Origin of the sequence: Microbacterium sp. ZW T2_14 (assembly GCF_044987405.1) — a bacterium.
Taxonomy (GTDB): domain Bacteria; phylum Actinomycetota; class Actinomycetes; order Actinomycetales; family Microbacteriaceae; genus Microbacterium.
Genome location: NZ_JBJDRK010000006.1, coordinates 55354 through 111468, shown reverse-complemented (window position 1 = coordinate 111468; position 56115 = coordinate 55354). Strand labels below are relative to the sequence as shown.

The 56115-nt window shown below is 68.8% G+C and carries 49 protein-coding genes, 1 tRNA gene, 1 other RNA gene and 2 pseudogenes; 28 read left to right on the top strand and 25 right to left on the bottom strand.

Annotation, left to right across the window (positions count from 1 at the left end; genetic code table 11):
* From ACI3KY_RS03775 to pta, 5 genes are all read right to left on the bottom strand, one after another.
* On the bottom strand, positions 1-1693 hold a 1693-nt coding region (locus ACI3KY_RS03775; protein ID WP_404928870.1), incomplete at its 3' end, for a DNA polymerase III subunit gamma and tau.
* Positions 1694-1748: 55 nt separating this feature from the next.
* Positions 1749-4274 (bottom strand): glycoside hydrolase family 65 protein, encoded by a 2526-nt coding sequence (locus ACI3KY_RS03770; RefSeq protein ID WP_404928869.1) that lies wholly within the window; start codon positions 4272-4274, stop codon positions 1749-1751.
* Entirely contained in the window at positions 4271-5002 is a 732-nt protein-coding gene (locus tag ACI3KY_RS03765; RefSeq protein WP_404928867.1) for an HAD family hydrolase, read from the bottom strand. The genes ACI3KY_RS03770 and ACI3KY_RS03765 overlap by 4 nt, the downstream gene beginning before the upstream one ends.
* Positions 5003-5117: 115 nt before the next feature.
* A complete protein-coding gene (locus tag ACI3KY_RS03760; protein WP_404928872.1) occupies positions 5118-6353 on the bottom strand; it encodes an acetate kinase in 1236 nt (411 codons plus the stop codon).
* 115 nt (positions 6354-6468) lie between these two features.
* Positions 6469-8613, bottom strand: coding sequence for a phosphate acetyltransferase (gene pta, locus ACI3KY_RS03755; protein ID WP_404928866.1), 2145 nt, complete (start codon positions 8611-8613; stop codon positions 6469-6471).
* Between the two features lie 80 nt (positions 8614-8693).
* On the opposite strand from pta, the gene ACI3KY_RS03750 reads away from it, so the two are divergent.
* Positions 8694-9365, top strand: coding sequence for an NUDIX domain-containing protein (locus ACI3KY_RS03750; protein WP_404928865.1), 672 nt, complete (start codon positions 8694-8696; stop codon positions 9363-9365).
* A gap of 37 nt (positions 9366-9402) precedes the next feature.
* Here the strand turns inward: ACI3KY_RS03750 and ffs are convergent.
* Positions 9403-9499, bottom strand: an RNA gene (gene ffs / locus ACI3KY_RS03745) — signal recognition particle sRNA small type.
* 209 nt (positions 9500-9708) lie between these two features.
* Between ffs and ACI3KY_RS03740 the strand changes: the two genes are divergently transcribed.
* The 7 genes from ACI3KY_RS03740 (at position 9709) to ACI3KY_RS03710 (ending at position 17611) form a co-directional block, all read left to right on the top strand.
* On the top strand, positions 9709-10731 hold the full coding sequence (locus tag ACI3KY_RS03740; protein WP_404928864.1) for an AAA family ATPase: 1023 nt from the start codon (positions 9709-9711) through the stop codon (positions 10729-10731).
* A gap of 7 nt (positions 10732-10738) precedes the next feature.
* Positions 10739-11998 carry a DUF58 domain-containing protein gene (locus tag ACI3KY_RS03735; protein WP_404928863.1) on the top strand — a complete coding sequence of 420 codons (1260 nt, stop codon included), beginning with the start codon at positions 10739-10741 and terminating at the stop codon, positions 11996-11998.
* On the top strand, positions 11985-14267 hold the full coding sequence (locus ACI3KY_RS03730) for a DUF3488 and DUF4129 domain-containing transglutaminase family protein (protein ID WP_404928862.1): 2283 nt from the start codon (positions 11985-11987) through the stop codon (positions 14265-14267). The genes ACI3KY_RS03735 and ACI3KY_RS03730 overlap by 14 nt, the downstream gene beginning before the upstream one ends.
* Positions 14268-14308: 41 nt before the next feature.
* A tRNA-Ser gene (locus ACI3KY_RS03725) sits at positions 14309-14396 on the top strand.
* A 173-nt stretch (positions 14397-14569) separates the two neighbouring features.
* Entirely contained in the window at positions 14570-16480 is a 1911-nt protein-coding gene (locus ACI3KY_RS03720; RefSeq protein WP_404928861.1) for a heavy metal translocating P-type ATPase, read from the top strand.
* Between the two features lie 135 nt (positions 16481-16615).
* Positions 16616-17020 carry an NINE protein gene (locus ACI3KY_RS03715; RefSeq protein WP_404928860.1) on the top strand — a complete coding sequence of 135 codons (405 nt, stop codon included), beginning with the start codon at positions 16616-16618 and terminating at the stop codon, positions 17018-17020.
* 387 nt (positions 17021-17407) lie between these two features.
* Positions 17408-17611, top strand: a complete 204-nt coding sequence (locus tag ACI3KY_RS03710; RefSeq protein WP_404928859.1) for a hypothetical protein — start codon at positions 17408-17410, stop codon at positions 17609-17611.
* Positions 17612-17773: 162 nt separating this feature from the next.
* Here ACI3KY_RS03710 and adhP read toward each other — a convergent pair whose 3' ends face one another.
* Entirely contained in the window at positions 17774-18844 is a 1071-nt protein-coding gene (gene adhP, locus ACI3KY_RS03705) for an alcohol dehydrogenase AdhP (RefSeq protein WP_404928858.1), read from the bottom strand.
* 208 nt (positions 18845-19052) lie between these two features.
* On the opposite strand from adhP, the gene ACI3KY_RS03700 reads away from it, so the two are divergent.
* The 3 genes from ACI3KY_RS03700 (at position 19053) to ACI3KY_RS03690 (ending at position 21970) form a co-directional block, all read left to right on the top strand.
* Entirely contained in the window at positions 19053-19505 is a 453-nt protein-coding gene (locus ACI3KY_RS03700) for a pyridoxamine 5'-phosphate oxidase family protein (RefSeq protein ID WP_404928857.1), read from the top strand.
* A gap of 105 nt (positions 19506-19610) precedes the next feature.
* The gene (locus ACI3KY_RS03695; RefSeq protein ID WP_404928856.1) at positions 19611-21338 is read left to right on the top strand and encodes a GAF domain-containing protein; all 1728 of its coding nucleotides are present in this window, start codon (positions 19611-19613) and stop codon (positions 21336-21338) included.
* Entirely contained in the window at positions 21335-21970 is a 636-nt protein-coding gene (locus tag ACI3KY_RS03690; RefSeq protein ID WP_404928855.1) for a response regulator, read from the top strand. Before ACI3KY_RS03695 ends, ACI3KY_RS03690 begins: the two co-directional genes overlap by 4 nt.
* A 59-nt stretch (positions 21971-22029) precedes the next feature.
* Here the strand turns inward: ACI3KY_RS03690 and ACI3KY_RS03685 are convergent, their stop codons facing one another.
* Together ACI3KY_RS03685 and ppsA are read right to left on the bottom strand one after the other, a co-directional pair.
* Positions 22030-23004 carry a universal stress protein gene (locus tag ACI3KY_RS03685; RefSeq protein WP_404928854.1) on the bottom strand — a complete coding sequence of 325 codons (975 nt, stop codon included), beginning with the start codon at positions 23002-23004 and terminating at the stop codon, positions 22030-22032.
* A gap of 131 nt (positions 23005-23135) precedes the next feature.
* The gene (gene ppsA / locus ACI3KY_RS03680; RefSeq protein ID WP_404928853.1) at positions 23136-25520 is read right to left on the bottom strand and encodes a phosphoenolpyruvate synthase; all 2385 of its coding nucleotides are present in this window, start codon (positions 25518-25520) and stop codon (positions 23136-23138) included.
* A 229-nt stretch (positions 25521-25749) separates the two neighbouring features.
* Here ppsA and ACI3KY_RS03675 point away from each other — a divergent pair, with 229 nt between their 5' ends.
* The 5 genes from ACI3KY_RS03675 to ACI3KY_RS03655 all read left to right on the top strand — a co-directional run bounded on the left by ACI3KY_RS03675 (position 25750) and on the right by ACI3KY_RS03655 (position 31492).
* Positions 25750-26274 carry a flavodoxin family protein gene (locus tag ACI3KY_RS03675; protein WP_404928852.1) on the top strand — a complete coding sequence of 175 codons (525 nt, stop codon included), beginning with the start codon at positions 25750-25752 and terminating at the stop codon, positions 26272-26274.
* Positions 26275-26279: 5 nt separating this feature from the next.
* Positions 26280-26768: a hypothetical protein gene (locus ACI3KY_RS03670; RefSeq protein ID WP_404928851.1), complete on the top strand. Its 489-nt coding sequence runs from the start codon at positions 26280-26282 to the stop codon at positions 26766-26768.
* Positions 26769-26778: 10 nt separating this feature from the next.
* A complete protein-coding gene (locus tag ACI3KY_RS03665; protein ID WP_404928849.1) occupies positions 26779-27804 on the top strand; it encodes a CPBP family intramembrane glutamic endopeptidase in 1026 nt (341 codons plus the stop codon).
* Entirely contained in the window at positions 27801-30638 is a 2838-nt protein-coding gene (locus tag ACI3KY_RS03660; RefSeq protein ID WP_404928848.1) for a cation-translocating P-type ATPase, read from the top strand. Before ACI3KY_RS03665 ends, ACI3KY_RS03660 begins: the two co-directional genes overlap by 4 nt.
* A gap of 317 nt (positions 30639-30955) precedes the next feature.
* Complete coding sequence (locus ACI3KY_RS03655) at positions 30956-31492, top strand: hypothetical protein (RefSeq protein ID WP_404928847.1); 537 nt, start codon at positions 30956-30958, stop codon at positions 31490-31492.
* 105 nt (positions 31493-31597) lie between these two features.
* Here the strand turns inward: ACI3KY_RS03655 and ACI3KY_RS03650 are convergent, their stop codons facing one another.
* The 3 genes from ACI3KY_RS03650 to ACI3KY_RS03640 all read right to left on the bottom strand — a co-directional run bounded on the left by ACI3KY_RS03650 (position 31598) and on the right by ACI3KY_RS03640 (position 34351).
* The gene (locus ACI3KY_RS03650) at positions 31598-31777 is read right to left on the bottom strand and encodes a hypothetical protein (RefSeq protein WP_404928846.1); all 180 of its coding nucleotides are present in this window, start codon (positions 31775-31777) and stop codon (positions 31598-31600) included.
* Entirely contained in the window at positions 31777-32931 is a 1155-nt protein-coding gene (locus ACI3KY_RS03645; protein WP_404928845.1) for a glycosyltransferase, read from the bottom strand. The genes ACI3KY_RS03650 and ACI3KY_RS03645 overlap by 1 nt, the downstream gene beginning before the upstream one ends.
* Before the next feature lie 64 nt (positions 32932-32995).
* Positions 32996-34351: a hypothetical protein gene (locus tag ACI3KY_RS03640; protein WP_404928844.1), complete on the bottom strand. Its 1356-nt coding sequence runs from the start codon at positions 34349-34351 to the stop codon at positions 32996-32998.
* 322 nt (positions 34352-34673) lie between these two features.
* Between ACI3KY_RS03640 and ACI3KY_RS03635 the strand changes: the two genes are divergently transcribed.
* From ACI3KY_RS03635 to ACI3KY_RS03625, 3 genes are all read left to right on the top strand, one after another.
* A complete protein-coding gene (locus tag ACI3KY_RS03635; protein WP_404928843.1) occupies positions 34674-35378 on the top strand; it encodes a response regulator transcription factor in 705 nt (234 codons plus the stop codon).
* Entirely contained in the window at positions 35375-36787 is a 1413-nt protein-coding gene (locus tag ACI3KY_RS03630; RefSeq protein ID WP_404928842.1) for a sensor histidine kinase, read from the top strand. The genes ACI3KY_RS03635 and ACI3KY_RS03630 overlap by 4 nt, the downstream gene beginning before the upstream one ends.
* 62 nt (positions 36788-36849) lie before the next feature.
* Positions 36850-37593: a phosphatase PAP2 family protein gene (locus ACI3KY_RS03625; protein ID WP_404928841.1), complete on the top strand. Its 744-nt coding sequence runs from the start codon at positions 36850-36852 to the stop codon at positions 37591-37593.
* 591 nt (positions 37594-38184) lie between these two features.
* Here the strand turns inward: ACI3KY_RS03625 and ACI3KY_RS03620 are convergent.
* The 6 genes from ACI3KY_RS03620 to ACI3KY_RS03595 all read right to left on the bottom strand — a co-directional run bounded on the left by ACI3KY_RS03620 (position 38185) and on the right by ACI3KY_RS03595 (position 42877).
* On the bottom strand, positions 38185-38826 hold the full coding sequence (locus ACI3KY_RS03620; protein ID WP_404928840.1) for a cation diffusion facilitator family transporter: 642 nt from the start codon (positions 38824-38826) through the stop codon (positions 38185-38187).
* The gene (locus tag ACI3KY_RS03615; RefSeq protein ID WP_404928839.1) at positions 38823-39179 is read right to left on the bottom strand and encodes an ArsR/SmtB family transcription factor; all 357 of its coding nucleotides are present in this window, start codon (positions 39177-39179) and stop codon (positions 38823-38825) included. Before ACI3KY_RS03615 ends, ACI3KY_RS03620 begins: the two co-directional genes overlap by 4 nt.
* A gap of 200 nt (positions 39180-39379) precedes the next feature.
* A complete protein-coding gene (locus tag ACI3KY_RS03610; RefSeq protein WP_404928838.1) occupies positions 39380-39790 on the bottom strand; it encodes an arsenate reductase ArsC in 411 nt (136 codons plus the stop codon).
* Between the two features lie 40 nt (positions 39791-39830).
* Positions 39831-40730: a metalloregulator ArsR/SmtB family transcription factor gene (locus tag ACI3KY_RS03605; RefSeq protein WP_404928837.1), complete on the bottom strand. Its 900-nt coding sequence runs from the start codon at positions 40728-40730 to the stop codon at positions 39831-39833.
* A gap of 324 nt (positions 40731-41054) precedes the next feature.
* Complete coding sequence (locus ACI3KY_RS03600; protein ID WP_404928836.1) at positions 41055-41573, bottom strand: GNAT family N-acetyltransferase; 519 nt, start codon at positions 41571-41573, stop codon at positions 41055-41057.
* Entirely contained in the window at positions 41564-42877 is a 1314-nt protein-coding gene (locus ACI3KY_RS03595) for an FAD-dependent oxidoreductase (protein ID WP_404928835.1), read from the bottom strand. The genes ACI3KY_RS03600 and ACI3KY_RS03595 overlap by 10 nt, the downstream gene beginning before the upstream one ends.
* Before the next feature lie 85 nt (positions 42878-42962).
* On the opposite strand from ACI3KY_RS03595, the gene ACI3KY_RS03590 reads away from it, so the two are divergent.
* From ACI3KY_RS03590 to ACI3KY_RS03580, 3 genes and pseudogenes are all read left to right on the top strand, one after another.
* Positions 42963-43313: a metalloregulator ArsR/SmtB family transcription factor gene (locus tag ACI3KY_RS03590; RefSeq protein ID WP_404928834.1), complete on the top strand. Its 351-nt coding sequence runs from the start codon at positions 42963-42965 to the stop codon at positions 43311-43313.
* Positions 43310-43999, top strand: a complete 690-nt coding sequence (locus tag ACI3KY_RS03585) for an aquaporin (protein WP_404928833.1) — start codon at positions 43310-43312, stop codon at positions 43997-43999. The genes ACI3KY_RS03590 and ACI3KY_RS03585 overlap by 4 nt, the downstream gene beginning before the upstream one ends.
* Positions 43999-44328 (top strand): annotated as a pseudogene (locus ACI3KY_RS03580) (MFS transporter); the annotation flags it as partial. The gene ACI3KY_RS03585 and the pseudogene ACI3KY_RS03580, both read left to right, overlap by 1 nt.
* An 84-nt stretch (positions 44329-44412) precedes the next feature.
* Here ACI3KY_RS03580 and ACI3KY_RS03575 read toward each other — a convergent pair.
* The 4 genes from ACI3KY_RS03575 to ACI3KY_RS03560 all read right to left on the bottom strand — a co-directional run bounded on the left by ACI3KY_RS03575 (position 44413) and on the right by ACI3KY_RS03560 (position 47724).
* Positions 44413-44931: an HPP family protein gene (locus ACI3KY_RS03575; protein WP_404928832.1), complete on the bottom strand. Its 519-nt coding sequence runs from the start codon at positions 44929-44931 to the stop codon at positions 44413-44415.
* A 310-nt stretch (positions 44932-45241) separates the two neighbouring features.
* Positions 45242-45940 carry a potassium channel family protein gene (locus tag ACI3KY_RS03570; protein WP_404928831.1) on the bottom strand — a complete coding sequence of 233 codons (699 nt, stop codon included), beginning with the start codon at positions 45938-45940 and terminating at the stop codon, positions 45242-45244.
* Positions 45933-47309: a TrkH family potassium uptake protein gene (locus ACI3KY_RS03565; protein WP_404928829.1), complete on the bottom strand. Its 1377-nt coding sequence runs from the start codon at positions 47307-47309 to the stop codon at positions 45933-45935. The genes ACI3KY_RS03570 and ACI3KY_RS03565 overlap by 8 nt, the downstream gene beginning before the upstream one ends.
* Positions 47310-47520: 211 nt before the next feature.
* On the bottom strand, positions 47521-47724 hold the full coding sequence (locus ACI3KY_RS03560; RefSeq protein ID WP_404928827.1) for a hypothetical protein: 204 nt from the start codon (positions 47722-47724) through the stop codon (positions 47521-47523).
* A 183-nt stretch (positions 47725-47907) separates the two neighbouring features.
* Here ACI3KY_RS03560 and ACI3KY_RS03555 point away from each other — a divergent pair, with 183 nt between their 5' ends.
* The gene (locus ACI3KY_RS03555; RefSeq protein WP_404928826.1) at positions 47908-49101 is read left to right on the top strand and encodes an MFS transporter; all 1194 of its coding nucleotides are present in this window, start codon (positions 47908-47910) and stop codon (positions 49099-49101) included.
* A gap of 34 nt (positions 49102-49135) precedes the next feature.
* Here ACI3KY_RS03555 and ACI3KY_RS03550 read toward each other — a convergent pair whose 3' ends face one another.
* Entirely contained in the window at positions 49136-50401 is a 1266-nt protein-coding gene (locus tag ACI3KY_RS03550; protein WP_404928825.1) for a chloride channel protein, read from the bottom strand.
* Between the two features lie 413 nt (positions 50402-50814).
* Between ACI3KY_RS03550 and ACI3KY_RS03545 the strand changes: the two genes are divergently transcribed.
* The 4 genes and pseudogenes from ACI3KY_RS03545 (at position 50815) to ACI3KY_RS03530 (ending at position 53219) form a co-directional block, all read left to right on the top strand.
* The gene (locus tag ACI3KY_RS03545) at positions 50815-51342 is read left to right on the top strand and encodes a DUF1269 domain-containing protein (RefSeq protein WP_404928824.1); all 528 of its coding nucleotides are present in this window, start codon (positions 50815-50817) and stop codon (positions 51340-51342) included.
* Between the two features lie 61 nt (positions 51343-51403).
* Positions 51404-51613, top strand: a pseudogene (locus ACI3KY_RS03540) (aquaporin family protein); the annotation flags it as partial.
* A 33-nt stretch (positions 51614-51646) separates the two neighbouring features.
* Positions 51647-52585 carry an RNA polymerase subunit sigma-70 gene (locus tag ACI3KY_RS03535; RefSeq protein WP_404928823.1) on the top strand — a complete coding sequence of 313 codons (939 nt, stop codon included), beginning with the start codon at positions 51647-51649 and terminating at the stop codon, positions 52583-52585.
* Between the two features lie 70 nt (positions 52586-52655).
* Positions 52656-53219: a dihydrofolate reductase family protein gene (locus ACI3KY_RS03530; protein ID WP_404928821.1), complete on the top strand. Its 564-nt coding sequence runs from the start codon at positions 52656-52658 to the stop codon at positions 53217-53219.
* Positions 53220-53282: 63 nt separating this feature from the next.
* On the opposite strand, the gene ACI3KY_RS03525 is transcribed toward ACI3KY_RS03530, so the two are convergent.
* Positions 53283-53807: a TetR/AcrR family transcriptional regulator gene (locus ACI3KY_RS03525; protein ID WP_404928820.1), complete on the bottom strand. Its 525-nt coding sequence runs from the start codon at positions 53805-53807 to the stop codon at positions 53283-53285.
* Between the two features lie 93 nt (positions 53808-53900).
* On the opposite strand from ACI3KY_RS03525, the gene ACI3KY_RS03520 reads away from it, so the two are divergent.
* Positions 53901-54614: an MBL fold metallo-hydrolase gene (locus ACI3KY_RS03520; protein ID WP_404928819.1), complete on the top strand. Its 714-nt coding sequence runs from the start codon at positions 53901-53903 to the stop codon at positions 54612-54614.
* Positions 54615-54637: 23 nt separating this feature from the next.
* Here ACI3KY_RS03520 and ACI3KY_RS03515 read toward each other — a convergent pair whose 3' ends face one another.
* On the bottom strand, positions 54638-56032 hold the full coding sequence (locus ACI3KY_RS03515) for an FAD-binding oxidoreductase (protein WP_404928818.1): 1395 nt from the start codon (positions 56030-56032) through the stop codon (positions 54638-54640).
* Positions 56033-56115 lie beyond the last annotated feature (83 nt).

Genomic DNA, 56115 nt, shown 5'->3' with positions numbered 1-56115 from the left:
TCCCCGACCGGTCCCGGACGCGAGGCCGCGCCTCGCGTCCGGGACCGGTCGGGGACGGGCTCGCAGGACCGGATGCCGCCGGGCCTCCCGGCCCACCGCCCGCGTCGTGGCGGGCGATGTACTTCACGCGGATGCCGAGCACGGCCAGGATCGCCTGCCGCAGGTCTTCGCTGGGGCCCTTGCCGGCGGCGAGCTGCTTGAACTTGGCGACGTCGCTCTGGCTCGAGAACGCGAGCGTGAGCACGTCGCCGTCGAGCGCCGCGGTGCGCGCGCCCGAGGCGAGCATCCACGACGAGCGGCTGACGTCCTCCAGACGGCCGAGCACCTGAGGCCAGGCCTGCTGCAACCGCTCGAGCGTGACCGGTCCGGTGGGAACCGGAGGAGCCTCGACGGCGGCGGCCGGCGCGGCAGTCTCGGGTGACGGCGCGGATACGCCTGCCGCGGCAGGCCCAGAAGCCGCAGCCGCGCGATCGCCGGACGCAGGCATGGCCGCCGGTGCGCTCGGCGCCGCTGTGGGGACCGGCGCCGGCGAGGCGGCAGCGGCGGGCACGGCAGCAGCGGCCGGCACCGGCACCGGCACAGCGGCGCCGCCCGCGCCCCGCGCGAGCACGCGTGCGACCATGAGCTCGAGCTGGAGCCGGGGCGAGGTGGCACCGGTCATGTCGTCGAGGGTGGCGATGACGAGATCCGCGATGTGCGACAGTCGCGACGGTCCGAAGGCGTCGGCCTGCCCCTGCATGCGGGCGAGGTCCTCGGCGGAGATGCCGCGCAGTACCGCTGCGGCGCCCTGACCGGTTGCCGACACGACGATCAGGTCGCGCAGGCGCTCGAGCAGATCGTCGACGAAGCGACGCGGGTCCTGCCCCGTCTGCACGACGCGGTCGACCGCCGCGAACGCGGCGGCGGCGTCGGAGGCGGCGAAGGCGTCGACCACCTCGTCGAGCAGCTCGGCGTGGGTGTAGCCGAGGAGAGCGACCGCGCGGGCGTAGGTGACTCTGGCGTCCTCGGACCCGGCGATGAGCTGATCGAGCAGCGACAGCGTGTCTCGTGGCGAGCCGCCTCCCGCCCGCACGACCAGCGGGAGCACGCCCTTCTCGACCTCGACGCCCTCCTGCCCGCAGAGCTGCTCGACGTACTCGAGCATCGCGGCCGGCGGCACGAGGCGGAACGGGTAGTGGTGCGTGCGCGAGCGGATGGTGCCGATGACCTTCTCGGGCTCGGTCGTCGCGAAGATGAACTTGACGTGGTCGGGCGGCTCTTCGACGAGCTTGAGCAGGGCGTTGAAGCCCTGCGGCGTCACCATGTGCGCCTCGTCGAGGATGAAGATCTTGAAGCGATCGCGAGCGGGCGCGAACACGGCGCGCTCGCGCAGGTCGCGCGCATCGTCGACGCCGTTGTGGCTCGCGGCGTCGATCTCGACGACGTCGAGCGAGCCGCCACCGCCGCGCCCGAGCTCGATGCAGCTGTCGCAGGTGCCGCAGGGCGTGTCGGTCGGCCCCTGCGCGCAGTTGAGGCAGCGCGCCAGGATGCGAGCCGACGTCGTCTTGCCGCAGCCGCGCGGACCGGAGAACAGGTAGGCGTGCCCGACGCGATCGCTGCGCAGCGCCGTCATCAGAGGTTCGGTGACCTGCGACTGCCCGATCATCTCGCCGAACGACTCAGGCCGATAGCGGCGGTAGAGGGCGGTGGTCACTCCCCCAGCCTACGGCGTGACGCCGACATCGCGCCGGGTCGCCGGGCGCCCTCGGTCACGCGTCGGCACCGTGTTCGACATCCGCCGCGCCCACGATGATCGGGATCGTCGAGGTGACGGTGGGCACCGAGGCCGACAGCAGCGAGCCGTCCTCGCGGCGCGCGTCGCCGAGCTCGCGCAGCGACGGGCGGCCGGGGATGACCGGACCCTGCCCGTCCAGGCGCGCCACGACCTCCTCGCCGGGGCCGACGACGTAGCCGACGCCCCGCACGCTGAAGCCGACGGGGTCGCCGTCGGTGGCGCGCACCCGCAGCTGGTCGCGGGTGACGGTGACCACCAGGCGCGTGCCGTGCCAGTGGAGGACGAACTCGAGCGAGGGCCACGCGGCGGGCAGGCGCGGGTCGAACGACAGCTCGCCGAAGTGGTCGCGCATGCCGCCGAAGCCCGAGACGAGTGCCGTCCAGACGCCGCCGGCGGAGGCCACGTGCACGCCGTCCGCGGCGTTGTGGTGCAGGTCGCCAAGGTCGACGAAGATCGATTCCCTGAAGTATTCGAGCGCCAGGTCCTGGTAGCCGACCTCCGCCGCGAGGATCGCCTGCACGACCGCCGACAGCGTCGAGTCGCCGGTGGTCAGCGGGTCGTAGTACTCGAAGTCGGCCAGCTTGTCCTCATCCGAGAAGTGGTTGCCCTGCAGGAACAGCGCGAGCACGACATCGGCCTGCTTGAGCACCTGGTAGCGGTAGATCACCAGCGGGTGGAAGTGCAGCAGCAGCGGCCGCTTGTCGGGCGGCGTGTTCTCGAGGTCCCAGATCTCGCGCTCCAGGAACACGTGATCCTGCGGATGGATGCCGAGACCCGGGCTGAACGGGATGTGCATGGCCTCCGCGGCCCGCTCCCAGGCCTCGGGCTCACCGGGCTCCAGCGCGAGACGGTCGACCATCTGGCGATAGACCTCGCCGTCGACCTCGGCCATCTCGCGCACCGTGCGCGCGGCGAAGCGCAGGTTGAAGCGGGCCATCACGTTCGTGAAGAGGTTGTCGTTGACGACGGTGGTGTACTCGTCCGGCCCGGTGACGCCGTGGATGTGGAACGTGTCGCCCTCGCCGTCGACCACCCCGTCGTTCGAGCGCCAGAAGCCGAGGGTCGCCCACAGTCGTGCGGTCTCCACGGCGATGTCGACGCCTTCGCGGTAGAGGAACTCGTCATCGCCGGTCGCGCGCACGTACTTCGCCATCGCATAGCTGACGTCGGCGTTGATGTGGTACTGCGCCGTGCCGGCGGCGTAGTAGGCGGATGCCTCTTCGCCGTTGATCGTGCGCCACGGGAAGAGCGCTCCGGCTTCGTTGAGCTGGAACGCGCGTCGGCGCGCAGCCGGCAGCATGAGGTACCGCATGCGCAGTGCGTTGCGCGCCCAGAGCGGCGTCGTGTAGGCGAGGAACGGGAGCACGTAGATCTCGGTGTCCCAGAAGTAGTGCCCGGAGTATCCCGAGCCCGTCACGCCCTTCGCCGGCACACCCTGGCCGTCAGCGCGGGCCGTCGCCTGTGCGAGCTGGAACAGGCACCAGCGCGTGGCCTGCTGCAGGTCGGGGTGGCCGCCGATGCGCACGTCCGAGCGCTCCCAGAAGCCGTCGAGCCAGGTGCGCTGCTCGTCCCGGATCGCGTCCACGCCCACCGCGAGCGCGCGATCGAGCGTGCGACGGCAGCGATCGACGAGCTCGCGCGCGGGCACGCCGCGCGAGGTGTGGTAGCTCACGAGCTTCGTGATGCGCACCGGCACACCCGCCTTCGCCTGCACGCGGAACACGTTCTTGGCGATGTCGGGCTCGATGAGGGTACGGGAGCTGTACTCGTTCTCGGTCTCGACCAGGTGGTCGGCGACGACGGCGACCGTCATCCCCGAGTCGGTGGCGCGATACGAGAGCGCCGAGCGCAGCTTGTCCTGCCAGTACTCCTGCGGCTGCAGCACGCGCTCATTCAGCTTCTCGGTCTTGCGGGGGTCGAATCCCGCCTTGCGCGGCGCGGTGGGAGTTCCGCCGTAGACGTCCTCGCCGTCCTGCCGGTTGATGATCTGGCAGGTGATGGTGACGGGAGCATCGGCGTTGAGCACCGTGACCTCGACGCTGATCAGCGCGAGGTGCTTCTCCTCGAACGACACCAGCCGCTCCATGTCGATCTTCACGTCCTTGCCGGACGGCGTGGTCCACCGCACGTGCCGGCGGAGGACGCCGTCGCGCATGTCGAGCACCCGCTCGTACTCACGGACGTCGGCCACGTCCAACGACAGCGGCTCGTCGTCGACGTAGACGCGCATGACCTTCGCGTCAGGCGCGTTGACGATCGCCTGCCCCACCTCGGCGAACCCGTACGCCTGCTCGGCGTGGCGGATCGGGAACGTCTCGTGGAACCCGTTGATGAACGTGCCCTGCTCGTGCGCGAACCGCCCCTCGGGGTGGTTGCCGCGCAGACCCAGATAGCCGTTGCCGACGGCGAAGAGCGTCTCGGTGACGCCGGCGTCGTCGAGGTCGTACGACGACTCGACCAGACGCCATTCGTCGACGGGGAAGCGGTCGCGGTCGATCATCGTACGAATTCCTCCAGGTCCTGAACCACGATGTGGGCGCCCGCGTCGATGAGGTCCTGCACTCCGACGCCGCGATCCACGCCGACGACGAGTCCGAAGCCGCCCGCGGCCGCCGAGCGCACACCGCTGATGGCGTCCTCCACTGCGGCGCAGCGCGCAGGATCGGCCTCGAGCATCCGTGCCGCCTCGACGAAGACATCCGGCGCCGGCTTCGAGGCCAGGTGGTCGCGTTCGGCGATGACCCCGTCCATCACGACGGCGAAGCGGTCGCGGATGCCGGCTGCCGCCAGGACTTCCTCTGCGTTCTTGGAACTCGACACCACCGCCGCGGGCGTGCCGGCGGCCTCGAGGAGGTCGAGCACGCGCAGCGACCCGGGGTACGCCGCGATGCCCTCGGAACGCAGCACGCGTTCGAAGACGGCGTTCTTGCGGTTGCCGATGCCGCACACCGTGTCGGCCGACGGCGGGTCGGACGGATCGCCCCAGGGCACCTCCACGTCGCGGGAGCGGAGCAGGCTCGCCACCCCGTCGTAGCGCTTCTTGCCGTCGAGGTGGTCGAAGTAGTCGCGCTCGGTGTACGGCGGCGTGATGTCCCACGCGGCGAAGAGCTCCTCGAACATGGTCTGCCACGCATGCATGTGCACCTCGGCCGTCGGCGTCAGGACGCCATCCAGATCGAAGAGCACTGCGTCGAACGCGGTCAGATCGGGCAGGGCGTCGTGGGCCACAGAACCTCCGGGAGCGGGTGCGGGGTGGACTCGGCACTCCACGGTGCCTGTTTCAGCGAGCGTGCCGTCCAGCAAGCGTAATGCGGTCCGGCGTCTGCTCGACACCCCGGGAAGGTTATGGGCGCGCGACGCTCAGGGTCTGGCGGGCGATCTCGAGCTCCTCGTCGGTCGGCACCACGAGCACCGTGACGGCCGAGGCATCCGTCGAGATGATCCGGATGCCGCGCTCGGCGCTCTCGTTGCGCTCGTGATCGATCTCGACGCCCGCGAATCGGAGCGTCTCGAGCGCCCCCGCACGGACGGCCGGCGCGTTCTCGCCGACGCCCGCGGTGAACGAGATGACGTCGGCGCCGCCGAGCTGGGCGAGGTAGGCGCCGGCGTACGCGCGCAGCCGGTGGACGTACACCTCGAAGGCGAGCGCGGCTCGCGGCTCGCCCCGCTGGATGGCCGCGCGGATGTCACGGAGGTCGTTCGAGCCCGCGAGCCCCAGCAGTCCGCTGCGCTTGTTCAGGAGGTCGTCGAGGTCATCGACGCTCATGCCGGCGCGACGCTCGAGCTGGAAGAGCACCGCCGGATCGATGTCGCCCGACCGCGTGCCCATGACGAGCCCCTCGAGCGGCGTGAAGCCCATCGACGTGTCGATCGAACGACCCCCGTCGATCGCCGTGACCGACGCGCCGTTGCCGAGATGGAAGACGATCTGCTTCAGTTCGCCGAGCGGCCGGCCGAGAAAAGCCGCGGCCGCCTCGCTGACGAACTTGTGCGACGTGCCGTGGAATCCGTACCGCCGGATGCGGTGGGATGCCGCGACCTCGGCGTCGATCGCGTAGGTGTAGGCCGCCGGAGCCAGGGTCTGGTGGAAGGCGGTGTCGAAGACGGCGACGTGCGGCGCATCGGGGAACGCGGCGCGGGCGGCGACGATCCCGGCGAGGTTCGCGGGATTGTGCAGCGGGGCGAGCACGGAGAGCTCGTCGATGTTGATCTCGACGAGCGGAGTGATGAGGGTCGGCTCGAAGAACCGGGCTCCGCCGTGCACGACCCGGTGGCCCACCGCGACCGGCGGCGTCTCGGCCAGCGACGGACCGTGGGCCGCGAACGCCTCGAGCATGACCGCGAAGCCCGCGGTGTGGTCGCGGATCGGCAGCTCGCGGGTGCGCGTCGCATCGAGCACGGCAGGCGCCGGACCGTCGGCCGCGGCGAGCGCCGCCGCGTGCACGGTGTGGCGGGCGACGCCGACCGGCTCGCCGATGCGTTCCACCAGACCCGAGGCGAGGGTGCGTTCGGTGTCCATGTCGAGCAGCTGGTACTTGAAGGACGATGAACCGCTGTTGATCACGAGCACCGGGGTCATGCGGCTCACCCCCCGATTCCGGTCGTCGAGCGAGCGAGGAACGAGCGAGACGAAACGTGCTCGAGACGCTGCTGCGTTTCGTCTCGCTTCGCTCGCTCGACGACCGAGAGTGGCATCACGCCTCCTGCGCCTGGATCGCGGTGATCGCGATGGTGTTGATGATGTCGTCCACGAGCGCGCCGCGCGACAGGTCGTTGATCGGCTTGTTGAGGCCCTGCAGCACCGGCCCGATGGCCACGGCGCCGGCGGAGCGCTGGACGGCCTTGTACGTGTTGTTGCCGGTGTTGAGGTCGGGGAAGACGAAGACCGTCGCCCGCCCGGCGACCTCCGACCCGGGCATCTTCGCCGCGGCCACCGCGGCGTCGGCCGCCGCGTCGTACTGGATGGGCCCTTCCACGAGGAGCTCTGGTGCCCGCGAGCGGACGAGGGCCGTGGCATCCCTCACCTTCTCGACATCGGCACCCGATCCCGACTCACCTGTCGAGTACGAGAGCATCGCCACTCGGGGATCGATGCCGAACTGCGCGGCCGTCGCGGCCGACGAGATGGCGATGTCGGCCAGCTGCTCGCTCGTGGGATCGGGGATGACGGCGCAGTCGCCGTACACGAGCACACGGTCGGCGAGCGCCATCAGGAACACGCTCGACACGACCGAGACGCCCGGACGGGTCTTGATGATCTCGAATGCGGGGCGGATGGTGTGCGCGGTGGTGTGGGCCGCGCCCGACACCATGCCGTCGGCGAGGCCGAGGTGCACCATCATCGTGCCGAAGTAGGAGACGTCGGTGACCGTGTCGGCCGCCTGCGCGACGGTGACGCCCTTGTGGGCGCGCAGCCGCGCATACTCCTCGGCGAACCTGTGCACGTGCACCGCGTCGAGGGGCGACAGCACCTCCGCCCCCTGGATGTCGATGCCGAGCTCGATCGCACGGGCCCGCACCTCGAACGGCTCTCCCAGGATGACCAGGTCGGCGATGCCGCGCTTGAGCACCGTCGCGGCGGCCCGCAGCACGCGGTCGTCGTCGCCCTCGGGCAGCACGATGCGCTTGCGCCGGCTCCGGGCGCGCTCGATGAGCTGGAACTCGAACATGAGCGGTGTCACGACGGTCGCCCGGGCCAGACCGAAGGAGACGAGCAGCTCGTCGGTGTCGACGCTCTGCTCGAAGAGCGCCAGAGCGGTGTCGTAGCGGCGCTGCGAGTCGGCGGCGAGGCGCCCGCGGGTGCCCATGATGCGGGCCGCGGTCTCATACGTTCCCAGGTCGGTGGTGATGATGGGCAGCGTCGATCCGAGCCCGTCGATCAGACGGGTCACCGGCTCGGGCAGCTCGAAACCGCCGTTGAGCACGACGCCTGAGATCGAGGGGAAGGTGCCCGACGCGTGGGCCAGCAGCGTCGCCAGCAGCACCTCGGAGCGGTCGGCGGGGATGACGACCACGGCGCCCTCGAGAAGCCGGGGCAGCACGTTCACCATCGACATGCCGGCGACGACCACGGCCAGCGCCTCACGGGTGAGCAGGTCGGGGTCGCCGGCGAGCAGCTCGCCGTCGACCGAGCGCATGATCCCGCGGATCGACGGTGCGACCAGGTGACGATCCTCGGGGATCGCCCAGACCGGAACCGGCGAGGACGGCACGGTGGGCTCACCGAGGTGCGCCTGGACGGACCGGCGGATCGCGGCGATGGTCTCGTCGGCGCTGCCCGCTTCGGCGCGGTTGGCGACCACGGCGAACAGCTTGGCCCGGCCGTGGCGCAGCTCTGCGAGCGCGAGATCGGCGATCTGGCCCATTTCCGCGGCGGTGCGGGCGAGCGATGAGCCGAGCTGTTCGGGCTGCGTCTGGTTCTGCGCCGAACGGCCGCCCAGCACCAGGAGCACCGGCGCCCCGAGGTTCGCCGCGATGCGCGCGTTGTACGCGAGTTCGGCCGGGCTGCCGACGTCCGTGTAGTCGCTGCCGACGATGACGACGGCGTCGCACTGGGCCTCGACGGCCTTGTAGCGCTCGACGATCGTCGCGAGCGCGGCATCCGGATCCGTCCGCACGTCGTCGTACGTGACCCCGATGCAGTCGTCGTACGGCAGGTCGACGCCGTCGTGGTCGAGCAGCATCTCGAGCACGTAGTCCCGCTCGACGGTCGACCGCGCGATGGCCCGGAAGACGCCGACGCGCGCCGTCGCGTGGCTCAGCGCATCCAGCACGCCGAGCGCGACGGTCGACTTCCCGGAGTGGCCTTCGGCCGACGTGATGTAGATGCTCTGGGCCACGACCCCAGCCTACGGGCGGAGTCGGATGCCGCGGCAGCCCTCGAGCCGGACCACGGCGCACGCCGGATTACGCTCGAGGCATGGATGAACCGCGGCCCGGAATCGACGTCCCCGATCACCGCGGCCGCACCGGTCTCGATCGGACCGGACGCGACCTGCAGCGCAACGCGGACGTCCGCGTGACGGATGTCGAGGTGCTGGCCTCCGCGTGGCACGTGCTGCGGCGGACGACTCTGGAGTACCGCGACCCGTCCGGCCGCTGGGAGACGCAGCAGCGCGAGACCTACGACCGCGGCAACGGTGCCACGGTGCTCCTGTACGACCCCGACCGGGGCACGGTGCTCCTGACGCGCCAGTTCCGCTACCCCGTCTACGTCAACGACCACCCGGACGGCATGCTCATCGAGACGGCGGCGGGGCTCCTCGACGACGACGATCCCGCGACCGCGATCCGCCGGGAGGCGGCCGAGGAGACGGGCGTCGAGGTGGGCGAGCTCGAGCACGTGTGGGACGTGTACATGAGCCCGGGCTCGGTCACCGAGCGTCTGCACTTCTTCGCCGCCCGCTACGACGGCTCGGCGCGCACCGGCGACCGCGGCGGTCTCGAGGAGGAGGGCGAGCACATCGAGCTGCTCGAGCTGGGGATCGGCGAGGCGCTGGCGATGGTGCGCGATGGCCGGATCCAGGATGCGAAGACCATCATGCTGCTGCAGTGGGCGGTGCTCGACGGCCCCTTCGCCGCCGGCCCCTGAGCCGATCCGGTCGCTGAGTCTGTCGAAGCGCCGGGAAAATTAAGACTCTCCGCGAACCCGGCAGAGCCTGGTTACCCTTGCTACGTTTCCGTCCTGGGGGAGTTGGCCTGGATGCCGCCTCGCGGAGAGCTTCCGACAGTCTAACCGCTCCGCGCGGGAGTGATGTCACACACCACTTCTCGGAGGAGCCGGGACGGTCGCTCTGGGAGCGCACGCCGGGCTGCGGCATCCAGCGTTCTCCCAGTGCCGCTGCACGCGCCCCGCGGATAGGATCGAGCCGTGGGCGAGGACGCCCGCAGACACCCGCCCACCCGCCCGCTCACGGGCGGAACAGGAGGCCTTGATGGTCGACACCGCGACGGATGCCCGGAGGGGACCGGAGGCGCCCGCCGGCGCCCTCACGGCCGAGGGATTCGCCCGCATCACGGACGCGATCCTGCATGCGGTCGGCACGGTCATCGACGGGAAGCCCGACGCGGTGCGCAGCGCCCTGGTGTGCCTGCTCGCGGAGGGGCATCTGCTCATCGAGGACGTGCCCGGCGTCGGCAAGACCATGCTCGCGCGCGCCCTGGCGACCTCCGTGGACGCGACGGTCCGCCGCATCCAGTTCACGCCGGATCTGCTGCCCGGAGACGTGACCGGGGTGAGCGTCTTCAATCCGGTCGATCGCGAGTTCGAGTTCAAGCCCGGCGCCATCTTCGCCAACATCGTCATCGCGGACGAGATCAACCGCTCCTCCCCGAAGACCCAGTCGGCACTCCTCGAAGCCATGGAGGAGCGTCAGGTGACCGTCGACGGCCGGACGCACTACGTGCCCGAGCCGTTCCTCGTCGTCGCGACCCAGAACCCCCTCGAGATGGAGGGCACCTACGCACTTCCGGAAGCCCAGCGGGACCGCTTCATGATGCGCATCTCGATGGGCTATCCCGACGCGCGCTCCGAGGCGCTCATGCTGCGCCAGCGCGACGCCGCCAACCCGCTCGACGTTCTCGCGCCCGTGGTCTCGGCCGACGAGGTCTCGGGGCTCGTCGCGTGGGCACGGGCAGTGCACGTCGCACCGGCGATCGAGGACTATGCGGTCGCCCTCGCGCAGGCCACCCGCACCCACAGTGATCTGCGGCTGGGCGCGAGTCCGCGTGCCACCCTGCAGCTCGTGCGTGCGGCGAAGGTGTGGGCTGCGCTCGACGGCCGCGGCTTCGTCATCCCCGACGACGTCACCGCGCTCCTGGCCGCGGTCTTCGCGCATCGCCTCATCCCCACGCGCGCCGCGGGCGGCGCACGTGGGGGGAGCGCGGCCGATGCCATCGCGACGATCCTCGAGCGCATCGCCGCCAACGTGCGGGTGCCGATCGCTGCCCGTCAGTGAGCTGATCATGAGACGCGTGTGGCCGCTGACCGTCCGGGGAACCGGGGCGGTGGTCCTCGCGATCGCCGGCTTCATCGTCGCGAACGAGGCCGGACTTGTCGAGCTCATGTACTTCGGCATCCTGCTGCTGGCCGTCGTCGCGGCGAGCGTCGCCTCGCTGTACGTCGGCCGGCGCACGGACATCGTCACGCGCTCACTCGTTCCGGATGTGGCGTCCGTCGGCAGCGAGTCGCGGGTCTCGGTGCGCGTGGAGGTGCGCACCGCGCTGCCGACCGCACCGGGCACGTGGCGCGACGCCCTGCCGCAAGGGCTCCGCGGCAAGGCCGAGGGCCCCTTCCCGGCGCTCGGATCGGGACTGCGCGGCGGCGAGCGGGGCGGCGTGCGCAGCATCGAGCTCGCGTACACGCTCACCGGCGCGCGGCGCGGCGTCCACTCGATCGGCCCGCTCACGGTGCGCACGTCGGACCCCTTCGGCCTCGCCGGCCGCACTGTCGTGTTCGGCCAGCGGACGCCGGTCACCGTCGCACCCGCGGTCGTCGACCTGCCGCCGCTCATCGACTACGCGGGCGCCACCGGCGGGTTGCTGCACACCACGACCGACCAGCCCGGTCAAGGCGCCGACAACCTCGTCGCGCGCCCGTACGCCTCGGGCGACTCGATGCGCCGCATCCACTGGCGCGCGACCGCGCATCGCGACGAGCTCATGGTGCGGCAGGAGGAGCAGGAGTCGACTCCAGAGGCGACAGTCGTGCTGGATCGGGCGGCGCTGCGCTGGTCCGCCGACGCCCTGCGCGCGCCCGGCGCCGACCCCGGTTTCGAAGCCGGCGTCTCGGCGTGCGTCTCGGCGGTCGCCCGGCTCGTGCACGACGGCTATGCCGTCGAGGTGCTCGACTCCGAAGGCACGGTGCTCGCCGACCGCATCGACGGCGGCGACATGACCGCCGTGGACGCGATGCTGGTGCAGTTCGCCACCGTGACCGCGCACCGCGACGACGCACTCCCCCGCCTGCCGCGGCTGTTCGCCGGCGTGTCGACGGGGCCCGTCGTGGTGATCGTCGGCCGGCTCGACCCCGCCGACGCCGTGGCGGTCGGACCGGTCTCGCACCACAGCACGCTTCCGCTCCTGCTCGCGGCGGCGCCCATCGGCGAGGCGCTCGACATCGCGGCCGACCACGGCTGGCATGTCGCCTCCATCGGGCCCGATCGCGACCTCGGCGTCGCATGGGCCAATGCCATCGGTCGCGGGGTGCACCATGTCTTCGGCTGAGACTGCTGCCCGCATCGCCCGCGGCCGCGGCGGCGAGCGCCTGCTGACGATCTCGATCCTGGCGGCCCTGCTGGCGGCACTCCTGCCGGTGGTGCGCGTCATCGATCCCGGGTGGTGGCTCATCGGAGCCCTGCTGCTCGCCACGATGGTCCTCGCGGCGGGCTACAGCGCCCGCCGCTACCGGCTCCCCGCCGTCGCCGTCACGCTGATCGAGGCGGCGGTATGGGTCGTGTTCATGACCCTGGTCTTCCTGCGCGACACCGCCCTGCTCTGGGTGATCCCGACGCTCGACACGCTGCGCGCCGTTCCGCTCCTGGTCGGGTCGGCGATGGAGCAGATCGCGGTGGGTGCGGCGCCGCTCGAACCGACACTGTCGCTGGCGTTCGTCGTGGTCGGCGCGATGGGACTGCTGACGATCATCGTCGACCACGTGGCCGTGACGGCACGGATGCCGCTCCTCGCCTCCGTCGGAATCGTCGCGGTGTCACTCATCCCGGCGATCGCGGCACCGAGCGACGTCGACGTGGTCGGGTTCGTGTTCCTCGCGATGACGATCCTCTTCCTCATCCGGTCGGAGACCCGCTCGCGCGAGAAGCCGATGGAGCGCGAGGCGGAGCGCACCGCCGGCGTCCCGGCGACCGCTCTCGGAATCGGCGCGATCGCGATCGTCGTGGCCGTCGTGGCCACGCCGGTGCTGCCGCAGCCGGGGGCGCGGGCCGGCTCCGGCATCGGTCCGGGCCCGGGGATCGACGCGACGTTACAGCTCGGTGACGACCTGCGCCGCCCGCAGGACGCCGAAGTGCTCCGGCTCCGCACCAACGCGCCGTCCATCCCCTATCTGCGCGCGACGACGCTGTCGCGCTTCGAGGGCGGCGTGTGGGAGCCGGATCGGGCCCAGACCATCTCCCTCGCCGCGGAGAGCCCCTTCGGCGCGATCGACGCGGAGGACGGCATCCGTGTCGCGGACTACACCGCCAACGTCGAAGTGATCAACCTCGACTCGCCCTGGGCGCCGGTGCCCTACCCGGCGGTCGGCCTCAGCGGTCTCAATGCGGGACTGTGGGGCGCTGTTCCCTACAACCACACGGTCGCCTCGACGAGCGGCTCGACGCAAGGTCAGTCCTACGAGGTCGCGTACGCCCCGGCGCGTCCCTCGCTCGAGCAGGTGCGCGCCACCACCGCGGTGGGCTCGCAGGTGCGCGATGAGACGACCGAGCTGCCCACCGACATCCCTCCGCTGATCGGAGAGCTCGCGCTGCAGGTGACGGCGGATGCGACGACGGACTACGACCGGCTCACCGCCCTGCAGCGCTGGTTCCGCGGGGGGGACTTCAAGTACTCGCTGGACGCACCCGTCGAGGAGGGCTTCGACGGCAGCGGCGCCGAAGCCGTCGCCCGGTTCCTGGAGGTGCGCGAGGGCTACTGCGTGCACTTCGCATCGGCGTTCGCCCTGATGGCGCGGACGCTGCACATGCCGTCGCGCATCGTGGTCGGCTACCTGCCCGGAACGCCGACGACCGAGAGCATCGACGGACAGCCGGTCTTCACCGTGTACAGCTCGCAGCTGCACGCGTGGCCGGAGGTGTACTTCGACGGCATCGGCTGGATCGCGTTCGAGCCGACGTCGGGCCTTGGCGTGCCGACGACGTTCTCGTCCGACGCGGCACTGCCGGGTCAGCCGACGGATCCGGATGCCGCCACCCCGCAGTCCAGCGCCACGCCGACGGCTCCCGGGGACCGCGCCCGCATCGATCTCGAAGAAGAGCGCCAGAAAGCGGCGAGCGCGGCTTCGCAGACCGGCCTCGACCCTCTGCCGATCCTCGGGGTGGTCATGGCGCTGGTCGTGCTCCTCGCCCTCCCGTTCCTCCTCCGCGAGCTGCGCCGTCGTCAGCAGGACGCCGCTGCGCGCAGCGGCGACGCGGCGGCGGCGTGGCAGTCCGTGCAGGAGGCGGCGATCGATGTGGGCATCTCCGTGCCGGCCAGCGAGACGCCGCGCGCGTTCGCACGCCGGCTCGTCGAGCAGCACGGGGCACCGGCATCCGACATGAGCACCGCCGTGCTCGCGATCGAGCGCGCGAGCTACTCGCGTGCCGGCGCGCGCTCGCAGTGGATGGGGGATGCCGCGGCCGACGCCGCGAGTGCGGTGCGCTCCGCACTGCTGGCGTCGGTGCCGCCGTCGCGACGGATCCTCGCCCTGGTCGCGCCGCGATCGCTCATCATCCGCCCCGGCAGCGTCTACGCCGGAACGGCGCCGGTTCGGGCACGGTAGCCGAGCAGGGTAGGATGGTCGGCGGCCCTCCGGGGCCTCCTGGAGGATTCGCCTAGTGGCCTATGGCGCACGCTTGGAAAGCGTGTTGGGTGCAAGCCCTCGGGGGTTCGAATCCCCCATCCTCCGCCATTTCGATCCCCGTGTTCTCAAGGGCTGGCGTGTCGTTCGCCGTCGCAGAAGAGAGGGGCTCGCCGCGTGCGAGCTCCGATCCCTATCCCGATCCCGAAACCACCGTCGCCGAATCGCGACGAAGAGCCCGGCCGGATCTGACACATCCTCCGCGATCCGCGAGACTGAGCCCCATGCGATTGCTTCGCGCGGTATGGACCTATCCGGTCATCACGGTGACCGTGATCGTGCTGGGCAGCGTGCTCGCACTCGTGGCGGCCGGCGAGTCCGCCCTCGCCCGCTGGATCGCGGTTGCCTGGGTCGGCGCAGTGGTGGTCTGGACGCTCGTCGGCATGGTCCGCGACGTGCTGAACGGCCACGTCGGGCTGGACATCCTGGCGGTGGTCGCGATGGTGGCCACCCTGGCGGTCGACGAGTACATCGCATCGCTCATCATCGTCCTCATGCTCTCGGGAGGCGAGGCGCTGGAGGACTTCGCGCAGCGGCGAGCGAAGCGCGACCTCACGGCGCTGCTCGACCGCTCCCCCCGGATCGCACACATCGTCGAACGCGCCGGCGACGCCAGACCGCGGCCAGAGGAAGTGGTGGATGTCGAGGTCGACGACGTTGTCGTCGGCGACATCCTGCTCGTGCGGCCGGCGGAGATCGTCCCTGTGGACGGGGTTCTTCTCTCCGATGACGGCGCATTCGATGAATCCTCGCTGACCGGAGAGAGCCTTCCCGTCAGCAAGACGACGGGCGACGAGGTACTCTCCGGCGCCATCAACGGCACCCGGATCGTGCGCATTCGAGCGGCCCGTGGCAGCGCCGACAGCCAGTACCAGCAGATCGTCGCGCTCGTCCGTGAAGCGCAGGAGTCTCGCGCGCCGGTGGTCCGCCTCGCCGACCGGTTCGCGATCCCGTTCACCGCGGTCTCGCTCGTACTGGCCGCGACCGCGTGGGCACTCTCGGGCGATCCGACCCGGTTCGCCGAGGTGCTGGTGCTGGCGACGCCGTGCCCTCTCCTCATCGCAGCGCCCGTCGCATTCCTCGGCGGCCTGTCGCGCTCGGCCAAGGCCGGCGTGATCATGAAGGGCGGGGCGGTCATCGAGCAGCTGGCCACAGTGCGGTCGGCGGCTTTCGACAAGACCGGAACCCTTACTCGGGGTAAGCCCGCACTGGCAGCGGTGCGTCCCGCTGACGGCTTCCTCCCCGACGAACTGCTGCGATTGTCGGCATCCGCCGAGCAGTATTCGACTCACGTGCTCGCCGACGGAATCCGCCAAGCCGCAGCCGAGAGAGGGCTCGAGCTCGTCACGGCCGAGGATGCGAGCGAAGTCGCAACGAACGGTGTGACCGCGAGCATGAACGGACGGACCGTCGTCGTCGGCAAACCTGCCTACATCGCGTCGATCGCTCCGGACACGCAGCGAACCGACCTCGCCCCGGGTCAGGCCGCGGCGTATGTCGCGGTCGACGGGCGGTACGCGGGAGCAATCGTCCTGGCCGACGAACCCCGACCCGAATCGCGGGCGGTCATCTCGTGGCTGCGAAGCAATGGGGTGGAGCGGATCACCATTCTCACCGGGGACGCCCACACCACAGCCCAGTCGATCGGGCACGCGGTCGGCATCGACGAGATCCACGCGGAGCTGCTCCCCGGCGAGAAGGTGCAGCTCGCAGCCGAGCTGAGCCCGCGTCCGGTCATGATGGTGGGCGATGGAGTGAACGACGCGCCGGTGCTCGCCGCCGCCGACATCGGAATCGCCATGGGCGCGAAGGGTGCGACCGCAGCGGGGGATGCCGCGGACGTCGTCATCCTCGTCGACTCGATCGCGAAGGTCGTCGACGCCGTCTCGATCGCGCGGCACACGGTGCGCGTCGCACTCACGGCGATCTGGATCGGCATCGGGCTGAGCATCGGCCTGATGATCGTTGCGATGACCGGTGTCATTCCCGCCGTGGCGGGGGCGCTCATCCAAGAGCTCGTCGACCTGGCTACGATCCTCTACGCGTTGCGGGCGTTGCGCGGACCGATCAGCGAACTCCCGGCAGACGGCAGTCCGGTACGCGAGACCCTCGCCGATCTTCCGAGAGAGGTGTGACCGCCGCCGTCACCGTTGAGCAGAGGCACGCTCGAACGCGCTGACGATACCGAGTCCGGCCGCGCGAGGCACAGGACCTTCGACCCGACCACGTTCGGCGCGACCGCGGGAGAGTGAGGGGAACAAGGAGGCAGCATGTCCATCAACTCATCCGCGGCCACGACTGCGGGAGGAGCGCCGGCTCCCCCGGCCGCCACGACATCTGACCGGTCGTTCGTCGCGACATGGATGTTCTCGTGGCTGCTGGGCTTTCTCGGCGTCGATCGGTTCTATCTCGGCAAGGTGGGCACTGGAGTCCTGAAGCTCCTGACGCTCGGGGGCCTCGGCATCTGGTGGCTCATCGATCTCATCCTCACGCTGGCCGGCGTACAGCACGACAAGGAGGGGCGTCTGCTGCCAGACTTCGAACAGCACAAGATGATCGCGTGGATCATCACAGCGGCCGGGTTCGGCCTCTGGATTCTCACTGCCGCGATCTCTCGCGTGTTCATGTACGTGCCTGACCAAGTCTGGCCGATGATGCCCTGGTGGCGGGGCTAGCAGCCGAGACAGCCGCGCCCGCTTAGAATCTCGGGCGCCTCGTCTTCCGCGACAGTCAGCATCCGGTGGTGATGTCCCTCGTCGGTGGCGTGATCCTCATCGTCGCACTGCAGATCCCTTAGGCTGAACATCGTCGTCGGGCTCGCGATGGTGTTCTTCGGCTTGGGTGCGCAGCTGCTGGAGCTCCACCGTCAACGGCCCTGGCGGGTGTCCGATGCGGAACCGCCTCCTGCTGCAACCGTCGCACCGCAGGCTTAAGGAGCCACGCCGGCCGCGGCCATCATAGGTTGCGCTTTCGGCTAGGTCGCCGATGCACGGCAACATGACGTTCGTCCGCTGGCCGCGATGAAACCAGCCAGATCCTGATCCCATCCAGAGGAGGCCACAATGACCGAGAGTCGCCGCAGTACTCAGGTCGCGCAACAGGCGGGGCAGTGGGGGGTGTTCTTCCTGCTTGCCTTCATCGGTGCGGCGGTCTACTTCATCTCGCGTTCCGACGGTTCGTTCTGGGGCGTGGTGCTCGGCATACTGCAGGCGATGGTGTGGCCCGCGTACGCGACGTATCACGCGCTCGATGCGCTCGGCGCCTGAGCCGCATTGAAGGCCGTCCTGACGGCGGGCGTTGCTCGAGTACGGACGTAGTTCCCCGTCGCTCTGCACCCGTGCTAGAAGACGCCCATTGCGCGGCAAGGCCCGCCTCTGCCGCGGTCAGGTACTCGGCAGGGCGGGCCTCCGCCACGGTCAAGGTGCGGGTCAGGATCCATGCCCTGACAGCGATTCGGACGCTGCTGCGGCGACGACGACGTCAGGTGTTTGGTACGTGAACACCAGTCTCGCGGGGACCGTCCCCGCGAGCACCTCATCGATCGACGCATTCACCTCATCGAGGTTCCGCGTCTGCGTGACCACGCGCGTACGTCCGGCCGCGTGGAGGTCGAAGACCTCGATGAGGTCCTGTCGTGTTCCGACGATGGAACCGATGACGCTGATGCCCTTGAGCACCGTGTCGAAGATCGGGATCGTCAACGTCCCGTCTGCGGGCAGCGATACCAGCACGAGACGGCCACCACGGTTGAGCGCGTCGAACGCCTGGCGGAACACGGTCGGCGCCACAGCGAGGATCACGGCGGCGTCTGCTCCGCCGAGATCTCGGATCGCTTGGACCGGATCGGTGGTGCGCGCATTCACCACGTGGTCGGCGCCCAGCTCGGTCGCGAGCGCGAGCTTCTCTTCGGTGACGTCCACGGCGATGACGATGGCGCCGACGAGACGTGCGTACTGAACAGCGAGGTGTCCGAGACCGCCGATGCCGAAGACCGCGACGGTCTCCCCCGGCGTGATGCGGGCGTTCTTGATCGCCGCGTAGGTCGTGACCCCGGCGCAGGTCAGCGGACCAGCGTCGAGCGGCGTGACGCCGTCGGGCACGGGAACGGCGAAGCGCGCGTCGGCGAGCATGTACTCCGCATATCCGCCGTCGACCGCGTAGCCATTGTTGTACTGCTTCTCGCAGAGGTTTTCGCGCCCGTCGATGCAGTAGCGACAATCGCCGCACGCGTGACCGAGCCACGGCATCGCCACTCGTTGCCCAACGGTGCGGTTGCTCACACCGTCGCCGAGTTGCTCCACGACCCCGACGCCCTCATGCCCGGGAACGAACGGCAGAGCCGGCTTCACCGGCCAATCTCCATGCATCGCGTGGATGTCCGTGTGGCACAGCCCGCATGCTTCCAGCCGGACCAGTACCTGACCCGGGCCGGGCTGCGGGATGGGCAGCTCTTCCACGAGCAGCGGCTCTCCGAACTCTCGGACGACTGCAGCCTTCATGATTGTCCCTTCGACGTATCGGTACTCGTCAGTGTCTCGGGCGCGCTGGTCCGGGCGCGGGACGTAGGTCCCACGGATCACCCCCGCGGGTAACGGTCGCCACGCATTCCGACCCGCACCGTGGGACCTTCGACCCGCTCGATGCGTGGCCCACAGGATTGGCTCGAGCATGGGCCGCGATGCGGCCCCGGGTGATGGAGGTGGCGTGATGGACGGTACTGCCGACGCAGTCGTTTCGTCGTTGTCAGAGGACGAGTGCTGGAACCTGCTTGCGCGGTGCAACCTCGGCCGACTGGCGTTGACGGTGGGAGGGGAACCAGACATCTTCCCGGTCAATTACGTGGTCGACGGCCCACGGGTCCTGTTTCGCACCGCGCCCGGATCGAAGCTGGCTGAGCTCTCGGTGCACCCTCGCGTGGCGTTCGAAGCCGACGAGCATGACGAGACGTTCGGCGCGAGCGTCGTGCTGAAGGGAGTCGCGCACCGACTCGAGTTGCAGAGCGAGATCGATATTGCGGACGCCCTACCACTGATCTCGTGGATTCCGACGCTCAAGTACCGCTGGGTACGAATAGTCCCGACCTCGATCACCGGTCGGCGCTTCGAGCGTGGCCCGGAGCCTGACCGCTACTCGGCGTCGGCGTCGGACGCCTGGACCTGAGAGCGACGATCCGAAACCGCATCGAGCCGTGCCGAGGCACGGGCACTGGCGATCGCGCGGGTCTGGTCCTACGTTTGCCGTAACGGCAGTGGATGGAGGACCACAGTGGCCGACACCGGCTCGCTGTCATTTCCCGACGGACCCCGCGCTGACCTGGAAGACGCGATCAGTGCCTTGGTCGCGCAGAGCGCGAGGGTCATGCAGACGCAGGGCCGCCTGCGGGCGCTGCTGCGCGCCAATCAAGCCGTGGTGGAGCAGAGCGACCTGGCGCACGTGCTTCGCAGCATCGTGGAGGCTGCGGTCGAGCTCGTCGATGCACAGTTCGGCGCGATGGGCGTGATCAATCCCGAGCGGGACGCGCTGGAGCAGTTCATCTACGTCGGCCTTCCGGAACAGGAGGCCGCTGCGATCGGGCACCTGCCCGAGGGGCGCGGCCTTCTCGGTGCGCTCATCTCAGACCCGCATCCGATTCGCCTGAACGACATGGAGGGAGACACTCGGGCGGCCGGGTTCCCGCCCCATCATCCCCCGATGCACTCGTTCCTCGGTGTGCCAGTGCGCATCGGTGATGAAGTCTTCGGGAATCTCTACCTGACGAATCATCAGGACGGGGGATTCAGTGGCGAGGACGAACAACTGCTGGAGGCACTCGCAGCGACGGCGGGATTCGCGATCGGAAACGCGCGGCTCCTCGCGGAAGCGAAAGTCCGTGCGCGATGGATGACGGCGGCGGCCGAACTCTCGGCCGCCATTCTCTCGACCTCGACCACCACCGCTTTGGATCTCCTGGTTACAAGGGTGCGCGAGGTCTCCGAGGCCGGCCAGGTCACCATCCTCGTGCCGAGCCAGGACGAAGAGCGGTTCCGTGTGGCCGCGGCCAACGGCGAAGGTGAATCAGCCGTGCGTGCCACTGAGATGGATCCCAGCGCGGTATTCGCCGGCCGGGTGATCGACGACTCTCGACCGCACTCGCAGCCGCGACGGCCGATCGATGCCCACGACCCCCTCCTCATCATCCGGGACGGTATGAGTGGTCCGGTGATGGCGATTCCGTTGCACAACGGGCCGCTGTTCTGGGGCGTGCTGTGTATCGCTCGAGGCCCCGATGCGGGCCGGTTCACGCCCGCTGAGATCGAGGGGGCGATCGATCTCAGCTCACGTGCGAGCATCGCGCTCGAGCTCGCGCGTGCCGGAGAGGAAGCCCAGCGCGCACTCCTGGCCGATGATCGACGCCGGATCGCGCGCGACCTGCACGATCACGTCATCCAGCAGCTGTTCGGTGCGGGACTCGGGCTGCAAGCGCTCGCCGGCAGCATCGGTCCGGGGCCTGCGGCCGACGGCATCAGCCAGACGATCGACCAGCTCGACGACGCGATCGCGCAGATCAGAACCGTCATCTTCGCGCTCTCGCACCGTGACGACACGTCCGTGCGCCATCGCGTTCTCGACGTGGTCGGCGAGGTCTCGATCGGGGCTCGCCGGCCGCCGGCGATCCGCTTCAACGGTCCGGTCGATCTCTTGGTCCGCGACGAGCTCGCAACCGACGTCGTCGCCGCCGCCCGGGAGCTCCTCTCCAACGCCATCCGCCATGCTCAGGCGGACCACGTCTCGCTCGAACTCACCGCGTCCGACGACAGAGTCGCCCTCGTCGTCGAAGACGACGGAGGCGGTATTCCCGAGCGTGCCGCACTCAGCGGACTGGAGAACCTGCGCCACCGCGCTGAGCAGCGACGGGGCTCGTTCGTCGTCGAGTCCTCCCCCGCCGGTACGACGGTTCGCTGGATCGCCCCAACCAAGTCAAGATCCGGTGCCACCGAGAAGGAGAACGGATGATCGCAGTCTTCCTCGTCGACGACCACGAGATCGTCCGCCGCGGCATCGCGGGGATCATCGGTGCACAGACGGACATGGAGGTCGTCGGCGAGGCGGCCACCGCACGTCAGTCGCTGGGCAGGATCGAGGCGACCCAGCCAGACGTGGCTGTGCTCGATGTGCGGTTGCCCGACGGCAGCGGCATCGACGTGTGCCGGGACGTGCGCTCGCGGCTGCCGTCCGTCGCATGCTTGATCCTGACCGCCTACGACGATGACACGGCGGTCTCGGCTGCGGTGCTGGCGGGTGCGGCCGGCTACGTGCTGAAGAACATCGGCGGATCCGGCCTGGTGGACGCCATCCGAGCCGTCGCCGCCGGCCGAGTCCTTCTCGATGCGGACGCTGTGACACGTGCGAAGGCGGGCATGCGGGATCGCGCAGACGAGGATCCGCGTCTGGGCTCACTGGGGTTGCGGGAGCGGCAGACGCTCAAGCTGATCGCCGACGGTCTGACGAACCGGCAGATCGGCGAACGGCTCGGCATCGCCGAAAAGACGGTGAAGAACTACGTCTCCTCGATGCTGAGCAAGCTGGGTCTCGAGCGCCGGACGCAGGCAGCGATCTTCCAGCTCGAGCATCCGGACGCGAGATAGCGCCGCTTCGCGCCCTGCGTCTGGGACGTCTCCATCGCCGTAGACGCCCAACGCCACTCTCAGCCGGAGTGGTCCGCCGAGGCAGCAGACGGCGTCCGATCGGGCTCGACGCTCTCCGGATGCAGTGCCGGCACGACGCACACCGGGCAGTCCGCTCTCCACAGCACCTCCTGCGCGACCGACCCGAGCAGCGTTCCGGCCAGCATTCCCCTGCGATGCGTTCCGATGAGCAGGAGAGATGATCTCGAGGCGAATCTGAGCAGGGCCGCAGATCGACTGTCGCGAATCAGCTCCTTTGCGACAGGGAGCGTGGGGTGCTGGCGCGCTACATGTCGGGCAGCGTCGTCGAGTGTCCGACGGTGTTCACCGATGACCAGCTCGGGATCCACGGCCAGCGCGGTGCCGTAGTCGAACGTCGGGCTGGGCATGAGCCACGCGTGCACGAGGCGCAGCCCTGTCCCGGTCGTGCCCGCTTCGGCGATGCCGAAGGCCAGCGCGGCGTTCGAGGAATCATCGTCCGCGATGCCCACCGTCACGGGATCGCCACCCTCGGTCCACCCGGCGGGGACGATGCACACCGGCGTCTGGACTCGTAGGCTCAGACGCAGGGGGGTCCATCCGTTCGCCGCGGCTCGTATCGGGTGCCCGGTGTGGATGCCGATCACGACGAGGTCTGCACCTTCCGCCGCCTCCGCGAGCGAGGTGGTCACCGCTCCGTCGAGCCGATGCAGTTCGACCTCCAGGCCGGGGACGCGGTCCCGCAAAGCGGCTTCCGCCTCCGCGAGGCGCTCGACGCCCGGGGTGCGATCCTGCGCGGAAGGCGATGCCACCAGAACGACATCGACCTTCGTCATGCCCCGGGTGGAACGCTCCGCTGTCCAACTGAGCGCCGAAATGGCCGCGGGACTGCCGTCGTAGCCGAGGACGATGCGTTCCATGGAAATCTCCCCTTTCTGCAGCGCCAGTGTGGCTCCGCTCTTGAACCTAATCGGGCCGCGCTCGCGCGGCCGGGACGTAGGTCCCGCCTCGCGCACGCGGCACCGTCGCGCAGGACCACCTGGACGTCGAGCTGACGCTGCCGCCTGCGGACGACCTTGGTCGCCAAGAACGCGACCCCGGCCACGACGTGGTCGTGGTCATTGTCGTCGTCGTGATCGGTCGGGCGTCAGACCTTGACCGCGGACAGTTCGGCCAGCCGGAGCCACGTCTCGACGATGGCGTCGGCGTTGAGCGACATCGAATCGATGCCGCGGGCCAGCAGCCACTCCGCCAGGTCGGGGTGGTCCGAGGGTCCTTGGCCGCAGATGCCGATGTACTTGCCGCGCCGGATGCACGCTTCGATGGCGCGTTCCAGCAGATCGAGCACGGCCGGGTCGCGCTCGTCGAAGGACGCGGCGACGAGGGCGGAGTCGCGGTCGACCCCGAGGGTCAGCTGCGTCAGGTCGTTCGAGCCGATGGAGAACCCGTCAAAATGATCCAGGAAGGCATCCGCCAGCAACGCGTTGGAGGGGATCTCGCACATCATCACGAGCTCGAGACCGTTCTCGCCACGGCGAAGGCCGTTCTCCGCGAGGAGGGCGATGGTCGCCACAGCCTCCTCGACGGTGCGGACGAACGGGATCATGATCTTGAGATTCGTGAGACCCATCCGATCGCGGACGTGACGCATGGCCTCGCACTCCATATCGAAACAGGCCCGGAAGCTCGGTGTGGTGTAGCGGGATGCCCCGCGCCATCCGAGCATCGGATTCTCTTCGTGGGGTTCGAAGAGGTCACCGCCGAGGAGACCTGCGTATTCGTTCGTCTTGAAGTCGCTCATTCGGACGATGACGGGCTTGGGCGCGAACGCGGCGGCGATCGTCGAGACCCCCTCCGCCACCCTCTGGACGAAGAACTCCCGGGGTGACGGATAGGCGGACGTCCTCTGGGCCACCTCACTTTTGAGCGGTTCCGCCAGCGCGTCGAACTCGGCGAGCGCGCGCGGGTGGATGCCGATGGCGCGGTTGATGATGAATTCCAGGCGCGCAAGGCCGACACCGCGGTTGGGCAGCTGAGCGAGAGTGAACGCCTGGTCGGGCACGCCGACGTTGAGCATGAGGTCGACGGCGATCTCGGGGATGCTATCCAGCGGTGTCTCTTCGATGGCGTAATCGAGGATGCCTCGGTAGACGAGCCCGTCATCGCCTTCCGAGCAGGCCACCGTCACGCCCGTCCCGTCCGTCAGCGTCGCGGTGCCCGTCCCGGTTCCCACGACGGCGGGGATCCCCAGCTCGCGCGCGACGATGGCGGCGTGGCAGGTCCGTCCGCCGCTGTCGGTGACGATCGCGGAGGCCATCCTCATGATGGGCTCCCAGTCGGGGTCGGTGCGGTCGGCCACCAGCACATCGCCGGCTTGGAAGAGATGCATCAGGCTCAGGTCGTGCATCACCCGCACCGGACCGTGGCCGATCTTCTCACCGACGGCTCGACCGGACGCGAGCACATCGCTCCGCGCTCGCAGCACGTAGCGGCGCAAGACGCTGCTGTCCCTCCGGGTGACGACGGTCTCGGGTCGGGCCTGCACGATGTACAGCGAGCCGTCGACACCGTCGAGCGCCCATTCGATGTCCATCGGGTGGCCGTAGTGGGACTCGATCGCGAGGGCGCCGCGCGCCAGCTCCTCGACCTGCTCGTCTGTGAGGCTGAATCGCGCACGGTCGCCGGCGGCGACATCGGTGAGGACCGTGCTGTCGCCGACTCGCGTGCCGGTCGCATATCGGAGCGCGACCGCCTTGGTCCCCAGCTCGCGGCGGAGGATCGACGGGCGCGCCGCGCGGAGGGCCGGCTTGTACACGTAGAACTCGTCGGGATTCACGGCGCCCTGCACCACCGTCTCGCCCAGACCGTAAGCGCCGGTGATGAAGACGACGTCGTCAAAGCCTGACTCGGTGTCGATTGTGAACATCACGCCGGAAGCACCGACATCGGACCGCACCATGAGCTGCACGCCGGCCGAGATCGCGATGTCGTCCTCGTCGAACCCGCGCTGCGCGCGGTAGACCAGCGCACGGTCGGTGTACAGCGAGGCAAAGACGCCGCGGATGGCCTCGAGCACGTTCTCGATGCCGTCGATGTTGAGGAACGTCTCCTGCTGTCCGGCGAACGAGGCGTCGGGCAGGTCTTCCGCCGTCGCAGAGGATCGCACGGCCCAGGTGACCTGGTCGGGGTGCTCCTGCTTGGCGACGAGCATCGCGTACGCCGCGCGGATGTCGTCGTTCAGACTGGCGGGAAACGGCTGACCCTCGATCCAGGTGCGGATCCGCGCCGCCACCGACGCGAGATCGCGGACATCGCTGACATCGAGGTCGGCCAGCTCGGTACGGATGCGTTCCGAAAGGTGGCCGTGCGTGAGGAAGGCGCGGTACGCGTCGGCGGTGGTCGCGAAGCCTCCGGGAACTCGGACGCCCGCGCTGTGGATACGCGAGACCATCTCGCCCAGCGATGCGTTCTTGCCGCCGACGCGGGGCAGATCGGCCATCGTGATGTCGCGGAACCAGAGCAGATTGGACATGTCGTGCGTCTCCTATGACTAGAGCCATGACGCGCGTGCGGGACGGACTGGCCTGAAGGCGGACCCGACCGCAGCGCGATCACAGCGTGCGTGCTGCTGAGGCCATGCTCTTCACGCGCGCACGGGAGGGCAGGGTCGAAGGTCCCGCCGCGGACCGCGGGACGTTCGGCCCAGTGGTCTCCGAGTCGATCGCAGAGTCTGAGTGCATCAACGAGGAAGGGAGCGGACGGTGAACGCACTGATTGTGTACGAGTCGATGTTCGGGAATACGCGCAGGCTCGCGGAGGCGATGGCAGAGGCGCTGGAGACGTCGGGGGCGGACGTCACCGTCTCACCCGCCTGCGAGGCACCGGCCGACCTGAGCGACTACACCCTGGTCCTCGTTGGGGCACCCACGCACGCGCACAGCCTCCCCCGGCCCAAGACGCGTGCCGAGGCCGCGGAGTGGGCGGTCGATCCGACGAAGAAGCTGAGCCTCGAAGAGACCGCCCGTGCCACGGGAGTCCGGGAGTGGCTCGATGCGATCATGCTCGTCGGCAGCCCCCGGTTCGCCGTGTTCTCGACGCGAGCCGATATCCCGCGGATCTTCTCGGGCGATGCGACCGCGGCAATCGCGAAAGCGCTCCGCCGCCGTCTGGCTGACGTCGACGCCCATGCCGACTTCCTTGTCGGTATGGACAATCGGCTCCTCGACGGTGAGGAGAGTCGAGCGCGCGAGTGGGCGGGCGGTCTGGTCGCCGTCCCGAGCGCATAGCGGCGGTGGCGGGCATCATGAACACGCAATCCACCGTCGGCCCGCTTCCGACCCTGCCAGGGACGACCTTGCCTCGGGCGACGAGAATCAGCCTTCTCGCGCTCCAGGGGCTCGTCGCATTCACGGCTGCCCTGGGGGGTGCCGCGCTCGTCCTCGGCTCGCTCGCACCGGAGCTTTCGACAGTGCTCAGCCCTCCGGCGGAGCACCTCGCAGGGAGTCCGTTCTCGTCGTATCTGGTGCCCGGCCTCCTGCTGGCACTTGTCGTCGGAGGCACTCAGGCGGTTGCGTTCATCCTCGGCGTGACTCGACACGATCTGACGTTGCCGGCTGCTGCGGTGGCTGCTGTCGGGCTGTTGATCTGGGTCTTCGTGCAGATGGTGTTCATCCCGTTCAGCTTCCTGCAGGCGATCTATTTCCTCGTCGCCATCGCGGAAACCTGTCTTGTCCTGCTTGCGCTCGGCATCCTCCGTCCCCTGGCGCGTCTCACCCGGTGACCGAAGCCAGATGAGCGCGCACACCCTGGGCGAACGGGCTCCGGCCGCGCGAGCGGTCGTGTTCGTGACCATCGCTTTCGCGATCTCGTGGAGCCTGTGGTTCCTGCATCCGCTCGTCGCGCAGGACCAGGGGATCGCGCTCACGCTGGACCAGCTCGCAACCTTCGGTCCGGCGGTGGCGGCGTTGCTCGTGGCCGACCGCCCGGCCCCCACCAGTGGCGCGCACGATCAGCCCCCGCGATTGCGGGTCATCCTCGCAGCGCTCGCAACCCTCGCCGTCACCGGCTTGCTCCTCGCTCCGCGATGGGCGGATGTCTCCTCCCCGTTGGCGGCGGCGCTCCTGGTCCTGCTGATCGCGATCCCCGCAACCCTGGTCTGGATCTCGGGAAGCCGTGACCCTCGTTTCGCGACGCTGCTCGCCAGCATCCTGTCACCGCGTTCGCCGTGGTGGACATACCTCGTCGCGCTCCTGCTGTTCCCTGCAGCGAGCCTTCTGGATAGCGGCCTGGTCGCGCTGTTCGGCGGGGAGGTCGGCTCGCAGCCGCGGGTGCTCGCAGAGGCATCCTGGACCGGCATCCTGATCGTCTTCGGGGTCACTCTTCTCTTCGGCGGGCCACTCGGCGAGGAGATCGGATGGCGCGGATGGCTTCTTCCGACACTGCAGTCACGGCTGAGTCCGCTCCTCTCCAGCCTGATCGTGGGACTCGTCTGGGGGCTCTGGCACCTACCGCTTCACCTGCGAGGCGTGTACGACGGTGACATGGGCACGGGTCTGGGGGGCTTCGCCGTCCGCATCGCGAGCAGCTGCCTGCTCGCTGTGATCTTCACCTGGCTGTACAACCGGTCGCGCGGCGGCCTGCTCGTCGTGATCCTGCTGCACACCTCGGTGAACAACACCTCGGGATACTGGCTGCCGGTGAACATCGGCCTCACGATCGTGCTGCTCGCCTTCGCCGCGGGCGTGGTGGTCGCCGACCGGATGTACCTCCGGCCCACGCCGGCGTCGCATCGACGCAGCACCTGGATTCCGGTATGACCTGGCACGAGCATCACGTGCCTCACGAAGGGCGACGGCCTGCGGCGGAGGCTCCGACGCGGCCACCGTCGACGGCTGCGTATCTCCTCGATGAAGAGGAGGTGCTCGCGCGATACGGCACGCGTCGCGAAGGGCTCACATCGGCGGAGGTCATCGAGCACCGCGTGGAGCACGGCGACAACGTCATCGTCCGCGTGCATACCGAGCCGCTGGTGCTGCGGTTCCTCCGCCAGTTCAAGGACTGGATGATCGTGCTGCTGCTCGTCTGCGCCGCCATCACCGCCTACCTCGGTGATGCGCTGACTTCCGGGGTGCTGCTGCTGCTGGTCCTGCTCAACACGTCGATCGGGTTCTTCCAGGAGTATCGATCGGGCAAGACGATGGAGGCTCTGCAGCATCTTTCGCTGTCGCAGAGCCAGGTGCTGCGAGACGGCACCCTCACCGAGGTCGACTCGACAGAGCTGGTCGTCGGAGATGTCGTGCGGCTGACGGAGGGGGCTTCTGTGCCGGCGGACATACGACTGATCGAGGCGAGCGCGTTCTCCACCAACGAATTCGCCCTGACGGGCGAGAGCGATCCGACCCGCAAGTACACGCACCGCATCGCGACCGAGGTCATCGTCGCCGAGAGACACAACGTCGCGCACGCCGGCACCACCGTGGCGACCGGTGAGGCGATGGGCGTGGTGGTCGCCACCGGCACCCACTCGGAGCTCGGACGCATCGCGCAGCTCGCCGACGCGGCGCCGCAGACCATCAGCCCACTTCAGCGGGAGATGGGCCACATCGGCAAAGTGATCACGTACGCCACGTTCAGCCTTGCGCTGGTCCTTCTGGTCGTCGCGGTCTGGGCCGATCTGCCGCTGCACGAGGCGGTGCTCTTCACCGTGGGCTTCGCCAGCGCCGTGATCCCCCAAGGCCTCCCCGCCGAGGTCAACACCGCACTGGCGCAGGCCGCGTCCACCCTCGCTCGTCGCAACGCGCTCGTGAAGCGACTGAGCGCCGTCGAGACGCTCGGCTCCACAGAGGTGATCTGCACCGACAAGACCGGAACCCTCACCAAGAACGAGATGACCGTCACCGAAGTCGTGGTGGGCGACCACGACTACGTCGTGCACGGCACGGGCTACGAGCCGACCGGCGAGGTCGAGTGGGCAGCGGATCCTGCTGCGGAGACACCACACGATCGGGCGCGCCTCGTCGGCTTCCTCCGCGTGGGCGTGCTCGCCAGCAACGCCCGACTGCTTCCGCCCGACGAGAAGCACCCGGCCTGGCACATCCTCGGCGACCCCACGGAAGCGGCCCTCCTGACCGTTGCCGCGAAGGCGGGGATCGACCTTCCCCGCGAGCGGCGCGAACAGCGCAAGGTGCGCGAGTTTCCCTTCGACTCGGCGCGCAAGCTGATGACCGCCATCCGGGAATCCCCGGACGGCACTCTCACCGCCTGGGTGAAGGGGGCGCCGGAGTCTGTTGTCGCTCGAGCCAGCCACATCGACGACGGAGACGGCATCCGTCCTCTCACAAATGCCGATAGAGAGGCCTTCCTCGCTCTGCACATCGCACGATCCGACCGCGGTCTGCGCAACCTCGCGTACGCCTCGCGCGCGGCGACGCCCGCCGACGTCGCCGCGGTCGACCCGCGGGCCGTCGAGACAGGTCTGGTGCTCCTGGGGCTCGTTTCGATGGTCGATCCCATTCGCGACGAGGTGCCGGATGCGATGCGGCGCGCGATCGACGCCCGCGTCAAGGTGAACATCATCACCGGTGACTTCTCCCGCACGGCCGAGGCGATCGCTCGCCAGGCGGGACTCGATCACGACCACGCGTTGACGGTCGTCACCGAAGACGAACTTCGCGTCATGCGCGACGAGGAGGTGCTCTCCCGGGCGCTCGCCGGCGGCACAGTCTTCAGTCGCGTAGATCCCACGGACAAGACACGAATCGTCGACCTGGTCAAGAAGTCCGGCCGCATCGTGGCGGTGACAGGCGACGGTATCAACGACGCCCCCGCGCTGCGGCACGCCAGCATCGGGGTCGCCATGGGCGCATCCGGCACCGACGTCGCAAAAGAGGCAGCCGAGATCGTGCTGCTCGATGACAGCTTCTCGACGCTGGTCGGCGCCGTCGAGCAGGGGCGCGTGATCTACGCGAACATCAGCAAGGGCGTGATCAGCTGCCTCACGTCGAACGCTGCCGAGCTCGTCGTCAACATCGTGAGCCTCGTCCTCGCCACGGTCGCCGGTCTGCCGCTCGCGATCAACGTGATGCAGATCCTCGCCATCGACCTGCTGGGCGAGCTGCTGCCCATCGCCGCGCTGGGGCGCGATCCCGAGGAGGGCTCGGTGATGAACCACGCACCCCGAGACCCGAAGTCGCACATCGTGGGGCTGCGCAGCATCGGCAACCTGATGTACGCGGGGTCGATCATCGGCGCACTGGCGATCGGCAACTATCTGCTGTTCTTCGAACGAGCAGGATCGGCCCCTTTCGCCGCGCCCGTCGATGCCTCACTTGTTGCACAGGCGACCACCATGACCTACGTGACGGTGCTCGTGTGCCAATTCTTCAACATCACGCAGCGGCGCAGCGAGCGCGGACTGTTCACGCGCTACATCTTCTCGAATCCCACCTACTGGCTCGCCTGCGTCGCGGGCATCGGCATCATGCTCGCGATCGTCTACGTTCCCTGGCTGCAGACGGCCTTCCGCACCGGCCCGCTCGACGCGACCGACTGGGGCTTCGTGCTGATCGCCGCTGCCGTCTTCGTCGCGATCCGTGAAGCCGGACTAGCACTGGGCAGACGCGGTCCCCGTGCACACCGTAGAGGCCGATAACACACGTCCTCGCCAGAATCGCCTTCGGCAGGGAGCTGCGGTTGTCGCATTAGCGGAGTGAACGAGGACGGAGATCAGCGCGTCGAGCCGCCGATCCCGAAGGACCAAGGACCCGGAATCGCACGCAGAGCGGTCCTAACGTGGCGTGCATGTCAGCTAGCCCCGTCGAGGATGGCGCTCAACTCCGACACGACCTACGCACTACGCCTGAGACGGCTGCCGTTGATCGTCTGCACGCGCGAGAGCGTCGATGGCTGACGACCTGGATCTGCGTTGTCGCAGCCGGCGAAGCGCTCGGATTCGTTGCTCCCGCGACCGTGGGTGTGCTGTTCTCACAATCAGCTGTCTTCGTCCCTCTCCTTTTGATCGCCGGGGCCATCGAGGGTGCGATGCTCGGCTGGTCGCAGGCAATCGTCCTGCGGCAACGGCTCCACGGATTGCGCCGCGCAGCCTGGGTCGCCCTCACGGCGGCCGGCGCCGTTGTCGCGTACTTCGCTGGCATGATCCCCTCCAGCACGGCAGACATCTGGACGAGTTGGACCTGGTCAGCCCAGGCGGCACTGTTCGCCGGGGTTGGGGTCGTGCTGCTGCTGTCCATCGGTACTGCGCAGTGGTGGGAGCTGCGTCGTTACGTTCATCGTGCCGCCTGGTGGATCCCCGGGACGGGAGTCTCATGGCTGGTGGCACTGGCGCTGTTCTTCGCGATCGCGACACCCTTGTGGCACGACGGGCAGGCGGTCGCGTGGGCGGTATTGGTAGGAGTGGCGGCAGGAGTCGCGATGGCGGCAATGATGGCCACCATCACCGGGCTGATCTTCCTCGTGCTGCTGCGCGCCGACCCGCGGCGCAGCTGAATGTCATTGGCGACCGACGCCCTCCTCCCCTCCTCCTCCCCCCGAGTGGCTGCGGAGTCGCCGGGTCGGTGGTGTGTGAGATGCAGCAGGCTGTTCGCGATCAGGTCAATGAGGATTTTTCGAGAGCTCGCGCTGGGTGATCAATCTCGCCAGCGGGTCGACCTGCTCGGCGTCACGACCAGCAGGGGTACCGCCGATGAGTTCGAGGATGCCGTCCAGCTCTTTGAGGACCTGGACGATGAAGAACGTCCGATCCAACAGGGCGTTGCGCGGCTCGATGGTCATCACGGGTCAGTCGAGTCCCGCGGCCCATCGGACGGGGCTGGCATCAGCGCCGGAATGTTGCGACGAGCGATGTACGGGTCGGTTTCTCGCGTCGGACGATAGACCACTGTGGAGTGGTAGAGGAATCGAAGGAAGAAGCCGGCTCCCAGGAGGACTGCCTGAACGGGAACGCTGGGCATTGCGGCCGCCGCGACGAGCCACCAGAGCAGCGCCCCGCGAAAGAGCGATTCGGCGCCGTTGAAGGCGACTGACTGTGCGAACCGGACTCCGACGGGGCGGCCCTGGTCGCGGCGGGTGTGAAAGACGAACCGTTCTTGGAGCGCGAAGTTGCCGACGATGGTGGCGGCGGCGGCAATGATCGCCGCCGTCAGGAACCATACGCCGAGGGCTTGGAGGCCGGCCATGATGGCGAGGTTGGCGACCGCGCCGATTGCGCCAATAAACGCGAATGCCGGCATCCGCCCGAAGCGGAGGGTTGCCAGTTGAAGGAGGAATCTGAAGCCCTGCCTGCTGTCGGCTTTCGACTGGCCGGCATCGCGTGCCGCGAAGACCAACGGCTCTTCAACTACTTTCAGGTCGTTGCGGGCGAGGATCTCGAGCAGGATCTTGAAACCGCGGGGCTGGAGCGCTTCGAGGTCGATCGCCGAGCGTCGCAGCGCGAAGAACCCGGTCATCGGGTCGGTGCAGTCCCGGAGGCGGTGCGGGAACAACGCCCGGGTCAGGATGGTGGCGATCGCGGAGATCACGTGGCGGGAGCGTCCGTTCAGGCCGACCGATGAGCCTCCATGAAGATGGCGCGATGCCACCACGACGTCGGCGTGCTGGGTGTCGCCGGACTTCAAGAGCGCAGGAATCGCCTCGGGCGGATGCTGGAGATCGCCGTCCATCACCAGGCACCACCGGCTGGAAGATGAGACCAGCCCGGCGACGACGGCGCCTGACAGCCCCCCAACGGGTTGAGACCTGTGTATCAATCGCACCGGGATGGGCACACGCGCCGCGACCTGCTCGATGACCGACGGTGTGTCATCCGTGGAGTCGTCGACGAAGACGATCTCGGCCGTCCAGCCGACCAGGGAGGTCTGGATCCGTTCGACCAGCGCAGGCACGTTGCCGGCCTCGTTGAGGGTGGGCACGATCACGGTGACGTCCATGGGCTTTACTCCCGATTCGATGAGGAGGGTGTGGTGTCTGTCCCGGGGTGCCGGTTCGGATGAGTCATTGGTGACGCGTCAGCAGGTAGATGACGGTGCGGTGGACCAGTTGGGCGGACGTAACGGTGAACCCGGCACTCTCGAGGGCGCGGACGTCGGTCTCGTCGATGTTGTCGGCGCTTCCGGTGCGCTCGACCACCCACACGCGTTCAAGCGGCGCGAGCTTCGCCGTGACATCGCTGACAGGGTTGGTGGTGTCCCACAGCTCTGCCCGGTCTCGGTAGGGCGTCTTGAGGGCGATGTCCTCGAGTCCGCGGAAGCTGTCCGGGTAGAGGCGAAGAGCCAGGCGTGGTCGCTGACGGGGAGCAGTTGTGCGGTCGAACACGATTCCGTCACCCGGCCGGGCTTGCTGGCCGATGATGGTCGCGGTCTGGGCGAGGTCACTGCCGTGGTCTTTCGCGTATGGGCCTCGTTGACCGATGTCCGTCGGGATGGCGAGCGCGAGCAGCAGGACCACGGCGGCGACTCGTGCCGGCCTGAATGCGATCGCCCGGAATCCTGCCGCGAGGAGGAGGGCGACGCCCGGGACGCAGAAAGACAGGTAACGGATGCTGTAGGCCGGGGTGGTGGCATTCACGGCCAGCAGGACGAGCGTCGGCAACGCGACCCAGAGCACCCCGAGAATCACGACGGGCGCTCCACGCCCCGTGCGGCGCCACTCCAGGACCGCTGCGGCGACCGCGCCGACGATGACGATCCACGCTGCGCCGGCGAGGACAGGAGTGCCGAACCATTGGGTGACGAGAACCGATCTCGGGGTCGCGTAGCCACGGTGAATGAGGAAGCTGATCTGACCCCGCTGCGAATATCCGAGCGCCACCATCGGGAGTGACAGGATCACCGCGAAGCCGGCCGCGGTGAACCAGGCCCGCCGCATTCCACGGCCGCGGATGGCGAGCAAATACGCACCGTGGACCACCAGGAGCAGCCCGAGGTAGAGGAACAGGTGGACACCGATGGCCAGCCCGACCGCGTACGCCAGCCAGGCAAGTCGTGTGGAGCGCTGCCGGGCGAACGGGTGTCGGAGGAGCAGTAAGAATAGTGCGGTGATCCACACCGAGGCCGCGGCCGAGATCGCATAGGAACGCGCCTCTGCACCCATGTAGTCGGTCCGAGGCAGCATTGTGCACAAAACCGCGGCGAGAACACCGAACCGGCTTCCGACCAGCATCCGACCGACGACGAACGTCCCGGCGACGCAGAACCCGACCGCGATGGCACTGGGCAGCCGGACGGACATCTCGGATGCGCCGAACACGTGGATCCAGAAGTGCAGGAAGAGGTAATAGAGGCCGTGCACGGCATCGACGTTCGCGAGCATCCGCATCAGGGACGACAGCGGGCGTTCGGCGGACAGCACACTCGCGGCTTCATCCCCCCAGAACGATGGAATCCATGACCCGACCCACACGACCGCAAACCCCAGAAGCCCCATTGCGAGCGGCAGTCCCCTCTGATCACGCGCAGGAAATCGCGTGCTGCCGGCGGCAGTGCGCGGGGGCAGGAGCGCGGTCACAGGGGCAATGATCGGCCGTGGTGATGCCGAGCGACTGGGAATTCCGCCTCCGTTGTTGAAACTCTGTAAAGGAATCTCGGCGCGCAGTCGACCGCCCGGGACGACGGGGTTACCTTGTGGTCATGCGACACATCACGCGACCACCGGCGCGGGCTGTCGCAGCGCTATGAACACGTCGCCCGCCGCCGCGGCGGCGAAGTCGATCCTCATCGTCGAAGACGACGAGCAGATGGGACTCGCGCTCGTACGCGGCCTCCGCGCCGAGGGGTACCGCACCGCTCTGGTCGCCAATGGAGTCGATGCGCTGATCAACGCGGCCGCCGGGAAGTTCGCCCTCGCCGTCGTCGACGTGATGCTCCCGCAGATGTCGGGCTTCGAAGTGTGCCGCCACGTCCGCGAATCCGGGAACGCCCTGCCGATCATCCTGTTGACCGCGCGGGACGCGGTCGACGACCGCGTGACTGGACTGGACTCCGGAGCCGATGACTACCTGACCAAACCCTTCAGCTTCGCAGAACTGGCAGCGAGGATCCGTGCTCTCATCCGGCGCGATCCTGCCGCGCACCGGGCCGAAGTCACCGCCGGCGACCTCACGCTCGACTCTCAGTCGCGCAAAGGGTACGTCGCGGGTGAGTCGCTCGCCCTCAGCCCGAACGAGTTCATGCTGCTACGCGAGCTCATCACCCGCCTGGAAGCCACCGCTACCCGCACGCAACTGCTCGAGGCGGTGTGGGGGTCCGCGGCCCACATCGACCCGAACATCGTCGAGCAGTACATCAGCGCTCTGCGCAAGAAGCTCGCAGCGCGGGACAGCATCGTCTCAATCGTCACGGTTCGCGGGGTCGGCTACTTCGCGGCGGTCTCAGGATGAGATGGTTTCGACGACTCTCTATCCGCTGGAGGATCACCCTCGGCAGCGTCGCCGTCGCCGCCGTCTTGCTGACGGGCGCGGCGGTCGCCTTCCGGTTCGAGACCGCGCAGGTGCAGATCAATTCCGACAAGAAGCTCCTCTACGACGCAACCACCCCCTACCTGACCCAGATCAAGGCTCACCCCGACGAGATCGACCCACCGGGCGGGGAGCAGCACGTCGCCGTCGTCGACTCCAACGGTCACTCGGTCGTGAGCAACATCCCGGGCGCGCTCGAAGCCGGAATGGACGAGCTCACCCAGCTGGACGACGGCTCGCACTTCATCACACGAGCGGGCGCGAACTACCTCGTGATCGTTCGCACCGTCACCACCCCCGAGGGCGACTGGCACGTCGTCGCCACCCGCGACCAGCGGCTGACGGAGATCGTCCTCACCAACGTCACGTACGCGCTCGTGATCGGTGCGGCTGTGCTCCTGGTCGGGTTCGGGCTTGCCTCCTGGCTGCTCACCACCGCCGCCCTCCGGCCGGTCACGCGGATGCGCCGGCGCGCGGAGACACTCCAGGCCACCGAATCGGCCGACCCCCTGCCCGTCGGTCCCGCGGACGATGAGCTGTCTGCTCTCGCCGTCACCCTCAATTCGTTCATCACGAACGTTCGTGAGACCGCGGCCAGGGAGAAACAGATGGTCTCCGACGCGAGCCACGAACTGCGCACCCCCCTCGCGGCACTGCAGGCGCAGCTCGAATTGGCCCACCTCAGTGAGGGTGACCCGACGGCGCTCAAAGCCGACCTCGAGCAGGCCGAGCACTCGGTCGACCGGCTGGCGCGACTCACGACGAACCTCCTCGTCCTGTCGGCGCTGGAGGCCGGACAGGACGCCCAATCGGCACCGTGGAGCGCGATCGTGGCCGAGTTCGGCGCGGCATCCGACCGTGCCCGCCTGCTGGCGCTGCACAAAGACATCTCCGTCGCGTTCGACGTCGATGACACGGACGACCCGAGTCACTACCGGATCTCGACGATGAACTTCTCCCAGGTGATCGACAACCTCGTGGGCAACTCCCTGCGCGCCGTTCCGAAATCCGGAGAGGTGCACGCCCACCTGACACGCGAAACTGGCGGCATCTGCCTGACAGTCGAGGACTCGGGCCCCGGGATGCCCGAAGATTTCCTCCCCGTCGCCTTCGACCGCTTCTCACGCCCGGACACGCACCGAAGCGACGCGACCGGTGGCAGCGGACTAGGCCTCGCCATCGTCGCGGCAATCGTCTCGACCGCCGATGGGCAGGTGCAACTGGCAAACCGGCCGGCAGGCGGCTTCACCGTCACCGTCACCATTCCCCAAGCCCCGACTCGGGTCAGCGGCAATGGGAGTGGGCCGAGCGAAGGACCTCTGACCGGGTGAGATTGGTCGATAGGGGTCGTCGTGTTCGCCGTCGCCGCGACCGTTGAACGTACGATCAACGCATGGATGACGAAGACGTCTCGGAGCTGGTCGACGGGCCGGCGCCCGCGCCGGTGAAGATCGCTCGCCTGTGGTGGGTGGTCTCCGCAGTTGCCGCACTGCTGCTGGTCGTCCTGCTCGGCGCGGTGATCTTCTATCGGCAGGCGGACAAGCCGTTCGGTTTCGAGGTGGAGTGGATGGGAGAGCTGGTCGAGGCGCGCGTGCCGGTGTTCACCGGCCTCGCCCTCTTCTTGAACTGGCTCGGCGGGGGCGTCGGCGGGATCGCTCTTGTTCCGCTCGTCATCATCGCCGGCCTGCTTCTCTGGCGAAGGCCGTGGGCGGCCTTGTATTTCGTCTGTGCCACCATCGCGAGCGCGCTGGTGGTGCTCGTCATCAAGAACCTCATTGGTCGTCCGCGTCCGACCGATATCCTCGTCACCGCCGACGTCGGTTCGTTCCCGTCCGGCCACAGCGCGAATGCAGCGCTCATGGCGACGACGCTGGGAATCATCTTCTGGCGCACATGGGTGTGGATCGTGGGGGCCGCCTACACCGTGCTGATGATGCTGAGCCGCACATACCTCGGGGCGCATTGGATATCGGACACGGTCGGCGGGTTGCTCGTCGGGGTCGGACTTGCGGTGATCATCTGGGCCCCGTTTGCATTCGTGCTCTATCGTGAGCGCCGCAAACCACATCCGCCGATCTGGGTGAAGGTCGCCACTCCCGCAGCGCGGATCGAGCAGTCCGGAGACAGCACCCACTAGCGAGCCACAGCAAGCACGCGGCGAACCGCGGGAAGCGCGGGAGGCCGCCCGGCGGGTACACGCCGCGCGGCGCACGCCGGGCTCGCGGGGGCGTAGCCGCTCACGGGCCGGCGGATCCGAAGTCCCGCGGCACTGCGCCCGCTCGCCTCCTTCTGGCGGAGTTCCGGTCGACGAGAACGGCGGTAACGACGGCCGTGACGGGCATCAGGTTGCCGATGAGGACGCCGATCTCCAGCGGGAATCTGCCCCCGCCAGTCACGAATGCAATGCCAATCAGGTCCTGGATGACCCACCCCGCGAACGGGCCCCGCGATGACCCCGATCACGCCGACACCCACGACGCGCAGCCCGCTCGTGGACCACCTGGGACGCGGGTGGTGCGCCGAAGACGGTGGTGCACCGGCATCCGAGTTCGGGAACACCGCGGAAATACGCGGCAGAACGCCTCATTCGCCCCTCAGAAAATGGGAGTTCGAATCCTCATCCTCCGCACCTGCGATCCCGGTGTTTTCAGAGGATCGCGACCAGTTTGAAATCCCCCGACCGCGGACCACCGACGGACGTCCCTCGCTCATCGGCTGCCGAGTGTCGTCAGTCGTCGTCCTCGTCGAGAGTCCCGAAGGGCGATTCGACCTCGCCACGCCATGCCTCGATGCCCTCTCGGATGGCGAGGCCGGCGACGACCAGTGCGGCGACGGAATCAGCCCACATCCACCCGAACAGGGTGTTGAGGAGAAGCCCGATGAGCACGGTGCCGGACAGGTAGACGCAGAGAAGGAGCTGCTTCGCGTCAGCTTGGACGCTCCTGGAGCCGAACTCGCGTCCGGTGCGGAACTCGAACCAGGCGAGAACGGGCATCACGATGAGGCTGAGGGTCGCGATGCCGATGCCGAGCGGGCTGTGATCGACCTCCTCGATCCCGGTCAGAGTGAGGATGGCGTCGACGATGACGTACGCGGCGAGGGCGAAGAATGCGATGCCGATGGCACGGACGGTGGGCTTCTCCCACCGTTCCGGGTCCTTGCGGGTGAACTGCCAGGCCACCGCGGCGGCAGAGAGGACTTCGACCACGGAGTCCAGCCCGAAGCCGATCAGCGCGGCGGACGAGGCCATGGAACCGGCCCAGATCGCGACGATCGCTTCGATGATGTTGTAGCTGATGGTGAACGCGACGATCAACCGCACCCGACGATGCAGCACCTGGCGCCGCTGCTCGGAGACGGGCGCGCTCAACGGTCGCCGCCCGCACAGCAGCCGGCGACGGCGCAGGACTCGTCGATACACGGCGCGTTCTCGTCGACAGCGAGGCTGACCTCGATCAGGCTGCGCAGCGCCTGTGCGAGATGAACGTCGGCGATCTCGTAGCGCGTTTGGCGGCCCTGCGGCTCTGCAACCACGATGCCGCAGTCGCGGAGGCAGGTGAGGTGGTTCGACACGTTGGCCCGGGTCAGCTCCAGCTCCCGCGACATGATCGTCGGATAGTTCGCGCCGTCCAACAGCGTCAGGAGGATTCTGGATCGGGTGGGGTCCGCCATCGCACGACCCAGCCGGTTCATCACATCAAGGCGGCTAGCAATCGTGAGCACAGCACGACTATACAGCCGTCACTGTACTGTCAAAGGGACCAGGTGCGCGGCCACAGCTGCTGAGACCGTTCGCGTCGCTCCAACGACTCGAGTGCGGCGGCGCGGTGACGAGACTCCGCTCCCCTCGATCGCTCTTGCAGAGTCCGCTGTGCGTTCCGCCCAGACCGCTCGGTCGCGTAGGACCCGGCGACGGCGACGGTCTACCGGGGCTGGCCGGTCAATTCGGAGAGCAGCGACTCCACGCGCCCGCGAATTTCGTCGCGAATCGGGCGAACCGCCTCGATACCCTGGCCCGCCGGGTCGTCCAGCTCCCAGTCCTCGTAGCGCTTGCCCGGGAAGATCGGGCACGCATCGCCACACCCCATCGTGATGACGACATCGGACTCCCGGACCGCATCCACGGTCAGCACCTTCGGAGTGTTCCCCGCGATGTCGATCCCCTCCTCTGCCATCGCCGCGACGGCGACGGGGTTGATGGTGTCCTTCGGCGCAGAACCAGCCGAGAGCACCTCGACATCGTCGCCGCCGAGCGCACGGAGGTAGCCGGCGGCCATCTGCGAACGGCCCGCATTGTGCACGCAGACGAAGAGGACGGTGGGCTTGCCAGTCATCGGGGTCTCGCCTTCTCTTTCGAGAAGCATAGACCACGATCTATCTGATCTGGGAGCCGGCAGATGAACGATCGGCGACGAGATCGTTCAGCAGCTCCCGCACCCGCGCTTCGATGTCGTCCCGGATGGCGCGAATCCGAGCGGGCGACTTCCCGACCGGGTCTTCGAGATCCCAGTCCAGGTAGCGCCGGCCAGGGTAGATCGGGCATGCGTCGCCGCAGCCCATGGTGATGACCACGTCCGCCGCGCGCACGACTTCGTCGGTGAGAGGCTTGGGAAACTCTCCTCCGAGCGGAACGCCGATCTCGTCGAGAGTCGCCACGATGGCCTGACGGACATCACTCGCCGGCTGGGAACCGGCCGTCCTCACGGCCACTCGGTCGCCGGCGAGCTGGCGCAGGATCCCGGCGGCGATCTGCGAGCGGCCGGCGTTCTGCACGCACACGAAGAGCACGGTCGGAGTAGCGCTCGGACGCCCGCTGACTTGCTTCATCGCGTCGAGGCGGGCAGCCGCGAACGATGCCGTCCGACTCGCGATCATCGGCGACCGGGACCGGCTCGCAAGCAGGTCATGACTATCGACGACCGCGGCATGGACGCTCTCGGGACTGAAGACTCCGTGGAAGCGAAGAGTCAGATCGTTCGCGATGCGCTCGAGGTCCGGCTCGGTGACAGACATGGCCCCGCCGAGCAGCGCATCGATTCGGTCATGGTGGTCTGCGGCGATCGAGTACCAGACGCGGCGCCCGTCGGGCTCTCGTACGACGATGCCGTCTTCGTGCAGAGCCTTCATGTGGTGACTGACGGTCGGCTGCCGAAGCCCCAGCACCTCGGCGAGCCGGCCGACCAGCGCTCGACCCTCCTCGGACTCGCGGATCAGGCGGAGAATGCGCGCGCGTGTGGGATCCGCCAAGGAACTGAGATCGCCGGGCGTACTCATAGATCGCAGTCTATCTCTTCTGCCAGCCTCGAGACGGCGAAGGTCAGGTCACCACGGGGTGCAGGTCTCGAACGGATCGCCCCAGATCGGTAACCACCCACCTACCGTCCGAACGCTCGATCCACTCGAGGTTCGCCAACTGCCACAACAGCTGCCCCGCGATCCTCGGCAACCGTCGTGCGTGAGCAGGCGAGAGCGATGGTCGGCGTTCCAGCCATGACCGCGCGATGTCGTCGGCGTCGCGTGCGCCGCCGGCGTCGACGATCTCCAGGACGGTCAGACGGGGTCTGCTGAGGTAGCGGCGGATGGTTGCGGCATCCATCGTCAGTCGCTCTGCACAGTGGAGCTTCGCCGTTCGATCAGCAGTGTGTCGCGCCAGCTGCCCGCGTGCGGGCCGGCTCCGGATTGGGCGATGCGCTTACGTCGCCCCACGACGCGGAATCCCGCCGCCTCGTGGAGCCTGACGCTTGCGGCATTCTCCGGGAAGATGCTCGACTGGATGGTCCAGACACCGGAGTTCTCAGCGGCGCTGATGAGGGCATCGAGCAGGAGGCGGCCAACGCCCTGGCCGCGGGCGCTGCGGTCGATGTACACGGAGTGCTCGACGACGCCGCGGTATGCCGGCCGCGACGAGACCGCGGATGCCGCCACCCAGCCCATGACGACTCCGCCCGCGTCCAGTGCCACGAACCGCAGTCCCGGCAGCTTCCCTCCGTCGAAAGCCTGCCAGGTGGGGGTGGCGACCTCGAAGGTCGCCTCGCCGTCGTCGATTCCCTGCGCGTAGATCTTCTCGACCGTCGGCCAGTCCGCCGGCGTCATCTCGCGGACCTCGGTCAACAGCATCCACCGCCGTTGGCGGCGTCGGTGGAGCAGACGCCGGTGGCCGGGAGAACCAGCTCGGCGTTCGACGCGGACGTGGTATCGCCGGCGATCCACGCCGTCACCGAGCGCACCTGCTCATATCCGGTCGCCAGCAGGAAGGTCGGCGCCCGGCCGTACGACTTCATTCCGACGATGAAGAACCCTTGCTCCGGGTGGGTGAGTTCCCGGAACCCGTGCGGCTCGACCGTCCCGCACGAGTGGACGTTCGGGTCGATGAGCGGCGCGAGACGCCTGGGCGCCTCGACGATCTCGTCGAGATCGAGCCGGATCTCTCGGAGGATGTCGAGGTTCGGCCGGAATCCGGTGGCATTGACGACGATATCGGTCTCGTGGTCCACCACCTCGCCGCCCCGGTGGCCGACCAGTTCGACGGCGTCGCCGGTGCGGCGCGCACGGATGATCTCGAAGCCGTCGACGAGGGCGATGTCGCCACGCTCGACGGCGCGGTCGACGCGGCTTCCGAGGTTTGCCCGTCCGATGAGCTCGTCGCCCGGCGAGGACGATACGCGCACCACTTTCGCGTTGCGAATGAGCCAGGTCACGCTGGTGCCGGCTTCCTCCCGTGCGAGCTGCACCAGTGCGAGCAGCGTGTTCGCGGCGGAGTGTCCCGCTCCGACCACGGTGACTCGCCGTCCCGCGAACTGCGCGCGATCCCTTCCGAGAACGTCGGGGAGTGCCGGAGTCACGTGTGCAGCGATGTCGGACATGCCCAGCAGCTCGAGGCCGCTGGAGGAGAGGGAGTTCGGGGAGAGGTAGGTGCCCGAGGCGTCGATCACGGCGCGGGCGGCGACATCCTCGACGTCGCCGTTCACGGTTCGGATACGCACGGCGAAGGGCGCTGCGGCGCGGCCCGCCGTGCGGGTGCGATCCATGCCCTCGCGCGTCACGCCGATCACCTGGACGCCGGTGCGGATCTGCGGGGCGATCTCGTCGAGCGCCGCGAGAGGTGCGACGTACTTCTCGACGAGTTCCGTTCCTGTCGGTGCACGATCCGGGTCGGGCAGTTCCCAGCCGCGCTCCTCCAGCAGGCGGCGGGATGCGGGGTCCACGAGGTGCTTCCACGGAGAGAACAGGCGGGTGTGTCCCCATGAGCGCACACTTGCGGCGACCTCATCCCCCGCCTCGAAGACGACGAAGTCGATGCCGCGCTCGACCAGATGCGCAGCAGCCGCCAAACCGATCGGACCAGCGCCGATGATCACGACGGGCAGGGTCGAAAGCCGACTGGCCTCAGAGACGCGGGGTGTCAGGTCGAGCAGGGTCACAGCATCCTCCAACGGATATCGATGAACTTCGATACGATTGTGACCCCATCTATCGACGTCTGTCAATATCGACTACTCTCGATGTATGACCACGATGCTCGACGTGACGGACGTCACCGCCGGCGCCTGCTGCGCACCCCTGGTGCGCGAGCCGCTCTCCGCAGCGGAGGCCGAACAGCTCGCCACCACCATGAAAGCACTCGCCGATCCGGCGAGGCTGCGCCTGCTGTCCATCGTGGCCGCCTCGGAAGACTCCGAAGCATGCGTGTGCGATCTGATCGAGCCGGTCGGGCTCAGCCAGCCCACGGTGTCGCACCACCTGAAGATCCTGACGACGGCCGGGTTCCTCACCCGAAGCAAGCGCGGCACGTGGGCCTACTTCAAGCTCGTACCCGGCGCGCTGGACCGCGTCTCACAGCTCCTCGTCGCATCGTGACGCACACCGTTCGCGCCGCCGCCGGTGAATTCCTCGGCAGCGCGGGACTCGCCGCCGTCGTGATCGGGTCTGGCATCGCCGCGCAGCGGCTCTCCCCCACGGATGTCGGGCTGCAGCTGTTCGAGAACGCGTTCGCAACCGCGCTCGGCCTCGCGGTGCTGATCCTCGTCTTCGCGACGGTATCGGGATCGCATTTCAACCCTGTCGTGACCCTCGTCGACATCACCCTGCACCGACGGACCTGGACGACGGCAGCCGTGTACCTGCCAGCACAGGTGCTCGGATGCATCGCGGGCGCGGTGCTCGCCAATGTCATGTTCGCGGCCCGCGCGGTTGCCTGGAGCACGACGGACCGCTCCTCGTGGCCGCTGCTGCTGTCGGAGGTGGTGGCGACAGCCGGGCTGATCCTTCTGATCTTCGCGCTCGTGCGGACGGGGCGATCGCACCTTGCCGCCCCGGCCGTCGGCGCTTACATCGGCGCGGCCTACTTCTTCACCTCGTCGACGAGCTTCGCGAACCCCGCGATCACCATCGGGCGCATGTTCAGCGACACCTTCGCCGGAATCGCTCCGGCATCGGCGCTGCCGTTCATCGGAGCACAGTTCGTCGGCGCGGCACTCGGGTTCGCGACCGTGCGGCTGCTCTTCCCGGTTGCGGTGCCCGAGCCGGCCGTCGCACGGGGCTGATGGAGCGACCTCCCCGCAGCGGTGGACGCTTGGCGGCGCTCGCGCTCGCGCAGATCGTCGCATGGGGCGTGATGTACTACGCCGTGCTGGTGGCGGCCCCGGCGATCGCCGACGACACCGGATGGAACGACGATGCAGTCTTCGTCGCGATCACCCTGGGGCTGCTGACGTCCGCCCTGTGCGCGATCCCCGTCGGACATCGGCTGGATCGACATCCGAGACGCATCATGGTGATGGGCGCCGTCGTCGGAACCGTCGCACTGATCGGCGCAGCCGCCGCACCCACGATCTGGGTCTTCACTGCGGGGTGGATCCTGTGCGGCGCCGCCCAATCCGCCTTGCTCTACCAAGCCGCCTTCCCCGGATCCATCGGGCCGCACGACCCGCGCCGGCAAGCGGTTGGCAGATTTCGGTCAGCGCTCGCGACCCAGCAGGAGCGTGTTGAGTGCCCACCCGGCGAGTGTGACGAGCACGATGGCGCCCGCCATCGCGAGCAGCTGCGGCGGCTGCGTGAGGATGCCGAGGCTCACGATGAGCGTGGTCGCTCCTGCGGGCGGGTGAGGCGTCTTCAGCAGCGTGAGCACGAGCGTCGTGATGGCCACCGATAGCGTGCCGGCCACCACGTACGAGACGGTCAGACCACCATCAGGTGCGGAAGGCTGGCCGCTGAGGCCGAGAGCGTAGAAGCACGCTGCGCCCGCCACCAGACCGACGGCGTGCCCCACGAGCGCGTTCTTCGGGCGCGAGGCTTCGTTCTCGGGCGACTCGAAGAACAGCATGACCGTGGGGCCGAGGCTGGGGAACAGCCAGGGTTGCTTGAGGGCGAGGCCCACCGCGCCGGTCAGGGCGAGTACGACCAGGCTGAGTCCGGCGGCATAGCCGCTCGCCCCGGCACGGTTCGCGCGCATCCGGGGGCCCGGGCGGGCGGTCATCGTGCGACCTGAAGAGCCTGCGGGGCGGCGAGCCGGACCGGCCATCGCTCGCGCTGCGCGAATGGGGCGCGGGTTCCGCGGATCTCGGCGATGCGGTCGACCATTGTCTCCTCCTTCATCGGCGAGTCTCGGCGGTGAACCGAGCGCGGGCATCCCCGTGGACAAAGACATGCGGGTGTGGAATCATCCGAGCCCACGGCGCACGCACCTTGCGAATACTGCACGAGACGGCTGCCATGCGGACGCGCATGTCCCTCAACCGTTCAGCGTGCCGATGGCGATCCCGTCGCGGACGGCCCCCTGCCCGGTATCAGCGCAACTGGGCGAAGCGCTCAGCATCCCGCGTCGGGCCGACGACGAGGATCGTGTCGCCCGCTTGCAGGACTGTCGTGTTGTCGGCGTTCGTCCACGAACCGCTGTCGTGGTGGTACGCCGCGATGGTGACGCCGTGCTTCTTGCGCAGCCCGGTCTCGCCCAGCGGAATTCCTTGGATGGTCGATGGCACCGGTGCCTTCACCAAGGCGTAACCCGGTGCGACCTCGATGAAATCCAGCGCCGCACCGCGCACGAGGTGCGCAACACGGCGACCCATGTCCTTCTCGGGGTAGATCACGTGATGCACCCCCAATTGCTCGAGGATCAATCCGTGTCGATCATCGACGGCCTTGGCCCAGATGACCGGGATGTTCATGCTCAGCAGCACGGAGCAGGTCAGGATCGACGCGGAGATGTCGCCGCCGATAGCCACGACCACCCGGTCGAACTCATCGACCGCGAGTTGCTTCAACACCTCGTACCTGGTCGAATCAGCGCGGACGACCTGGGTGAGCTCGCCGTTGAGCGATTGCACGAGCTCTTCGTCGGCATCGATGCCGAGCACCTCCGTCCCACCACTGACCAGTTCGAGTGCGAGGGCGCTGCCGAACCGGCCGAGCCCGATCACCGCGACCGAATCGGCCTCGGCGATGCGGCGCGAGGTGTCACCACGGAGCAGAGGGAATCTAGCCAACGGCGGGCCTCTCTTTCGGGTATTCGTACAGGATCCGCCGGTCGCGCAGCGCGATCGCGGAGCCGAGGGTCAACGGGCCCAGACGGCCGAGGAACATGAGGACGACCAGGACCAGCTGTGCAGGAGCGGAGAGGCTCGCCGTGATGCCCGTCGAGAGACCGACCGTGGCGAACGCCGAGACGGTCTCGAACAGCGCACGATCGAGACTCTCTCCCGTCAGAAGCATCAGAAGTGCGGCTCCGGCGACGACCGCCGCAACCGCGATGAGCACGACCGTGATCGCCTGGCGGTGCACAGCCCGCGAGAGGCGCTTGCCGAAGATGTTGACCGCACCCTCACCACGCAATTCGGTCATCATGATGAAGAACAGCACGGCGAAGGTCGTGACTTTGATCCCGCCCGCTGTTCCGGCTGGACCCGCGCCGATGAACATCAGCACGTCCATTCCCAGCCAGGTCTCGTCGTGCAACGCCCCGATATCGACGGAATTGAACCCCGCGGTGCGGGTCTGCACCGATTGGAAGAACGCGGTGAGTACGCGACCCCAGGGATCCATCTCGCCGAGGGTCCGCGCATTGTTCCACTCCAGCAACGCAATGAATGCCGTGCCGCCGATCAGGAGCACGGCGGTGCCCCACAGGACCAGCTTGGTGTTCATCGACCAGTGCAGTGGGCGGCGGAATTCCTTGCGCAGCTGCACGATGACCGGGAACCCCAGTCCGCCGAGGATGATCGCCCCGCATATCGGCAAGCAGATGAACGGGTCCTGCGCGAATCCGATCAGGTTGTCGCTGTACAGGGCGAAACCCGCGTTGTTGAACGACGACACCGCATGGAATACGCCGTACCACGCCGCTTCGCCCACGGTGTAGCCATAGGCCGAGAGAAAGCGGAGGAAGAGCAGGAGGAACGTCGCGCCTTCGATGGCGAAGGAGATGACGACGATGCCGCGGACGAGCCCGCGCACGTCATCGAACCCGACTGCTTTCGCCTCGGCGGCGGTGTTCAGCCGTGCGCGCACCGACAGCTTGCGAGCCAGCACCAAGCCGATGAGCGACGCGAAGATCATGATCCCGAGGCCGCCGAGTTGAATCAGCGCCAGGATCACCACCTGCCCTAACGGGGTCCAGAAGGTCGCTGTGTCGACGACCGTCAAACCCGTGACGCACACTGCGCTCGTGGAGGTGAAGAGCGCCTGGATGAAGCTCGCGCCGCCGGGGCCCACCTTCGAGATGGGCAGCATGAGCAGAATCGTGCCGGCCGCGACGGCGATGCCGAACCCGGTCACCACCGCTTGGGCAGGGTGCAGCCGGAAGCGCCGGCTCGATCGGACGAACTGCGCGCGCTCGGAATGTACGCGGCTGCTCACCCCCGAACTGTAGCGCGAGAGTTCCTCGGTGGTGGGAACCCCCGGGCCTCGACCGCTGACCGCCTCTCCGCCGATGATGGCGGCGGTCAGACGAGCGCCCACCGACGCCGAGTCGGACCGTCAACTGCGCTGACGAACACCGCCCACGAGTATCGCGTCGAGAGCATCGAGTGCCGCACGCCCGCGGTGTCCTTGGAACGCGGGGACCTGCTCACGCGCCGCTCGTGGGCGGCTTGTCGAGGCCGTGTCTGCCCGGTCGGTCCGGCTCCGCCGCCGTCGCCGGGCCGACCGCCGAAGACTCGGCCGGCCGATCCGTGCCCGGATAGTGCGGCTCTTCGATCTCGATCGCCTTGTCGCGCTCTTCCAGCGGCGGCAGGTCGTCCAGTGGCTGCTTGATGTCGTCTGGGTGACTCATAGAGCGAGGCTCCGCCAGGGCCGCGCGCGGCGGGAGGGGCTTGCCATCTGCGAGCTGTCATGATCCTCGCCGATGATCGCTCAGGCTGCAGCGGCGCCACGCGTACGAACCCCAGTGAGCGTCCGGCGCCGTCTTGTTGCGCAGCCGGCGCGTCCGGCGAGCCGTCGGGCCGTACGATCGAGCGTGTCCGTTCCCTCGAAGCCCCAACTGCCCGAGCCGGCGGAGACGGCGCCCGCGCGCTTGGCGCCTCTTTATGCCGCCGGATTCGTCACGGCCTTCGGTGCGTTCAGCGTTGCGGCGGCGCTGGGTGCGACGGGCGAGGACATCGGCCTGAGCCTGCTGCGGATCGGCGTCCTGCTCGCGCTCTACGACATCGCGGAAGTGCTCCTCAAACCCGTGTTCGGCGCGCTCTCGGACCGTATCGGACCGAAACCGGTCATCGTGGGGGGTCTCGTCGCCTTCGCAGTCCTCTCGCTGCTCGGGCTGGGTGCGGAGAACGCGCTCCTCCTCGCCGCCGCACGACTCGGACAGGGCGCGGCGGCCGCGGCGTTCTCTCCTGCCGCGTCCGCATCGGTGGCCCGCCTGGCGGGCCCCGGACGCACGGGGCGCTACTTCGGACGCTACGGGTCGTGGAAGAGCCTGGGCTACATGCTCGGACCGATCCTCGCCGCGCTCCTGATCGGCGTGGGCGGGATGCCGCTGCTCTTCGTCGTGCTCGCCGTGGCCGCAGGAGTGACCGCAGTGTGGGTCGCCGTTGCGCTGCCCTCCCTCGCTCCCCTGCCCCGGGCGCGGTACACCGTGGTCGACCTCGTGAAGCAGACCACCGACCGCCGCTTCGTCATTCCCACCCTCGCTCTGGCGACGTCCACTGCCGTGCTGGGTGCATCGATCGGCTTTCTGCCCGCGCTGGCGGTGGAGGGGGGCGCAGGGATGGTCGCATCCGTCGCGATCGCGTCCGTGCTCGCGCTGACCCTGACCCTCGTGCAGCCGTGGCTCGGCTCCCTCCGCGACCGCGGGACCTTCTCCGATCGAGCCGGCACCGTCACCGGGCTGGTCGTCATGGCGGCGGGCGTTCTGGTCGCGGCCGCACCCTGGGGACCCGTCGGCCTCTACGCAGCGGCGGTGCTCATCGGTGCCGGCATCGGCGTCACGACACCGTTCGCGTTCGCCGCCCTGGCCGACTCCACGCCCCACGAACGCATGGGTCGAACGATGGGGTCGGCCGAGCTCGGGCGCGAACTGGGCGACAGCGCGGGACCGCTTCTCGTGGGCGCAGTCGCCACCGCAGCCACCCTCTCGATCGGATTGGCTGCTCTGGCCGCTGCCACCCTGGCCATAGCGCTCGGCGTGAGGCTCACGCCGACCAAAGCCGGCTGACCTCGAGCTCAGCTCAAGGGAGCTCGCGTCGGGATCAGGCCGCTCTCCCGGGGGCAGCGGCTGCGGCGTCGGTGCGGCGCTTGACCCGCCTGGCGAGGAGGAACTGGACCGCCTGGACGGTGACGAAAGAGGTGATCACCGCGACCAGGACCGGCGTGGTGTTGAGCGCACCGATCTGCGTCGTGAAAGCGGCGAAGAGCACCATCGCGAACGGCGCCGACACGAACCCGCCGACGACCGCCGCGAGCATGCACGTGAAGGTGAGGCCGAGAGGGAGGCTCGGCACCGCGAGGTGCAATGCGACCCCGGCCGTTCCTCCGATGAAGAGTGACGGAAAGATCGGGCCGCCGATGAAGCCGCTGCCGAGACTGACTCCCATGGTGATCATCTTCGCGATCACCAGAGCGGCGATCAGTCCGAGGCCGAGAGCCGACCCTTCCTTCAGCACGACGCCGAGCTGATCGGTGCCGGTCATCATCGTGAGCGGAAGGATCACCCCCACGACGCCGAACAGCACGCCGCCGACGATCGACTTGACGATGTCGGGGAGCCGCAGCCTGTCGAACAGCTTGCCCGACACAGTGACGATCAGGCCGAGCAGAGAGCTCGCAACCGCCGCGAGCAGTCCGATGCCCACCCCCGCCAAGAGGTACCAGTTCTCGTAGGAGAACGACGGAACTTCGTAGAGGTCGAGGAAGACCGTCCCCGCGACAGCGAAGTAGACGCCGAAGCTGATGCTCGCCGACAGGATCGACGTGACGAGCACCCTGGTGAGCTTCGCTCCGCCCGGCCGCGCCAGCTCGACGATCATCATCACGACGATGATCGGGCTGGAGAAGAGTCCGCCGTAGGCTCCGGCCATTCCGCTGAGGGTCGTGGCGCCGCGCGCATCGTCATCGAGTCGACGCCTCGCCGCCAGCCATTGGCCGAGACCGCCGCCGGCCGACCCCAGCGCCTTTTCGGGACCGAGACTCGCCCCGCCGATGAGCGAGGCGGTCGAAACGAGCAGGATGCCGGGCACGAGGCGCGGGTTCACATACTGGTCCTGCAGGTCCGCGATCAATCCTGGTGTCTTGAACGGCAGGCGTGTGGCCCAGCGGAGCAGCCCGATGACGAGCCCGGCAGCGGCCGTCAGCGCGACCCACCACCAATGACCCCCCATCCAACCCGGGCTGGAATACGCGTACCAGCTCTGACCGAGATGGAGCAGCCACATGAAGAACAGACCGAACAGCCCGCCGAAGACCCCGAGAAGCGCAGCAACGCCGAGCAGCAGCCAGAAGTCTCCGCTTTCCGCCACGGGAACATCGCGTGCCGCCGGCGGCGTCGGCTGCCCGGCAGGCGCGCCCGCAGCGGGCCCGTCCGCCGGCGGCTGATGCGCACTCACGTTGCCGGCACCCCGTCCATGTCGGGCGACACGGCGGGGCCCGTAGGGTGCCGCGGAATCCGCGAGATGGACATCCGCGGGCTCGTCGCGATCTCGGTCATGGGGACTCCGCCCGCTCGGGCGACCGGTGCGAGGAATCAGGTCGCGTGCGCACCAGGATGCCAGTACCCGTTCGACCCTGTCCACGACACGACGATGCGGAGAAATTCACCCGTTGGACCCTCGCACGTGCGTCAGGCCGGCAATAGGATCACAGCACCCCCCGGTGACCCAGGCTCCCGCGCGGGCCGGCCGGCCCGGGCGGAGATCAACAAGAGGAGAGATCGATGGGTACGCAGAATCTCGCATTGGTAGTGGGCTCGTACGACGACACGGCGTCGGCCTCGGATGACTACGAAGCGCTCCGAAGCGGGCAGGACGCCGGCGGGTACGAGATCGTCGGCGCTGTGGTGCTCGTCCGCGACAAGGACGGCAAGGTGCAGGGGAAGGAGCACGGCGACAAGTCCGTGGGCCACGGTGCAGCATGGGGCGCCGGTGCCGGTGTGGTCGTCGGGCTCTTCGCCCCGCCGCTGTTGGCGGCCACCGCGGTCGGCGCCGGCATCGGCGCGATCCTGGGGAAGATCAAGAAGAACCGGGAAGAGAAGCAGTTCGGCGTCGACGTCGACGAATACCTCGCGCCCGGAACTTCCGCTGTCGTCGCGGTCGTCGACGACAAGTGGGCCGACAACGTCGAGAAGGCCTTGACCCGGGCGGACAAGCGCATCAGCAAGGCGATCGACTCCGACGACTACGACAAGCTTCGCAAGGCGATCGAGGAGTCGGCCGACGACGTCGTCGAGCAGATCAACTCGTAGCTGACATTGCAGGGGCCCGGCGGACCACCGCCGGGCCTCTGTCGTGGAACATCTCCGAGCCGGTGCGGCCTACTTCTTCATGTCGTCGACCAGCTTCGCGAACCCGGCCATCACCATCGGCCGCATGTTCACCGATACGTTCGCGGGAATCGCACCGGTCTCGGCGCTGCCGTTCATCGCCGGCCAGATCGTCGGGGCGGCCGTGGGCTGGGGCGTCGTCCGCGCGCTGTTCCCCGTCGCGGCACCCGAGCCGATCGTCGCGCACGGTTGACATCACGGCATCGCCGCCCCCTAGGCTCGCGATGTGGCACCGATCGAGGACGGCGAGCTCGCCGGCATCCGCCGCCCGCTGCTGGCCTTCTGCTACCAGATGCTGGGCTCGCCGTTCGAGGCCGAGGATGCTGTGCAGGACGCAATGGAGCGCATCTGGCGCGCCCGCGACAGCTTCGATCCCGAACGCGGGAGCCTGACGACCTGGGCCTATCGCATCGCACGCAACGTGTGCGTGGACCGGCTGCGCGAGGCGCCGCGCCGGCCGCTGCCGAGAGACCTCCAGGAACCGGGGATCGAGATCGGCGCACCCCTGGTGCCCTCCCTCGACGTGCCGTGGCTGACCCCCGCCCCCACGGGCTGGCTCGGCGCATCCGAGGTCGAGCGGACCGCCGAGCGGCGCAGCGACGTGCGCCTCGCCGTCACCGCGATGCTGCAGTCCCTCTCGCCGCTGCAGCGCGGCGCGTTCGTCCTCCGCGACCTCGTCGGGCTCTCGGCGGCCGAGACGGCGGCGGCGCTGGAGGTATCGGTCGCCTCGGCGAACTCCGCTCTGCAGCGCGCCCGATCCGCGATCGCCGCCGGCTCGCAACGCCCTCAGCCCCTCGCCCCGACGGCCGTCGAGCGGTACGCGCACGCGATCGAACGGGCGGATGTCGCAGCGCTCGCCGCCCTCGTCGCCGACGACGTCGTCTTCGAGATGCCGCCGGTGCCCGCCTGGTCGCGCGGCCGTGACACCTACCGGCGCTTCATGGCCGACTTCTTCGTCCGCCGCGGCGCGGACTGGACGACGACGCCCATCTCTGCGAACGGACAGCTCGGCATCCTGCTCTATCGGCTCACCCCGCACGGACGGGAGCCGCACACCGTCCAGCTGTTCGACGGCGACGGCGCCGGCGCGATCTCTCACGTGCTCGTCTATCAGGACCCTCGACTGTTCGCCCTTTTCGAGAACGAGATCGCCGCGCAGAGATAGCCGCGCAGAGATGAGTTCGCGGCATCCCATCCGTATCTCCTTCATGAACCCGCTTCACAAGGAGGACAGGATGGGACGAGTCATCGTCGTGCAGTACATCACGCTGGATGGCGTGGTGCAGGACCCTGACGGCAGCGACGGCACGCCGTTCGGCGGATGGGCGATGCGGTACGGCCCGGAGGGCGTCGCCGGCGACAAGTTCCGGCTCGGCAGCATGCTCGAGACGGGGGTGCTGCTGTTCGGGCGCCGTACCTGGGACCACTTCGCCGAGCTCTGGCCGCCGCGCGAGACGCCGTTCGCACAGGCGATGAACCGCGCCGAGAAGGCCGTCGCGACCCGCCGGCCGCTTCCCGCAGACGCCTGGGGCAACTCGCACACCATCGCCGGCCCGCTCTCCGACTGGGTGACGGACACCGTGCAGACACGGGACGTCGTCGTGATCGGCAGCGGGTCTGTCGTCCGCGAACTGCGTGCCGCCGGTCTCATCGACGAATACCGCCTCATCACCTTCCCGACCGCGGTGGGGGCCGGCGGGCGCCTGTTCCCCGATCCCGAGCAGCTCGAGCTCGTCTCGTCCGAGCTGGTAGGCCCGGCGAGCCTGACCGTTCACCGGGTGAGGCGTGCCGCGGGGTGATCGGCTGCTCGCGACGGCGAGCGCCGATGGTCGGGACGCGTGGCGGGCGGGACGCGGCAGTCCTCAGGCGCCGAGTCCCCTCCGCAGCGCGGCGAGCCCGTAGTCGAAGGCGGCGTCGACGTCGCCGCCCAGACGGAACGCCCCGCCGAGCTCCATGTGGATGAACCCGGTCGCCCACGCGGTGACGAGCCGCGCCGCGTCGAGCGCGTGCGCCTCACCGACCACCGCGGCAGCGCTGTCGACGATGATGAGACCGGCACGATCGAGGAGTTCCTGCGGCGCGGCAGCGGCGAACATCAGCCGGAAGCCCTCCGGGCGCTCATGCGCGAGATCCCGGTAGACGCGCGCGAGGCTCTCCAGGGAGTGATCGGATGCCGCGAGCCTGCGTGCCAGCTCCTCCACCGTGGCAGTGGCGACCGCCTCGACGAGTGCGTCGCGGTCGCGGACGCGCTTGTAGAGCGACGGCGCGCGCACTCCCACCCGGTCGGCGACCCGCTGCATGGTGAGCCCGGCGAGGCCGGACTCCTCGAGAAGGTCGGACGCGGCCCCGACGATCTCGGCGTATGACGTGCGTTCCGGCGTCGGCATGCGGCATCCCCTCGATGGCTATTGACATGAGCCATCATAGCTACGTATCGTAGCCATGCCAACCCCGGACACCTCACCCCTGAAGGATGCGTCATGAAGCTCGCACCGCACCTGCACCGCATCGGCAACGACATCGTCGCCGCCTACCTCGTCGTCACCGACGACGGCGTCACCGTCGTGGACGCGGGTCTTCCCGGCCACTGGAAGGACCTCGTCCGCGAGCTCGACGGCCTCGGCCTCACCCCCGCCGACGTCAAGGGTGTCGTCCTCACCCACGGCGACAGCGACCACATCGGATTCGCCGAGCGCCTGCGTCGCGACCACGCGGTGCCGGTCTACGTGCACGAGGCGGATGCCGAGCGCGCACGCACCGGCGAGAAGCCCAAGGTCGCGAGCGGTCCGATGAAGCTCGGCCCGACTCTCGGCTTCTTCGCCTACGCGCTGCGCAAGCGGGCCATGCCCACGACGTACGTGTCGGAGGTCGTCGAGGTCCACGACGGCGACGTCCTCGACCTGCCCGGCTCGCCGGTCATCGTCGGGATGCCCGGCCACTCCCCGGGCAGCATCGCGGTGCACGTGCCCCTCGTCGACGCGGTCTTCGTCGGCGACGCGCTCACGACGCGCCATGTCCTCACCGGCCACGAGGGCATGCAGCCGGCACCGTTCACCGACGACCCGGAGGAGGCTTCCTTATCGCTCGACCGACTCGCGGGTCTGTCCGCGTCGTGGGTGCTTCCGGGTCACGGCGCGCCGTGGCAGGGTTCCCCTGCGGATGTCGCGGCCGCCGTGCGGAGCGGCGCGGCCTGAGCCGCGCCGCCCCGGACCGCGGGTCAGACGGGGCGTGCCGCCGCGAAGAGGTTGGCGGGGTCGTAGGCGAGCTTGAGCGCCCGCAGTCGTGCCCACGCCGGCCCGAAGGCCGCCGCTCGCTCGGCGCCCGGCGCGTCGATGAAGGTCAGCGCGAGGGCGTCGATCCGCCACGGCTCGACCGCCGCCACACCGGCCCGCACGGCAGCCGTCACGGCCGGAAGCGCCTCGGGCACCGGCACCATGCCGATGGTGTGCACCAGGTATTCGCCGTCGAGTGAGGCGATGGCGCCGCCTCCGACGGGCCGGCGGTTCACCGCGCCGCCGACGTGTCGCACCTCCTGCACGAAGACCCCGGGAATCTGCGCGGCGGCGACGAACGCGTCCACGGCCTCCCGCGGCAGCGCGCCGAGCATCGCATGCCAGGTGACCGAGGGAGTGGGCTCGGGCGGGTCCATGTGGACGCCGACGACGGCGGCCGCGGGGATGCGGGCGAACGTATCGATCTCAGGCTGCAGCGCACGAAGTGGGGCCAGGAGAGCGGATGCCGCGGCATCCGTCTCATCGATCGCACCGTCGATCACGATCACCGACCGGCCGGACAGGAAGGGCGGAAGCTGCGGCAGGGGCGGGAAGTTCATGATCCGCAGCGCCGTGGTGGCCGTCTCCGGCGCGGAACCCGTCCACTGCGCCCACGCGTGGGCGACCTCGGCAGCGCGCGACACGTCCCACAGCAGCATGCCGGCGAACACCTCGGCGATCGGGAGCAGGTCGATCTCGATCGCGACGACGACGCCGAAGGCGCCGGAGCCGCCCCGCAGCGCCCAGAAGAGGTCGGGGTGCTGGTCCTCACTCGCACGCACGAGCGCGCCGTCGGCGGTCACGACCTCGACGGCGCGGACAGCGTTCACGGCGAGGCCGTGCGCACGCGCGTAGAACGAGAGCCCGCCGCTGAGCGTGTAGCCGACGACCGACACGTCGCCGGCGCTGCCGTGCAGCGCCGTGAGTCCGTGCGGCCCGGCCGCCTCGAGGACGTCGTTCCAGAGAGAGCCGCCGAGCACCCGGGCGGTACGCGCCTCGGGGTCGACGGTCACGCCGCGGAGGGCTCGGAGCGAGACGAGCACGGTGTGCGTCAGGTCGGTGTCGGCCAGGGCGCCGGCGGCGTGGCCGGTCGACTGCGGCGCCACGCGGAGCCCGCAGAGCGTCGCGGCGCGCACGACCTCGACGACGTCGTCGGCGGACTCGGGTAGGGCCACGGCGAACGGATGCTGCGACACCGCGATGTTCCACGGCGTCCGGGCGGCGTCGAAGCCCGGGTCATCGCGCAGCACCACGCGGGCGCCCAGCGCCGCGCGCAGTTCTGCTGCGGCCGCGCCGACCGCGGCATGGGGAACGTCGATGGCGAGATCGTTGAGGGACATGCACTGCCTTTCGAGGAGACGGTCGCGACGGCACGTCCAGAGGACTCCGTCAGCATCGCCCGCACTTCGGGCGCGGGCCACCC

Coding starts and splice junctions, on each gene's coding strand:
- ACI3KY_RS03770 (WP_404928869.1), bottom strand. CDS start 4,274: ATGATCGACCGCGACCGCTTCCCCGTCGACGAATGGCGTCTGGTCGAG.
- ACI3KY_RS03760 (WP_404928872.1), bottom strand. CDS start 6,353: ATGACCCCGGTGCTCGTGATCAACAGCGGTTCATCGTCCTTCAAGTAC.
- ACI3KY_RS03750 (WP_404928865.1), top strand. CDS start 8,694: ATGGATGAACCGCGGCCCGGAATCGACGTCCCCGATCACCGCGGCCGC.
- ACI3KY_RS03740 (WP_404928864.1), top strand. CDS start 9,709: ATGGTCGACACCGCGACGGATGCCCGGAGGGGACCGGAGGCGCCCGCC.
- ACI3KY_RS03735 (WP_404928863.1), top strand. CDS start 10,739: ATGAGACGCGTGTGGCCGCTGACCGTCCGGGGAACCGGGGCGGTGGTC.
- ACI3KY_RS03730 (WP_404928862.1), top strand. CDS start 11,985: ATGTCTTCGGCTGAGACTGCTGCCCGCATCGCCCGCGGCCGCGGCGGC.
- ACI3KY_RS03720 (WP_404928861.1), top strand. CDS start 14,570: ATGCGATTGCTTCGCGCGGTATGGACCTATCCGGTCATCACGGTGACC.
- ACI3KY_RS03715 (WP_404928860.1), top strand. CDS start 16,616: ATGTCCATCAACTCATCCGCGGCCACGACTGCGGGAGGAGCGCCGGCT.
- ACI3KY_RS03710 (WP_404928859.1), top strand. CDS start 17,408: ATGACCGAGAGTCGCCGCAGTACTCAGGTCGCGCAACAGGCGGGGCAG.
- adhP (WP_404928858.1), bottom strand. CDS start 18,844: ATGAAGGCTGCAGTCGTCCGAGAGTTCGGAGAGCCGCTGCTCGTGGAA.
- ACI3KY_RS03700 (WP_404928857.1), top strand. CDS start 19,053: ATGGACGGTACTGCCGACGCAGTCGTTTCGTCGTTGTCAGAGGACGAG.
- ACI3KY_RS03690 (WP_404928855.1), top strand. CDS start 21,335: ATGATCGCAGTCTTCCTCGTCGACGACCACGAGATCGTCCGCCGCGGC.
- ppsA (WP_404928853.1), bottom strand. CDS start 25,520: ATGTCCAATCTGCTCTGGTTCCGCGACATCACGATGGCCGATCTGCCC.
- ACI3KY_RS03665 (WP_404928849.1), top strand. CDS start 26,779: ATGAGCGCGCACACCCTGGGCGAACGGGCTCCGGCCGCGCGAGCGGTC.
- ACI3KY_RS03660 (WP_404928848.1), top strand. CDS start 27,801: ATGACCTGGCACGAGCATCACGTGCCTCACGAAGGGCGACGGCCTGCG.
- ACI3KY_RS03650 (WP_404928846.1), bottom strand. CDS start 31,777: ATGACCATCGAGCCGCGCAACGCCCTGTTGGATCGGACGTTCTTCATC.
- ACI3KY_RS03645 (WP_404928845.1), bottom strand. CDS start 32,931: ATGGACGTCACCGTGATCGTGCCCACCCTCAACGAGGCCGGCAACGTG.
- ACI3KY_RS03635 (WP_404928843.1), top strand. CDS start 34,674: ATGAACACGTCGCCCGCCGCCGCGGCGGCGAAGTCGATCCTCATCGTC.
- ACI3KY_RS03630 (WP_404928842.1), top strand. CDS start 35,375: ATGAGATGGTTTCGACGACTCTCTATCCGCTGGAGGATCACCCTCGGC.
- ACI3KY_RS03625 (WP_404928841.1), top strand. CDS start 36,850: ATGGATGACGAAGACGTCTCGGAGCTGGTCGACGGGCCGGCGCCCGCG.
- ACI3KY_RS03610 (WP_404928838.1), bottom strand. CDS start 39,790: ATGACTGGCAAGCCCACCGTCCTCTTCGTCTGCGTGCACAATGCGGGC.
- ACI3KY_RS03605 (WP_404928837.1), bottom strand. CDS start 40,730: ATGAGTACGCCCGGCGATCTCAGTTCCTTGGCGGATCCCACACGCGCG.
- ACI3KY_RS03600 (WP_404928836.1), bottom strand. CDS start 41,573: ATGCTGTTGACCGAGGTCCGCGAGATGACGCCGGCGGACTGGCCGACG.
- ACI3KY_RS03590 (WP_404928834.1), top strand. CDS start 42,963: ATGACCACGATGCTCGACGTGACGGACGTCACCGCCGGCGCCTGCTGC.
- ACI3KY_RS03575 (WP_404928832.1), bottom strand. CDS start 44,931: ATGACCGCCCGCCCGGGCCCCCGGATGCGCGCGAACCGTGCCGGGGCG.
- ACI3KY_RS03560 (WP_404928827.1), bottom strand. CDS start 47,724: ATGAGTCACCCAGACGACATCAAGCAGCCACTGGACGACCTGCCGCCG.
- ACI3KY_RS03545 (WP_404928824.1), top strand. CDS start 50,815: ATGGGTACGCAGAATCTCGCATTGGTAGTGGGCTCGTACGACGACACG.
- ACI3KY_RS03530 (WP_404928821.1), top strand. CDS start 52,656: ATGGGACGAGTCATCGTCGTGCAGTACATCACGCTGGATGGCGTGGTG.
- ACI3KY_RS03525 (WP_404928820.1), bottom strand. CDS start 53,807: ATGCCGACGCCGGAACGCACGTCATACGCCGAGATCGTCGGGGCCGCG.
- ACI3KY_RS03520 (WP_404928819.1), top strand. CDS start 53,901: ATGAAGCTCGCACCGCACCTGCACCGCATCGGCAACGACATCGTCGCC.
- ACI3KY_RS03515 (WP_404928818.1), bottom strand. CDS start 56,032: ATGTCCCTCAACGATCTCGCCATCGACGTTCCCCATGCCGCGGTCGGC.